Below are 46,823 nucleotides of genomic sequence, written 5' to 3' on the forward strand. Positions count from 1 at the left end.
CTTCTGCAGCGTCTATACGATCTCGCTGCTTCTTGCCGCCATACCAATAGGCCTTGGCCTCGACCCGCTGAAACTCACGATCTTCTCCATGGCAGTCACGGCAGCCAGCCTGCCCCTGACCGTGGTGCCATTCCTCTTCCTGCTCAACGATGAACGTTATGTCGGCGACCATCGCAACGGCATGATTTCGAATGCCGCGGTGATCTTCGTCATTGCGCTGGGTTTCGTCCTTGCCGTGGTGGCCATACCCTTGCAGATATTCGGAGGCTCGTGATGGATCTGCTGCGCGATCTACTGGACAAACAGGTCGTCGACCGCAGGCAGGTCAAGATCGGAAAGGTGGACGGATTGGTGGCCGAGTTGAGGCACGGCAAACCGCCCAGGATCGTCGCGGTCGAGCTTGGCTCGATCACGCTGGCGCGCCGCCTTGGTTCGCGACCGGGACGCTGGATGGCCTGGCTCGCGGCAAGACTTGGCGGCAAACGCCATGCCGAGCCGCACCGCATAGCGTGGAAGAAGGTGCGAAATATCGGCGTCGACATCGAAGTCGACGTCGATGTGCGGCGGACGGCGATCTTCGATTGGCAGGACTGGCTGCGCGATCACATCATCGGCCGCATCCCAGGAGCTTGACCATGGCCTCCGTCAACCTCGAACATCTTGCCGGTCGAAGGGTGCTATCGCTACGCGGCAAAAGCGTCGGTCACATTGAGGAGATACGCGCCGAGCGTGATGGTGACGATCTCGTCGTAACCGAATTCCACGTCGGCATTTTCGCTGCTTTCGAGCGCCTCTCTGTCTCGGCAATTGGCGTCGCGATGCTGGACTTGTTTCGCTTGCGCCACCGCGACTGCCTGTACCGCATTCCCTGGGAGAAGCTCGATATCTCCGATCCAACCAGACCTCGGCTGCGATGCACCCTCGAGCAACTTTCTCATATGAAGGCGGGAATTGACGGCAAGGGCAAGGCATGGTCGTCCAACAGCTTGCGGCACGTCATGGCGAGCACAGTGTGGAAAATTGCTCTCACAGTTTTCCTATGTGCAAGCGGCGTTGGTACGGTCTTGTGGTACATGACCGCGGCGCAGCCCCCTTTCTCGAACCAGGATCAGCAATTTGAAGGCCCGGTCGATGTCGCGCATGGTGAGCTCGTCTTCGCGGCAGGGGATTGCGCTTCCTGTCATGCGACACCGGGGCAATCCGATCGCCTGAAGCTGGGCGGCGGGATGGCGCTCGCTTCACCATTCGGCACCTTTCGGCCTCCCAACATATCTCCCGATCCGGTGGATGGCATCGGCGCATGGACCGTCACCGACTTGGCAAATGCACTCCTCGGCGGCGTGTCGCCAGAGCGTCAACACTACTACCCTTCTTTTCCCTACACGAGCTTTACCAGCATGACGGCCGAGGACGTCAGGGACCTCCACGCCTATCTCAGGACGCTTCCCAAGGTTTCGGGGCGTGCGCCACCGCATGATCCCGCGATCCTGTTCGGCATCCGGCGGTCCATGGGCATTTGGAAAATGATGTTCTTTCGCCAAGGCGCGACCTCAGCGCGTCTCGACGGAGATCCCGTGCATGATCGCGGCGCGTATCTCGTCGAGTCCGTCTCGCATTGCGCTGAGTGCCATTCGACCCGCAACGCTTTTGGCGCCATCAAGTCGGACACTCGATTTGCCGGTGGCATCGATCCTCAAGGAACGGGATTCGTGCCAAACATCACGCAGCACAGATTGGGCGGATGGACAGAGGACGACATCGCGACGATGCTCAAAACTGGGGAAACGCCCAGCCACGGTCGCGTCGGATCCTCCATGGCCGATGTGGTGACGAATACGGCAATGCTGCCTGACAGCGACCGCCAGGCGATTGCACGTTATATCAAACGTCTGCCACCGGTTGCCACGCCGCGCCCTTGAAGCAATTCCCGGGAAAGCATGGAGGGACATTTCATCCGCTTCATTGTGCGTAGAGATACGCTGCGAGGTCTTTGGCTTCCTGTTGCGAGATACCGGTCGCCGGCATCGCAGTCCGCGGGGAGAAGCTCCGGGGCGAAACGATCCATGCGACAAGGTTGTCGGAATTGTTTTCCAGTACGCCCGCGATGTACAGCCGCTTCGACAGCCCAGTGAGAGGCGCGCCTGTCTGGCCGTCGGCTCCCGGTATCCCCTCAATAGTGTGGCAGCCGGAGCAGCCGTATCGTCGGAAGATTTCCGGTGCGCGTGCGGGATCGCCGTCGGTGATCGCTTTGGCTACGGCCGCCCGGCTGTGGTTGTCGCGCGCGATATTGATTGTGGCAAAAGCGGCCGATGCCGCGACGAGGGCAATGCCTATTAAGGCGGCGCGGCCTGAGAGAGGTGTCGGCAGGTCAGGCATTTTGCGCCCTTCGTTCACTCGATCCCAGAATCCAGAGCGCAAGCATCGCCATTGCCGCCACCGCATAGATCGTGCCGGCCGGCACCCACATGATCATGCCCGCCAATTGCTGGTCTTCCAGAGGCGTCAGCCCCCAGGCCATGGCAGTCCGGGTCTGCGCGATGTAGAGCACGCGTGGAGCGAGAGCGATCAAGGCACCCAGAATACTCGTGTGAACCATGGTCGCGAACAGGTGCCAGGCCGAGGCGCCGTAATCACTCCGCCAGATCATCGCCCACCAGAACAATATCGCTGTCACAAAGAAGCAAAGATGCTGGACGCGATGCAGGGCAGTGTTGGTGACGGCCGCGTCGAACAATACCGGCAGGTGCCAGGCCCAGATCGCGGAGCCATGAATGATGGTCGCATTCAAGGTGCCCGTACACCAGTCCCACGGAGCGCGAACCAGGGGCGAACACATCCCTGATGCAGCCACGCGACGTGCTCGTCCTGGCAGCCCCCACAGCAGGATGCCAACCGGACGCGCAAGCACGATCAAAGGTGCCGAGACGGCCATGACCATCTCGTGCTCGATCATATGGAATGTATAGAGGTGCTCACCTAGCCAGTGAAGCGGCGACAGCAGCGCCGCCGCCAGTGTCAGCCAGCCGCTACAGTAGAGCAAAGCGCGCATGAGCATGCCGCCGGGTTGCCGCGCGCGCCGTGCCAGCCTTGTCACGCCCGCTCCGTAGAGTAGTGCAAGCATCGCAAGTGGCACGACGATCCACGGGTCAAACGTCCAGGGATAGCCAGAACCATGGGTCTCGTCGCCGTGCGCCATTGCCGGGGAAGCGATCATGAAGAAGAACAGTATGCGGATCAGCGCTGGCATGGGTCGAGCAGCATCGTGGCCGCCTCCTGCAACGACAACGCAAAGACAAACGCCAGTGCGACTAGGAAACCTGCGTCAACGACAAAACGCTTCGATTTGACCAATCCATTTGACGTCACCAGAGATGCAGCGACGCCGGCGACCGACGCAACGAGAAGGATGCCGCACAAGGCGGCGGTCCAGGAAAAACTTTGCCGGCAATCGATGTAGGGTGTGATCTGCCCAAGCTGGGTGCTGAGCGCCCAGCTTATGGGCGGCACAAGGAGTCCAGCGTTTCGGAGCCAACTTTTGGTCAAAGCCGTGGAGCCCAATAGAGGCAGGCATACATTGGCAACCAGGTCGCCACGACGAAGTTCCAGTACATCACATTGTCGCTGACATCCCCAAAGCGCCGCGGATTGTCGCCATGCCGCGAAAACATCAGGCAAGTCAGTACCAACGTCTCCACCAGATCGGTCAGGATATGGGTGGTGTGCAGGCCGAGCATGACCCACACGATCGACCCGTAGGCATTCTGATCCCACTGGATATGCATCGCCGGAAACTCGAAGGCACGTAGGACAAGCGGCGCTATTCCGATCAGGGACATGATGATTAGCCCGATACGCACCTTCCGCAAGTCCTGGTCGCGCGCCCAGCGCGCCAACAAGATGTTCGGAAACAAGCTTGCCACCAGGAAAACCGTCAGCGTCGTCCCAGGCAGCAGATCGGGTGGCGGGGCGTCCGGAGGCCAACGTGGTGCCAGGCTCATGAGATAGAGGTAGACGACGATGGAAAGCGCAAAGCCAGTGCCTTCAATAAGCATGAAGGCGAGCGTCCCCCACCAGGACAAGCTCGCGGTGCCGAGGCCGTGCGGGGGAAGGTCCGTCAAGTCGAGCACCACGCCTTCCTTCATGACTCGTCCTCCGGCACGCCCTTGGGCCAGAACCAGCCAATGAGTGCAATCGCGATTGGTATCGATCCCCAGACCACCGCCCAGGGTGTGAATATCGACCAGATCAGCGTCGCGGTGGTGGCGATTGCCGCCAATAGCGGCCAGATCGAATCCCCGGATGACGCTTCACGCGCCTCCGGGGTCGCTTCAACGATGCTGCTGACCAACAGCTCACGACGGTCGACGCGCAGGCCCGCAGCAACGGGAAGGACATCTCGGCGGTCCGCCAGGGGATCAAGGCCGCCGACCACCGGTAGCCGGGCGAAGTTGTACGGCGGTGGTGGGGACGAGGTGGCCCATTCGAGCGTCGAGGCCTCCCAAGGGTTGGACGACGCGACGGCGCCTGTCCTCGCACTGCGTATGACGTCGATGAAAAACAAAAGAAAGCCGCCAGCAAGGATGACCGCGCTGAGGCTGATGAACATATTCAGGCCGGACCATGGCATCTCTGGCTGGTAGGTGTAGATCCGGCGCGGCATGCCCTGCAGGCCGAGGATATGCATGGGGAAAAAAGTCAGGTTGAAGCCCACGAAGATCAGGCCGAACACCCAGCGTCCGAGTGTCTCGCTCATCAACCGCCCGGTCAGCTTCGGGAACCAGTAGTAGAGCGCGCCGAGCAAAGGAAAGACCGCGCCTCCGACCAGGACGTAGTGAAAATGCGCGACGACGAAATAGGTGTCGTGGACTTGGGTGTCGAACGGCACAGACGCCACCATCACTCCGGTCAGACCACCGATGACGAAGGTGACGATGAACCCGATTGCGAACAAGAATGGCGTCTTGAAGATCGGTCTGCCTGCCCATATCGTCGCGAGCCAACAGAATATCTGCAGTCCCGCCGGAACCGCGATCGCCATGCTCGAGGCGGTGAAAAAGCTCTCTCCCAACCGGGGAAGGCCGGCGACGAACATATGATGGACCCAAAGCCCAAAGGCCAGGATACCCGTGGCGATCAATGCCATCACCATGGCCAGATGGCCGAACACCGGCCGACGCGTAAACGTCGCGACGATTGTCGATACCATCCCCACCGCCGGCAGGAAGATGATGTAAACCTCCGGGTGTCCGAAAAACCAGAACAGGTGTTGCCATAGCAGTACATCGCCGCCTTCGGCCGGATTGAAGAAATGTGTCTCGACCAGTCGGTCGAGAATAAGGGCCGTGCTTGCGACCATGATCGCCGGCATCGCCAGGATGACAACAAACGACGTGACCAGCATCGACCAGACGAACAACGGGATACGGTCGAGAGACATTCCTGGCGCGCGGTGCTTGAAGACAGTCACGACGATCTCGACGGCTACCGCAAGCGCGGAGACTTCGGTGAAGGTGATCATCTGCGCCCAGATGTCGGCCCGCTTTCCAGCCGCATATTGGGGACCGGAGAGCGGGACATAGGCGAACCAGCCGACATCCGGTCCCGTGTCGAGCACAAAGGCGATCCATAGAAGCAAACCGCCGGCGAGATACATCCAATAAGAGAATGCATTGAGACGCGGAAAGGCGACGTTTCTGGTCCCAACCATCAAGGGCACGAGGTAGACCGCCATCGCCTGCATGACGGGCACAGCGAAGAGGAACATCATGTTCGTGCCGTGCATGGTGAAAATCTGGTTGTAGCGATCGGGCCCGATGAAGCGAGCTTCGGGTTGCGCCAGTTGCAATCGCATTAGCAGGGACAGCAATCCGCCAAGCGCCAGGAAGACAAAGGCAGTGGTGATGTAGCGTCGGCCGATGACTTTGTGATCGACCGTGGCAAGGGCACCCCACACGCCCGGCGTTGTCGACCAGATCGCCGCAAGTCGACGGTCGATTTCAGCAGCGTCGAATGCTGTGTCACGAAGCGCGCCGGCATTTCTTGCCGTCATTTCAGGCTCTCCATGTAGGCGGAGATATTTTGCAGCTCGACGCTGGTCAGCGGCACCATCGGCATGTTGTTCCCGGGTTTGAGCGTCTGGGGATCGGCAATCCAGGCCGCCAACGAACCACGCGTGGTTTCCAGCAGCCCGGCCGCGATCGTCTGACGTCCGCCGATGTGAGTGAGGTCTGGTCCGGTCGTGCCTTTGGCGGCCGTACCGCGTACCGTGTGGCAGGCCGAACAGGGCTTGGCCAGAAAAGCCACTTGCCCAGCGGCCGCATCCGGATCGGCCGGCGTCAACGCATCACCACGTTGCACCGCAGCCCAGCGTTCAAAGTCGGCCGGCGCCTCGGCGATCACCAGGACTGCCATGTGGCTGTGCTGCAAGCCGCAGAATTCCGCGCATTGGCCCCGATACGCCCCGGGCTTTTCGGCACGCAGCAGCAAACTGTTGGACCGGCCCGGGACAGCGTCTTGCTTTCCGGCGAGGCTTGGCACCCAGAACGAATGGATGACATCGACGCCTTCAAGCCGGACCTGGACATCCGTCCCCACGGGGATGTGGATTTCGTTGGCCGTCTGAAAGCCGGGCGAGGCATCGGAGCCGGCGTAGAATACCTGCCACCACCATTGCTGTCCCCGCACCGTGATCGTGAGGGCCGCGCTGCCCGGAACACCAATGTTGCGGGTGGTGTAGAAGCTTGCAATCGTCAGACCGGCGATGATGACAACGCTGGCCGCGACCGCGGCAGACACCACTGTTGTCAGCCGGCCCTCGGGGCTTGCGTCTTCCGCTCCGGCGCGGCGGCTCCGCAGGAGCGCCAAGCCAAGCACGACGATCACCACGATCCAGATCACCGTGCACACGGCGACTATACCGATGATCAGGTGCTCGACATGAATTGCAGGACCGCCGTGCGGATCAAGCGCGGACTGCTTGCCGCTGCAGGCAGATGCAACAGCCATGATTGAAAGCAGAATAAGGCGAACATTTCTCAAGGCGAGGGTCCCTGATCCGGGTGGACGCCTACTGGTCCCTCGTCGAAAAGGATTATCGCCGGACCGCGATTCTCGGCCGGGCGAGTTTGTTTGTCGTCGTTGCGACTGGGTGCCGCCACCTTCGGGCTGTAGGAACCGATCGTCTGGACATATCCCGCAAGCTGCCAAATTTGCTCGATGGTCAGGCGGTCGCGAAACGCGGGCATACCGTGCGGGCGGCCGTCACGAATGGAAGCCACGATGGAAACCATCTCAGGCCCATAAAGCCACCAGCCATCGAGAAAGGACGGACCGACCCCGCCGCGACCGTCACCATGACAGGTACCGCAACCGAACCAGGCATAAAGCCGCTTGCCCTGGCTTAGATTGTAGGCGTCAGCCTCGTATGGCTTGCCAAGTGCGAAATAGCTCTCGGGCGGCGTGCCCCCGATGCCGTTGGACATGAGGCGGAACCGGTCGAGATCAGCTGCAACCGGCGGTTCGAAACGGAGCTCTCTTGGCTGCCGCAAATAGCCAAGCACCCCACCTGCGCTGGCGAGGGACAGGAGAGCCGCAACCGCCAGGACCGACTTCGCAATGCTGAAAACCCTCTCTGTCAAGCGTTCCTCTGCCCTGGGGGTCAACCAACGGGAGTTAGGTGTGATCGGCTGAGACGGACTGGCAAAAGCTTGTAGGACGGCGTCTTCGACTTCGGGTCGTGATGCGCCAAGGGAAAGAGCGGGTTGGTTTCGGGATAATACGCCCCGCAACAGCCCTTCGGGATATTGTAGGGAACGATCTTCAGACCGGTGACCGTGCGGGCGACATTGTCATCGATCGCCGTGGTCACATCGACGATCTCGCCATCGGCGAAGCCTAGTCGGAGGATGTCTTCGCCGTTCATGAATATAATTCGGCGCGTGCCTTCAACGCCGCGAAAGCGGTCACTGTAGCCGTAGATCGTGGTGTTGAACTGATCGTTGGATCGCAGCGTTGCAAGGTGCAGAACGTCGGCCCTGCCAGAGGTTGAGAATTCAGGAAAGAGTTTGGCTGGCGTGATGAAATTTGCCTTTCCGCTTTTGGTCACCCACTTGCGTTCGCGTGCCGGCAGCGGCCTGGCAAAGCCACCCGGTTTGAACATCCGCTCGTTGAAGTCCTTGAAGGTTTCCGGGTACGTCCGCTCGATGGCGTTTCGTATCTCGGCGTAGTTGCCGACCCAGGCGTCCCACGGAACCTTGGTTTCGCCGAGCGTGGCCTTGGCTATCCCGGCGATGATTGCAGGCTCCGATAGCAGCGCGGTACTGACGGGCCTAGCTTTGCCGCGCGATCCGTGGAAATGGGCAATGGAACTTTCGATGGACACGGCCTGCGGTCCCGTCGCTTGCTGGTCGAGTTCGATGCGGCCGAGGCAGGGCAGGAGATATGCAATCTCGCCATGCAATACGTGGCTGCGGTTAAGCTTGGTCGCGATCTGCACGCTCAGACGCAGTTTGCGCCACCCCTCTTCCATGGCGGCGGTATCAGGCACCGCTTTCAAGAAGTTCCCACCAAGGCCGATGAAGGCGCGGGACTGGCCGTTCATGATGGCTTCGCAGGTTTCGACTGTGGTTCGGCCCGTCCAGCGCGGCGGCTCGAAGCCATAAAGTTCGGAAAGCTTGTCCAGCGGCGCCAGCCCGGGCTTTTCGGTGATCCCGACGGTGCGTTGTCCCTGAACATTGGAATGGCCGCGTACGGCGCAGATATTCGCTCCAGGCTTGCCAATGTTCCCGCGCAGCAGTGCGAGATTGCAAACCATATGGACGTTCTGGACACCCATAAGGTGCTGCGTCAGCCCCATGCCGTATACCATCATGACGGCATCGGATTTCGCATAGGTGGCCGCTGCTTGCATCATCTGGTCGCGGCTGAGCCCGGATACACGCTCCAATTCGCTCCATTTGTGATCGCGGGCAGCTTGGGCAAATTCCTCGAATCCGGCAGTATGCTGCTTGATGAAATCATGATCGAGCACGTGCTTTTTGTCGGCTGAAGCGATCGAGGCGGCGAAAGCGACCATCGCCGCATTGTTCGGGTCCTTCGGCTTGCCGTCCTCTCCCGCCACGCGACTGTTTCCGGATGCCTTCAGGGCGTCGTCGGCTTCGATGAGCGCCTTGCAGACGCCGAACAACGCCGCGATGTCGCCGCCATTGTTGACCTGATAATATTCCGAGGAAATCTGCGTCTCTTTCCCGGTCAGCATCTGGACTGGTGACTGCGGGTTGACGAAGCGTTCCAGGCCGCGTTCGCGCAGCAGATTGAAGGTGATGATCTTCACGCCACGATTGACGGCATCCTGAAGGTCGTGGAGCAGGCGAGGTGACGACGTGCCCACGTTCTGTGCGATATAGAAAATACAGTCGGTGTTTTCGAAGTCCGACAAAATAGCCGTGCCGACAGAGGCGCCGATGCTTTCTGGAAGCGCCACCGAGGAACTCTCGTGGCACATGTTGGAACTGTCAGGCAGGTTGTTGCTGCCGTACATGCGCGCGAACAACTGGTACATGTAGCTCGCTTCGAGCGATGCTCGGCCGGAGGTGTAGAGGTCGACCTGATGGGGATCGAGCGCGCGAAGCTCCCTGCCGATTTCGTCGAACGCCTCGGACCAGGCCACCGGCAAATACTTGTCACTGGCCGCGTCCCAGCGCAGCGGTTGGGTCAGCCGGCCCTGTTCCTCCAGATCATGATCTGGCCAGAGCTCCAGCTCGCTCAGCGGCTTTCCGGCGAAGAATGCGGGGTCGGCCCTGCGAGAGGTGATTTCCCACGCGGTCGCCTTCGCGCCGTTTTCGCAGAATTCGAGTGGATGCGGTTGTGAAGGTTTTGCCCAGGCGCAACTGACACACATGTAGCCTTCCGGCCGGTTCTGGGTCGAAAGCAATCTTGGTCCTTTCAAGGGGACGCGTTCTCTCAAAATGATCGCAGCCACGGATTTGGCTGAACCCCAGCCGCCGGCCGGCCCACCGTAGGGCTTGGAAATGGAGCTAGTCTTCAATGTCATTTTTAACCCCATCTGCCTGAGGCACGGGCCAGGCTTCTCCTCAAGCGGAGCCTGTAATCGTCTTGCTCCAAGGCGCGCGAACGGCCACGCTCCCACCTCATGGTGATTGATGTCCTGCGCCGACTTGCGTCGTGCTCCCGGCGCCCCTGGCCTGGTATAGCGTTCACGAGAAAGCTCGCGTGCAGCGGGGCGTACGCCTCTGGGTTTTTCATAACCCGCCTTCTCAGGTCTCCGAACCTCTGTTCCAAGCGTCCCAGATAACGCAAGCGCGCCGCACACGTTCCCGCGAGCCAGGTAGGCGGCGGGACGAGAGATCAACGTGCCGATCGAGGTGAGCACGCTCATAGATTGGGTGAGTTGCCATCACCAAGAACCTTCGACTGCGACGCAGGTTCCCCGAGGAGATTTCGTGGGACATCAGTCGCATTGGCTAGTCGGCTAGGCGCAGGACGGCTAGTGCCGTCGACGCAGGGGCAAGCGGCTTCCGACGAGACCGGCTGCCCCCGCGGATCCCAAAGCCTCTTGCGCTCCATTCAACGAAAAACTCGACGTGCTCGAGATGCGAGACCTTTCCGCAGGTCTGGAGTTTTCAGGAACCTAGTGTGCACCCCGGCATTGAGAGAGTTCAACCTGCTCCTCGATCCTTGGGAAAAGCACAATGGTAAAGACGGCAAAACGGCCCTCAGGCAAGTCCGCGATAATCCATGACCAAAAGCTTGTGCGGGGCAATGGGGGAGAGCTTCACCAGATCGTAGGGGATGACAACGCAGTCCTCACCACTGCGCAGGGCGGCTTGGTCTCGGATGACCAGAACTCGCTGAGGATCGGCGAGCGGGGGCCGACGGTCCTGGAAGATTTCCACTTCCGCGAGAAGATTTTCCACTTCGACCACGAGCGGATTCCCGAGCGTGTCGTGCATGCTCGTGGCTACGGCGCGCACGGCTATTTCGAAACCTATGACTCGCTCGCCAAATACACCCGCGCCGACATCTTTCAGCGCGCCGGCGAGAAGACGCCGGCCTTCGTCCGGTTCTCCACCGTTGCCGGATCCAAGGGCTCGTTCGATCTGGCGCGCGACGTCCGGGGCTTCGCGGTCAAGCTCTACACCAAAGAAGGGAACTGGGACATCGTCGGCAATAACATCCCGGTCTTCTTCATCCAGGACGCCATCAAGTTTCCGGACATGGTGCATGCCGTCAAGGAGGAGCCGGACCGGGCCTTTCCCCAAGCCCAGTCCGCGCATGACAATTTCTGGGATTTTATTTCGCTGACGCCCGAATCCATGCACATGATCATGTGGGTGATGTCGGATCGCGCTATCCCGCGCTCCTTTCGGTTCATGGAAGGGTTCGGGGTGCACACCTTTCGCTTCCTGAACGCGAAGGATGAGTCGACCTTCGTCAAGTTTCACTGGAAGCCGAAGCTCGGCCTGCAGTCGGTGGTCTGGAACGAGGCCGTGAAGATCAACGGCGCCGATCCGGATTTCCATCGCCGCGATCTGTGGCAGGCAATCCAGTCGGGCAATTTCCCTGAGTGGGAGCTGCGGGTTCAGCTCTTCGACCAGGCCTTCGCCGACAGTTTCGCTTTTGACGTCCTGGATCCAACGAAGATCATTCCGGAGGAAGAGCTCGAGCCAATTCCTGTCGGTCGCCTCGTTCTCGACCGCATGCCGGACAATTTCTTTGCCGAGACCGAGCAGGTGGCATTCATGACGCAAAACGTTCCACCTGGCGTCGACTTCTCGAACGACCCACTGCTTCAGGGGCGGAACTTCTCGTATCTGGACACGCAGCTGAAACGCCTTGGCAGTGCGAACTTCACCCATATTCCGATCAATGCGCCCAAATGTCCTTTCCACCACTTCCAGCAAGATGGGCATATGGCAATGCGCAACCCTGTCGGCCGGGCGAACTACCAGCCGAACTCTTTCGGAGAAGGACCCAGGGAGTCACCACAGCGCGGATTTCGGTCTTTTGCGGACGCGGAGGAAGGCCAGAAAGTCCGCCTGCGGGCGGAAAGTTTCGCCGATCACTACAGCCAGGCGCGGCAATTCTTCAACAGCCAGACGCCACCCGAACAACGTCACATCGCAATGGCTTTGACCTTCGAACTGAGCAAGGTGGAGACCCCAGTCATCCGCGAGCGGATGGTCTCGCATCTCCTCAACATCGACGAAGGATTGGGCGTCACCGTCGCTGGCAAGCTCGGCATACAAGAAATGCCCAAGCCGGCGGATGCCGCTGTCGTGCCAAGGGACGATCTCGAGCCCTCACCGGCGCTCAGCATAATCGAGAATGGGCCAGACAGTTTCGCGGGACGCAAGGTCGGCGTGCTGGTGAGTTCCGGCACCGATGCCGCGTTGCTGAAGAAGCTGCAATCGGCGATCGAGAAGGAAGGTGCGACGATGGAGGTGGTTGCCCCGAAAGTCGGCGGTGTCGAAGCCGGGGATGGAAGCTGGATCGAAGCCAGGCATATGATCGACGGAGGACCCTCCGTCCTGTTCGATGCCATAGCTGTCCTGTTGTCGGAAGAGGGAGCAGATCGGCTAGCCAAAGAGTCAGCAGCGCGGGACTTCGTGGCGGACGCCTTTGCTCATCTCAAGTTCATCGCCTTTGTTCAGTCTTCCTCCCCGCTTTTTGTCAAAGCCGGGGTTGCAACCGACGCAGACGAAGGGCTGATATCGCTCGACGGGGTGAGCGGGATAAACGCGTTCGTGCAATCCTGCCGGAGACTGCGTCTCTGGGGGAGGGAACCGGCCGTCAAGCTCTAGAAGAGGGTGGGGACGACTGTTGTCTTGCTGAGACCTTCCCTGCATCTCAATTGTCAGCTTAGAAAACAGTTCCCTCGGCATCCACTTGGTCACCACAGAAGCGGCACGGTGGTCTCGTAGCGCCTTGGCAGAGGGCGCTAGCGACCCCGCGCGCGGCTCGACGGATGAGTCGCAGGAATCGATCTCGCTAATTTAGTGAAAACGGATGGAACCTGATGGTCGCCGGTAAGTTCGATATCCAATCGAGGAGATTGCTGCCATGAACAGCGTCATTTACCTGATCGGCTTTGTCGTCGTCGTGCTTGCGATCCTCTCCTTCCTCGGAATCCATTAGGAGATCCCATGCAGCGCGAAGACGATCACGGCCGTAAGCCGGCCGATTTCGAAACAGCCAAAAGCGAACTGTCCGAAACCTTCCAGCAGGCAACGCAGACCGCGACAGAAGCGCTGCATAGTGCTCGCGATGAACTCACCAGAAAGGCGAGCGACTATGCCTCGGAAGCAAAGCAGGCGTTGTTCAACAAGGCCGAGGGAACACAACACGATGTCAGCGCCAACCTGAGGGTCTTTGGCGGAGCGCTGCGAGCGGCAAGCGAACACCTTGCCAACAACGATCAACGAACCGCATCGAAGTTCGTCCTCGATGCCGCGGGCGGCCTCGAACGGCTTTCAACTTCATTACGGGACAAGCCATTCGAAGAGGTTCTTGGCGAGATCCAATCGTTCGGCCGCGAAAATTCCGGGGCGCTGATCGCCGGTTCAGTGTTGGCAGGCTTGGCGCTGGGGAGGTTCATCAAGAGCTCATCACGCCCTGTCGAAAGTTTTGGATCGCGGCCGTCGGGGACAACTGAACCGACGCAGCCCCGCTCCAGCCCGGCTGGCGATGACCGGGGCCGCAAGCACGGAGGAGAGCCATGATCGGTAATCAGGACAATCGCGGTCTCACCACCCTCATCGGCGATCTGGCACAGCAGGTCACGACGCTGCTTCAAACCGAAAGCCGGCTATTGCGGGCTGAGATGTCGGAAAGCCTGAGCAAGGTCGGCGCGGGTGCGGTCGAGTTTTTGGGCGGCGCGATTTGCATTCTCGCCGCCTTGATCGTGCTCTTGCAAGCTCTCGTGATCGCATTGGCGAATGCCGGTCTGGGACCGGGGTGGTCCTCGCTTCTCGTCGGTATCGCTGTCGCAATCCTGGGCATCTTTCTGTTGCGCAGCGGCACAGCAAGCATGGCCCCTTCTGAGCTGACGCCGGATCGGACACAAGACCAACTCAAGCGTGACGCACGCGTGATCAAGGAACAAATAAAATGAGCGAGAAATCCGCAGCCGAGCTGGAACGAGATGCCGATATCGCCCGGGCGAAAGTCGTGGACACCGCTGATTCCATCCGCAGCAGGATGACTCCCGGTCAATTGATCGATGAATTTACCGGAATGTTTGCCGGCGGTGAGGGAGCCGCCATGCTTGGCAATCTCAAGGCGCAGGTCAGGGACAACCCGCTGCCGCTAACGTTGGTTGGAGCCGGCCTGGCCTGGCTCATGCTTGGCAACGGGGCGTCAGCGACCACTTCAGCGGCTGGCAACCATACAGGCATGAGGCCAAGCGACTCCCTGTCCGACCGACCCGTCGATGAGCTCAATGAGGACAGCGAAGGTTCCGGAATTGCGGCGATGCTCTCCGATACTGCGGACTCAGTTGCATCAGCTGCAAGCGATGCGATCACAACTGCGGCCAACGCCGCAACGGGCGCAATGGAAGGGATCACGGGTTCGGCCGGGCAGCTTGGATCAGGCGCTAGTGAGATGAAGGCCCGGGCACGTCAATCGGCACAGGATATATTGGAACGAGAACCGCTGGCAGTCGCAGCAGTTGGCCTTGTCCTTGGCACTGCGCTGGGCACGATGCTGCCCCGCACGACCACGGAAGATGAACAGCTTGGCGGCTACAGCGACAAACTTCGCGACACCGCAGAGAAGGCTTTCGAAACAGGCCTCGAGCAGGTAAAGCAAGTCGCCGCCGAAGCCTACGACACTGTCAAGGAAGAGGCCGACCGGCAAGGCTCTGGTGGAGATGCCGCCACGCTAGCAGGCCAGGTCGGCAAAGTCGTGAAATCGACGGTAGAAAAAACCGAGGAAGCCATACGCGACCGGTTGCCCGAGTCGTCGGAGGGGTCTTCCCAAGGTTCGTCATAGCGTCCCCGCAACCTGATCTAACGCTGTCCGTCACTCTGGCGAAGAGAATCTGACTCTGCAAAGCAGCCTCGTCCAACCCGGTCATGAGGTGGAACCGCGTCAAGATACTCTCCGACCATTGTAGCGGCATATAGCTGGCCCGCCAAAAGGTTGCCCTTGCCACACGTGAGAACAGCCTCCGCCTAGTCGCCCTTTGCGCGTTTGCTCAACTGCCGAGTTATACCTACACCGGCTGTCGAGCCAGCCGCGCAGGTCCTGGAAAGTGTCTCAGTTTGAATTTCAGAAAATTGATGTGGCGTTTGAAGCCCTAGGCGAAACCGCCTATGCTTAGTGGAAATCACGGGATGTGTGATGTCGGAACGCGCACGCCAACTGTTCGACAAATACGTTGCCAGCAGTCTGAACCACCCAGACCTGAAGGGATTGAGCATGGGAACCCATTTGTTCAACCTGAACATGGCAGCGAGTGAGGCGCGCATCCCTGCATCAGAGATGATCGAAGAACTTGGTCCGCTGGCCCAAGCCCTCATTGCTGCTAAGATAGCCTGAATGCCGACGTGATCGGCCCCGCCGCCCGCGTCATGCGCATTGCCACTGGGTGCCGACAACACGCGGATGACGGCAAGAGCGCCGCCGCCAAACCTTGCTTTCGGAAAGGGGCAGCGCGAGCCGTATCCCCGACATATCAGATCGCCGCCAGCACGCCGGCGCCTGATGTGCCCACGAAGATAATATCGGCGAAATCCTTTCGGTGACCCAACAGCCGTTACCTTTAGTCGCAGCGAAAATCAGGGCGCGCCGAAATGCGCCATGGACTCCTCGCAAAGCTGCCTTTTGACCATCAGTTGCTTCAGCCCGGCCGGCGTCCAGCGGTTGTAGTCGTGCAGCCTGGCATGGACCCTGAACAGGAACGGGGTGGCGACCATCGCCCAGCCGCCCGGGCGGGTCGTGGCATGGATGTGCTCCACCGCCGCCCCTGGCCGCTACACATGCTCCAGGTCGGCAATAGCGACGGCGATTTGCTCGTCGGTGCGGTGCTGGCATCGAAGTCCAGGAAGTCGACCGAGCGATTGTTCGGACACATCGCTCTCCATCTCGATCACGTCGCAGGCTCGCGGTTGCCCGCCTCGAAAAAGGCGCTAAAGCCGTCAATTCGACCTCGTCCGCAGGTCCCGCCGCCAGACTTCTTCTACATCGAGAACCGTACAACGAGGAGACCAGCGCCAAAACGCCGGCCTCCCCAGCCAAATGTTTGGGATCAATAGTCGCCGTTGTAGTATCGGTCGTCGCAGGGCGCGGTGTAGATGCGGCCATAGCGATCCTGGTAGCGGCAGAGCTGCTCGCCGCGGCGCTGCGGGGTGGTGGCCGAGCCGACGACTGCGCCGAGTAGCGCGCCGCCGGCCGCGCCGATGACCGTGCTCTTGGTGTTGCCGCCGATCGCCTGGCCGACCAACGCGCCGCCGGCGCCGCCAACCAGCGCGCCGGTGGTGGCCCGCTGCTGGCTTTCGGTCTGCGTCTCGCAGCCGGCAAGGGCCGCGGTCATCAGCACCGCCAGAATAGCCTTCTTGATGATCATCTCTAGAACTCCTCTGAAGCGCCCCAGAGACTGAAATTGGGGGCGAATGGTTGCCAGTTGCTGGCGCATTGCGGCGGAACATAGGCGGTTCTCCTCACGAAGTAAGACATGGTTTCTCGCCTCTTGAGGATCGCGGTCGCCAAACCGCAAACGGCCTGCGCGAACAGCACGATAACGTTTCGGCTTGAATCAGGTTGCGAATGCGCTAGGCCGCCTTCCGTCCGCATCGCCATTTTCGAAGCGGCAGCCAGAAAGCCATAACCATGACGTTCCGCATATTGGTTGATCTGGCGGAGGACATCCTCCGGAATGGTGACGTTGACCCGCACCACCTTCATTCGGCCTTCAGAGCAACCAGTATAGCGACGCCCGCCGGATTGTCCCGATCGGACATCACCTTTTCGAGGAATCGAGGTCTCGCAGCAGACAGCTTGCGGCTTCGACACCGCGAAGGCAGTTCGCTGGCATTGATGCCGGCCCGTTGACCGCCATGGAAATTGAGTTAGCCGAGTTGAGCCAGGAGTTCCGAAACGCCGCCGAGCGCTGTGGCTCGTGGAGCCTCGAACTTGTGGCGGCGCGAGGGTACATCAACCGCTTGATGGACAGTCCCAAGGGTGGTGCGGTATCTCGCCCATCGTTCCCCAGAACAATTTGCGGCATTTCAACAGGGATTGGAAACAACCCCAAATTCTCTGTTTTAGAAAATCCTTAATTGCCCTACGGTAATGTCATTAGTTGGCGGGTGGGGATCCGCTGTGGAACGTGGGGTAGCGGCGTTGCCAGGCAGCGCATGCATGGTTGGGCAAAATGGGGTTGGCGTTATTTAAGATCGGCGAGTGCCAAGGCTGCGTTGGCACCGGCACGATGTTCGATTGTGCGAGATGGCGCAGCTCGAACGGTCATTGCTGCCCAGCGGGCACGCATCAGCACAGATGTCCTGGAATTACCGTGACATGCGCTGAGTGCGATGGCACGGGCGGGGTGAAAACGCCTTCGGGATATGCGGAATCGAACGCCGCTTGAATTAGGGCATTCCTCGGAGAAGGTCGTTACCCAAGCAGCACCGAGCGAAAGATCAGTCGTCATGCCTGCGGAAGTGTGCGACCGCCTCGGTCAGCGCCTTGGGATCGACGGGCTTCGACAATCTGGGCGACTGCCGGAACGCATCCGGGAAGGCGGTCGAGCTGTCATAGCCGGTCAGGAACAGGAACGGGATGCCGCGCGCCGTCAGCAATTCGGCTATCGGAAAGCTCCGCTCGCCATTCAGATTGACATCCAGGACGGCGCCGTCGAGTTCGACGCCATCTATTTCGCGCAGGGCATGCTCCACCGAGGCGGCGGGGCCAATCACGTGGCATCCCGAATCCGTCAACTGATCGGAGAGATCCAGCGCGACAAGGAACGCATCCTCGACGACGAGAACATTCAGCCCTGAAAGCGACGTATTCATAGCTTGCCTGGAGCAGGCAGGGACAGATAGTCGATCATGACTTGGGCAGCCGAATACGCAACAAGCACTCCACACCGGCCCTTTTGAACCGCAGATCCACATTTCCACCTAGCTCGTACTCCAAACTCTGCTGGATAAAAGTGGTTCCAAAACTTCTTTTCGGCGGCTCCTTCACCTTCGGGCCGCCGCTCTCCTTCCAGGCGATCGACAGCATCTGCGAGCCATCGATGCGCCAGGAAACCTCCACGCGGCCTTTTTCGGTGGAAAGCGCGCCATATTTGGCAGCGTTGCTACCCAGTTCGAAGAAGACCAGTCCGAGCGTGGCGGCCGCGCTGGCATCCAGCTGGAACGGCTCGCCCTCAAGGCCGAGGCTCTGGCCTTCCTTGCCGACATAGGGAGACAGGGTTGCTCGAACCAGCTTTTCGAGGTCGGCGCCTCCCCATTGATAGGATGCCAGCAATTCGTGCGTGCGCGCCATCGCCTGCAGGCGAGCGTGGAAGGCGCCCGCGAAATCGTCGAGCGTACCCGATGAACGCACCATGCGCGAGGTCAGCGCGGTGACGGTTGCTAGGATGTTCTTCACGCGATGCTGCAATTCGTGCAGCAGTCGCTCTTGGTTGCGCTCGGCATCCTTGTGGCTGGATATGTCAATCACCGCGGCGATGGCGCCGCGCACATTGCCCAATTCGTCGAACAGCGGATTGGCCGACATCATGACGTCCACATTGCCGCCATTGGTGCGCGCGATTCGAGCCTCGAAACCCGGAATGGGCTTGCCTGTCCGCATCGCCTTCAGCAAGGGTTGATCGGCGGCGTCTACCGCGGTTCCGTTCATCATCAGCGGCAGGATGGCGGGCATGGAACTGAGCTTGCCATCCGTGGCGGGCCGGCCGGCGAGTTCCACCGCGTGGCGATTGGCGCGGATTTGTTCGCCATCGCCGTCCTCGGCGATGAAAATACCCACCGGCACCAGATCCAGGAGGGTTTCCAGGCTTTCGACGCGGTTGCGCAGGTCATGCGAGAGCGCGCCGATCTTCTCTTCCGCCCGCGCTATCTGCGTGACATCGACAAAGGTGACGACCACGCCGGCGATGACATTGTCGACGGTGCGGTAGGGCAGCACGCGCATGATGTAGCGCCGACTGCCTTCGGCGCCCTCGATCTGCCGCTCGATCGTGCCCAAACGCCGCAGAACCTGCTCAATATCGGCCTGCAGGCCGTCGGCGGCAAAGCGCGGGCGCACATGCGCAAGCGGCCGACCGACGTCGCTTTCGACCAGCCTGAACAGGTCCCGCGCCGTCGGCGTGAAGCTCTTGATGCAGAGGTCGCGGTCGAGGAACACGGTCGCGATCTGCGTGCTCTCGAGAAGGTTCGCCATGTCGTTGTTGGCGCGGCTGAGCTCATCGACGCGGATGTTGAGCTCGGCGTTGACGGTCTGCAGTTCCTCGTTGATCGACTGCAGCTCCTCCTTGGAGGTCTCCAGCTCCTCGTTGGAGGACTGCAGCTCCTCGTTGATGGAAGACAGCTCCTCGTTGGACGACTTAAGCTCCTCGTTGGAGGATTCCAGCTCCTCAGTCGTGATCTGCAACCGCTCTTTGGTCTCCCTGAGCTCCTTTTCGAGCTGGCTGACATTGGCGCTTTCGACATCGTCGGTATGGACGGGCTCGCTCTCAGGCTCCGGCTTGATACCGCCGACATCGCGGAACACCAGCATAAAGAGCGGGTCCGCTCCGCTCTCGGTCGGCAGCGGCTGCACGGCGAGGCTGATTGTCTGGCGGCCGCCATTGGTACCGACGGTGATCTTGTTCTGGATCGCCACCTGGCCGGTGCTGACAGCCTTGTGCAGCGCGGCCCTCAGGTCCATCCGCAGTCCGCGGCGCGCCATGGAAAAGACGTTGGAGTCGGGAGCGCCGGCTGCGAGCTCCAGGTATTTTCCCGTGCCGCCTGAACTGTGGATCAGTTCGCCGGCCGCGTTGATGACCACGTAGGCGGGCGAATAGCGGTCGAGGAGCAGCCGTTCGGCGCTCTCCTGCAGGGTTCCGCTGGTCGCCCGCTGGCGCACATGCGGGGGCTGCCGCGCCGCGGCGGCGAGCGGGAATTCAGGCAGCCGCTGCGCCGTGACGCCGGCACGCTTCTGGAAAAGGCGACTGGGCTTGTCGATGGTCGAGAACAGGCGCACATGACGGGTGACGTTCTCGGAGGAACCGAGGAAGAGATAGCCGTTGTTGCGCAGGGCATAGTGGAAGATCGGAATGATCTTTTCCTGTAGCTCCGGCCCCATGTAGATCAGCAGGTTGCGGCAGGCGATCAGGTCGAGCTTGGAAAAGGGCGGGTCGCGCAGCAGATTGTGTGACGAAAACAGGCATACCTCGCGAAGTTCGGACGCGACACGGTAGGTGCCGTCCTCGCGCGAGAAGAATTCCTTCAGCCGCTTCGGTGTGACGTCGGTTGCGATGGTCGCGGGATAGCGCCCGGCGCGGGCCACTTCCAGCGCACGCTCGTCGATGTCGGTGGCGAATATCTGCAGGTTGGGCGAAGCGGCGCCGCGCGGCGCGTTCTCCCTGAGCAGCATGGCGACCGAATAGGCTTCCTCGCCGGTGGCGCAGCCCGGCACCCAGACCCTGATCGTCTCGTCGGGCTTGCGGCCCTCGAAAAGCTTTGGAACGACAAGGCGCTCCAGCACATCGAATGCATGTGGGTCGCGGAAGAAGCTGGTCACGCCGATGAGGAGGTCCTGGAACAGGAGATCGACCTGTTGCGGCTCCGCGCGCAGCCGTTCGTAGAAGGCGGCCGGATCGTCGATCTGCAGCACCTGCATGCGGCGCTGGATGCGCCTCAGGATGGTGTTGTCCTTGTAGCCGCTGAAATCATGGCCGGTGCGCATGCGCAGCAAGGCAGCAATCCGCGAAAGCTGTTCGGCGACGTCGCGCTTGTGGCGATCGCGCTCGCTGTCGGAGCGGCTCGACTGGCGAAAATAACTGACCAGCTTGCCCGCCATCTCCTCGGCCGGAAGCACCATGTCGACCAGGCCGCTCTGGACGGCACTGCGCATCATGCCGTCATATTCGGCACTTTCCTGCGCCAGCGTGAGCCCGCCGCGTTCCTTGATCGCCCTCAGGCCGATCGTGCCGTCGCTGCCGGTTCCCGAAAGGATGACACCGGCCGCGTTCTCGGACCGATCCTGCGCCAGCGAGGTGAAGAAGTCGTCGATCGGCGTTCGCCTGGCGCGCGTGGCCGCCATCCTGGCGACACGGAAACGATGATCCTCGACAGTCACCGAAACTCCGGGCGGGATCACGTAGATCTTGTCCGGCCCGATCTCTATGCCCTCGGCCGCCGTCTGCACCTCGATCGACGTGCAGCGCTGGATGATGCTTGCGAGCACACTTTCATGCTCGGCGTCCAGATGCTGGATCACCACATAGGCAAAACCGCTGTCGGCCGGAACCTCGGGAAAGAACTTTTGCAATGCCCCGATGCCGCCCGCCGACGCGCCTACGCCGATAATGGGGAAAAAACCATCGGCAGGCGCTTTGATGCCGTCGACTGGACTAGCCCGCTTTTTCCTTCCCGTTGCCTTCTTCGGTGACTGCGCCATCGTCCGTTACCTGCACCCGCCTGCTTTCCAGAATGCGCTCGATGACAGCGGCATCCGCCTCATATTCCCTGGCTCGCTCGTCGAGCTGCGTGGCGAGTTCGGAGCGGAACTTTTTCTTTTCGCGTTCGGCCATCCGTCGGGCAAACGCCGCCCGTTGCTGGTGCGAGCGCAGCAAGCTCCACAATATTTCATCCGCCTCGACCGCCTGTGCTTCCATCATCGCGTCGGCGGTGAAGGCATGCCCGGTATGGCACCGATAGCGAACCATGTCACCATCTTCGATTTCCCACAGCGGCCCGTGGCATTCCGGACATGTAAACACCGACAATTCGCCGAGTCGATCTTCATCTTTCATGGTCGAATGCTCCTGAGCGGCGACCGCCGCTTCCAGCCTGACGCTTGACGGGGCGGGCAAGGTTTTGCCGGCCGACTCTGCCGCCAGTTTTGCCAGGCAGACGCCCAGTTCAGCCGCGGGCAGGCAGTGGTCGACCTCGACATGGTGCAGCGCGCTTTGCACCATGGCCGGCACCAGAGTGTCCTTCGGATGCTGGACAAGGGCCAGCCCGCCGACCGCCTTGATCGCCCTCAGGCCCGCCGTGCCGTCGGCAAGCGAACCCGACAACAGGACACCGATGACGGCAGCGCCGTAGCTCAGCGCGGCAGAGCGGAAAAGCGGGTCGATGGCCGGCCGGGCAAGGTTTTCGCGCGGTCCGCGCCGCAACATCATGTGGTCGCCATGGAGCAGAAGGTGGAAACCGGGCGGCGCGACGTAGATCTTGCCGGTCCTGAACTTGGCGCCGTTCTCGGCGACCAACGTCTTGAGCCTGCCCGCGCGATCGAGGATTTCGGCCAGGTAGCTGACCTGTCCGACATGCAGCACCACGAACACCGCTGCCGGCAGATCGGCGGGCAGGTCGCCGACGATCTCCTTCAGCGGCTCGACCCCGCCGGCGGACGCGCCGATGACGATGACAAAGCGGTTGCGTGCGGCGGGCGTCACCTGTCGCTCAAGGCGGGTCTCATCCTCGCTTATGGCTGAAACAGGGTTTTGATCTTCGGCCATTGCACCATACCAGGGGCACGGAATGCGCCCTCGGCCTCGGATCAACAATGGGTGAGGGGGGACTTATGTTCCATGGCGCGCCTGGCCTGCCTTCGCAAGGAAGCATGGATGGGTAGGAGGCAAGAGCATTACGACGAAACGGTGATCACGCCAAGCAAGGGCGAGAGATGGTTCTGCGCTGAAGCCGCAGCGCGCACGCGGGCTGGCGAAAGGCGGGGCAATGCAGCATCGCAGGGCTTTGGCGAGCCTTCTGAGCAGCCTGTCCGGTCCGACCAATTCCTCTAATCCGAGCAACCCGAGTATCGTCAGCGTCGTCGCCGACAGTTTCGGCGCGTATGCCTTAGGGACGGGCGATCAGCTGACAGGTGGCGTAAGTCGCGATCATAACCATCTTGGCTGAGGGGGTACAACACTCTCCCGCCCGGCAGGTCAGGGAAAGCGGCCAAAAGGCCTAAGGTTGTGTCAAATCTGGTGCCTTCCGACGAGCAGTCCGACCCCGCCATAGGTGCAGAAGTTGACCAGCTTCCGGCTCGCCGCACGCGCCACATCCGCCTCAAAGGCGAGATCATGCGCCTGTTCAGGGCGCGTGTCTGGTCACAGACCGCGAAGATCACGTGCATGGATGATCTGGGTGGCTTTGTTGGATGTGCTCACCCTGACGGTCAACATGGTGATCCTTCCAGGCGCGGTCGCCACTCGCATGCTTCTGCCGGCCGCAATCATTCCTCCGGTCGCGATGGCCGTGGTCCTTCTCTGGCGAAAACCGCAGGCACCGTGGGTCGAAGCGTCCTCGCTCATGGCAGGGATGTTCCTGATCTTGTTGTCGGTCGCATTGGTCGGCGTAAGCGCTGGTGGCGAGTTCTATGAACGGCAATTGAATGTCATGCTGTTCGTGGCCATTACCGCGATCATCATTTTCGGTATCCCGCTGGCCTGGACGGTGGCCATCGCTGGGCTGGCGCTCGGGCTGTATCTCGTGTTTCAGCTGCAGAACCCCGCCATCGAACATGGGAGCGCGGTCGCTGGGACGCTGTTCTTCGCCAGCGGTATCTTCGCGACAGTCGCCGCGCGACGCATCATGACAATTCTGGGGCAGAAGACTTTCCTGTTTGAGCTTCGCGATCGGCGCAGGGTTGCCGAACTGGCCAAGGCGAACCAGCGGTTGGAACTGTTGGCAAGGACCGATCCGCTCACCGGCCTCGCCAACCGGCGCTGGATGACGGAAACGCTCGGCCGCATCTGGGGAAGCGACAAACGCTGCCTCGACGGTGCCGCAATGCTCATGTGCGACATCGATCACTTCAAGAAGCTCAACGATCACCTCGGCCATGCCGAAGGCGACCGCTGTCTGGTAGAGGTTGCCAGGATTATCCAGGAAAACGTCAGGCGCGATTACGATCACGTGGCGCGCTACGGCGGCGAAGAGTTCCTTGTCCTTTTGCCCGGGGTGACGGAGGAAGAGGCGAGTGCGGTGGCCGAACGCATTCGAAAGAGCGTTGAGGCCGCATCCATTCCAAGCCCGGGCACTCGCGCGCGCCGCGTTACTCTAAGCGTTGGAGTTGCAATGCAGGCCGCGGACGAGGCCATCTCACCGGAGCAGCTACAGCGCGACGCCGACACAGCGCTCTATCTCGCGAAGGAAAGAGGGCGCAATCGAATTGTGCTCCGCAGACCTGACTCTGAGGAGAGTAAACCTGTTCGTTGGGCACAGTGATGCCGCCAAAGGCCCCGGTTCGGGTCCGGCCGGGTGAGCATCCATCGTCGCTCGTGTCGCCTTCGCGCTCATCGGTGCCGATTTGCCGAATGCGTGGAGTCGTCGATCTTAACCGCTGCAGGCTTGGCGGCCTTTGAAGTTTTGGATATGGAGTCCTAGTGGCGAACGATCAGCTGAGCGGCTTGTGGACCGCCTACAGTTGAGGCACGCGCCGTTCTACTCGACCATCTTCCAGTACGAGTCCTTGCGGATCACCTTGCCGTCGCGGAACGTGTAGAAGTCGCAACCGCGGACTTCCTTTCTCGTCCCGTCGCGGGAAGTGCCGGTGAGGAGCCATTTCGAGATGCCGGTATTGTTTGCCGCATCCACGAAATGCTCGCCATTCCCATAGTGAACATCGGGCAAGCCTTCGAAACGTGTGGCCAGCGCGTCTCGGACATTTGCCTTGCCTTCGAGGCGGGAACCCCATGGTTTGTTGCCCCTGGGCATCTCCAGGACGCAGTCGTCGGCAAAGCACGCCATGATGCGATCGAGATCGTGGGCGTTGAAGGCGTCGCATAGCTCCGTCAGCGTTGATCGAATGTCCATTCGCCCGTCTCCTCCAGTCGTATAGCCTATAACGTGCACGTTCGATGATCGAAGTAGGTCACTGGCGGCGATGCCGGTCAAGGCCTCCAAGGCTGCCCGGAAAAAACGCGTGCCCGCTCATGGCCAGCCGCATCATCGCCGCCACGCTGCGTGGTCTCTCCTACATCGCCGCCAATCTGCGCCCCGAGGACCGAGCCGAGATCGATTGCCAGCTCGACCATTGGTCGCCGGCGTTGCTGGCGCTCACTGCCCTGCACGGCTCTGGAACTGGTGATATTGGCGCCGGCATGCCCGGCGGGTGAAGCGGCGATGATACGAGGGCCACTAGGGGAAGATCGGCAGTTCCGGCCTTCCACCTTTCCACCCGGATCCCCTAAAACCTCCGCTCATGTTGCATTGCGTTAAATTTGTTGCATTGCGATATCGGCGCGCCGGCTCGAAACTCCTCGTGGCGGGGTTTTCTGACAAGGTTTTTGGCGTGTCAGCATCATCCCGGCCACCGGCCTGCCTCGGTGAACGATTTGCATTGCTGAAGCTCCCGCTCTCAAGGAGTTCGGCATGACCCGGTCCCGTGTCGAATGCCTGGACGGGCTTCGGGCGCTTGCCGCGATGTGGGTGCTTGTCGGGCACTGTCTGCTTCTGACCGGCTGGCGTGTTCCGATCCTGGGCGAACCGGATCTCGGCGTTGATCTCTTCATCATGCTGTCCGGTTTCCTGATGGTGTTCCACTACCAGCTTCGCCAGGACAACGAGCCTTGGCAAAGGCCGGAGACCTGGCTGAAATTCTGGACGCGCCGCTATTTCAGAATAGCGCCGCTGTTCTATGTCATGCTTTTCCTGGCGCTGGCGCTCGGGCCCTATCTCTACGAATCCAGGACGGTCATCGATGACTTCCTGCTGAGATCGCACCAGGCGCCCGAGCGTTACCTCGACAGCGGCCTGAAGAACATCGTCGCCCATCTTCTGTTCCTGTTTGGCCTGTTGCCGAATTTCGCCTACCGCACGCCGCTTCCCGACTGGAGCCTGGGGCTGGAGATGCAGTTCTATGCGGCCTTTCCGGCCGTCATGCTGCTTGTCCGCAGGCTCGGTTGGATAAAGAGCGCCGTCCTGGTCGCGGCGCTCGGCAGCCTCGTCGTGTTTGTGATGGTGCAAATGTCGGTGCATTTTCCGATGCCGTCGTTCCTGGCGCTGAAGATGCAGGTGTTCCTGTGCGGGATGCTTTTGGCCGGCGTTCTGCATCCGAGCCGGCCACGGCCCATTCTCTATCTGGCGTTGGCCATGCTGGCGGCGGCGCTGCCCTATGGCGGCGAATATGGGCTGGGAAAGCTGCTGATACGCGAAGTGCTTGTCATGGGCTTCTTTGCTCTTGTTCTCTATCGGATGCTGCCGGGAATGGCGGGCGTCGTGGCAGCAAGGATAGCCACGACGCTCGGCAACCGGTTCTTTCATCTGATGGGAGAGCTTTCCTTCAGCATCTACCTGATCCATCTTTTGGTGCTCCAACCGGTCGCGGCTTTCGTCATCACGCAATATGGCCACGATCTGGTGGCGCCGCTTCGGTTCGCGATCGTCCTTCTCATTGTCCTGCCGACGGTGAGCCTGCTGTCTTGGATCACCTACAACCTGATCGAGATTCCGGGCCAGAAGGCTGGCCGTTTCGTCGTCCAACGCTTTGGCCGCAAGACGATGCTGGAAACGACGCCGACGTCGGCCGCTGCACATGCTCCAGCGCCTGGTCGGCGATGACGACCGAGAATTGCTCGTCGGTTGCGGTCGCGGCAGATGTCGAAGTCGGTGAAGTCGACGAGCGATAGCTCGGACAGGTTGCCTTCCAATAGCGGTCCCGCCGGGCGATGTCTCGATCACGTCGGAGGCCTTGCGGTTGCCCGCCTCGAGAAAACCGCCTCGATCTGGCGGATGCGCAGCCAGCTGCGGCTATCGTAGCTGATCAGCCGTTTCACTGCATGTTTGCCGCGAACCTTTAGGATCCCGGCAAGGCTTGTCATTCTCGACCTCCTCATGACGGTGCGGGGACCAGCGCTGTGGGCGCTGGTCCGGCAAAGGTCCTCAATGATAGCGGCATAGCTAATTCGCCGCGGCACTGGGGCGGGGTGGAACTGCCGACCACCGCGCCGAGAAGGGCACCCGATCACGGTGCTCTGGGTGTTGCCGCCAAAAGCCTGGCCGACAGAGCGCCACCGGCAACGCCGATCAGTGCGCCGGTGTAATGGCATTAGTTGGCGGGTGGGGCCCACTGGGGAACGTGGACGCAACAGCCCCGGCGCCGATTAAGTCGGCACCTCACCCTTCAGAGTTAAAGGCTCCAAAGATCGCCGACCCGAACACCGACGCGTATCTAGTTCCGGGCGAGAAATCCCTGTAAAATGCCGCGATGAAGCGCAGCACGATCTATGCCGTCTATCAACCGCCCGTGTTCGGGCTTCCATTCCTCGCCTTGGTTCTAAAGCCGGACGGCACGACAACGTCTCGGCAGTTTGAGACTGTCGATGAGGCGCGCGCCTTCAACAAGTTCGTGGCGCAGGCGGATCAATCAAGCGGCAAGACGCAGCATTAAAGGAAAAGCCCCAGCGCTGAAGGGGTGTTCTGCGCTAGGGCTTGTTTGGGCATGTACGCAATACCCTGCATGTCCACGTATGAGCTTGCGCTAATATCGTGAACGAAGGGTGAAGCGCTCACCGTGACCCGTTGGTGCCCCCACCAGCACCCGAAGCGGAGCCTCAGGCTTCATACTGACAGCGGGCGCTTCTTTTCAGGATCGACGGCGTCAGTACCGGTGAAATCGCGGACCATTTGCTCGGCAAATTTGAGCGCTTGCGGACCTCGCGGCGCAAGTCTCTGCCGGCGCCTTTAGCAAAGAGGTCGCAGATCGCCTCTTCGCGGACAGCGCGTATCAAAGCGATCAGCTCGACTCTTGTTCCGACAATTTTTGGTAGTCACGCATCCCGTCGACGTCGAAGACAGCCGAGTTTAACTGCTCCCCGAGAGCTTGGGGGGCGAGTCCGCCTATTTCTGGTAGCGAACACTTCAGGACATGCTGAAGCAAATCGGTCGGCCGCGTGTCCTGGAGACGGCGATGCCGCTCGTCCATTCCCCCCTGGCTACTCGGCGCTGAGGCCGTGGTTGCAACTGAAATTGGGGCTTGCATGAATGATGGCGCGACCAAGTGCCGATGGTTCGCGACGGATGGATCGCTCCAGTGGGGCGTGATAGATTGTGCTGACGGTACTTTTTGCGATCGAGTCGAGTGTCGACCGAACACCGTGAGAACGAAAATCGGCCGATTGGCACCGATAGTTGCTGAAACCTCAAAAAAATTTTTGTGACAATTTTCTCTTTAAAATCAATATCGTAAGTTTTGGCGGCCTGCGTGTCGGAAATTCAGGCCATTGCGAATAAAAAACCCATCTAAATCAAGGATTTAGATGGGTTTAAAACAATTGAGTGGGAGTAGGGGGAAAACGCCGGCGATAGCGTAGTTTGGGTGGCGATTTTCGCTACCCTATGAATTGCCTTCGTGTCCATATCTGACTCCTACTCGACTGGAATTTCCATCTCCATCTGGCAGACCGATCTGCGCTGACATCCCGGATCAAGTAAAGTGCTTTCGAATGGCGCGAGCGCTGTGGCGTAAAACGGCGTGCGTAAAGGCGTGCTTGCTTAGCGCCTCGAAACAGACGCGAAAGGGCTCCGCTCGCTCCGGATAGCGGACGTCATCAGCGGCTGGAGCGGGGTCAGGAACTGATCGCTGCGGACGCTATGGCGATGCTGGTCTAGGCGAATGGCATTGTCGTGGAGGGAAGGGCAAAGTTGCCGTTAATGCGGTCATGCCTCTGCATTCCAGTCATGCCAGCAGCCATCATGGCTAGCATGATCCGCAAGCACAGCGGCCTGGCATTTGTGCCCTCGACTTATGTGACCTGGGTGTTCGCGGCAGAAGGGTTCATTCAACCACGGCCGATATCATCGCCAGTCCTGACAGAAGGTTGGGGCGAGCACCTGCGGCAAATCCGCTGCCAAGCTCAGGTTGACTATGGCCGGACCAGGCGCGACGATCAGATTGCAAAGCCCTCACCGTCCGTCCCGTCGATGAGCGGGTCGGGAGCGCATGCGGCGGCGACGCGGGCCGCATCGAGAATTTCGATCGTCTGGCCGTCGACCCTGATGCCTGACTTTCCCAGGCTCGACAGTGCACGCGAAAAGGACTCGCGTGTTATGCCGAGCTCGGAGGCGATGAGCGTCTTCTCGAACGGCAGAACGGCTCGGTCCGGCGTGCCCTGCCGCTTCGACAGGGCCAGGAGATAGCAACCAACGCGCTCGGTCGAGCTCCTCAGCTTGAGGTTCTTGATCTGCCGGACCATGCGTCGAAATTGAGCGGCGAGGCTTCCGATCGCCGCATGAGCCAGCAAAGGCTCTACTTCCACCGCCGCCCGAAACGCTCCCGCGTGAATCAACAAGAACCGCGAAGGCTCTGGCACTCGGGCCTGCATGAGATAAGGCGCGCCGGTCAGGACGGCGGCGGGTATGACGAGATCTGGGGCTCTGACAGCCTCGATCAAGACTTCACGGCCTTCGGCCGATCGTCCAAACAACTGGGCCGACCCTGCCAGCACGATCAGCTGGAAGTTCGGCACGTCGCCTTGTTCGAACAGAACGGTGCCTGCGGACACGCTGTGCACCATGGCATGTCGCATCAGATCGGTCCGGCGGGGTAAGGGTAACCCCCGAAACAACGGCAGCTCCTCCGGCGCCACGCCCTCATACGTCATTTCATCCAAATGTGTCGTCTCCGATGTGAGGCTTCCCTTTGCTTCCGCATCCTGAGTGACAAATGTCACGGCATGCCTTGATTTGGATCAATGCCGGATGATGCCGGCTTGGTCATGTTGGCCTTGAGGGGGCGAGAGTCCGCTCCTTGAGGCCAACCGTCTAAGAGGCTGCCGACAATGAAAACAACCGCGGATCCGAAGTCCGGTCAAATCCTGGGCGCAAGCACGGCGGCATTTACGGTCTGCTTCGCGGTCTGGACCATCTTTTCCATCATCGGCATTCGCATCCGCCAGGAACTCGGCCTCAGCGAGACGCAGTTCGGCCTGCTCCTCGGCACGCCGATCCTGACGGGTTCGCTGCTCAGGGTGGCGCTTGGCATCTGGACCGACCGCTACGGGGGCCGGATCGTCTTCACGGTGAACATGCTCGCGGCCGCGGTCGCAACTTTCCTTCTGTCGTATGCTCATACCTATCCTCAGATGCTGGTCGCAGCCCTCGGCGTCGGGATCGCCGGCGGCTCCTTCTCGGTCGGTGTCGCCTATGTGTCGCGTTGGTTCCCGCCGCAAAGACAAGGTACGGCGCTTGGTATCTTCGGTGCGGGCAATGTCGGTGCCGCCGTCACCAAATTCCTCGCCCCCTTCGTGCTCGTCGCCTTCGGATGGCAGGCCGTGGCTGAGGCCTGGGCAGCGGCCCTCGTCGTCATGGCCGCCATCTTCTGGTTCATGACGGATGACGACCCGGTCATCGTCGAACGTCGGCGATCCGGCATCAAGCCGAAAAGCGCGTGGCTCGAACTCGAACCATTGAAGAACGTGCAGATCTGGCGTTTCGCGCTCTACTATTTCTTCGTGTTCGGCGCCTTTGTCGCGCTCGCGCTTTGGCTGCCGCAATATCTCATCAACGTCTACGGCCTCGACATCAAGACGGCCGGCATGATTGCTGCCTTCTTCTCCGTGCCGGCGAGCCTGTTTCGCGCCTATGGCGGACACCTTTCGGACAGCTTCGGCGCGCGTCGCGTGCTCTACTGGACCTTCATGATTTCGGTGGCGGCGACCTTCGTCCTTTCCTATCCACCGACCGACTACGTCGTCCATGGGATCAACGGGACGACCGCCTTCCACATCGAGATGGGCCTCGTCGGCTTCATCGTCACTATATTCGTGCTCGGCTTCTTCATGGCCCTCGGCAAGGCCGCCGTCTACAAGCACATCCCGGTCTACTATCCCGACCATGTCGGTTCGGTCGGCGGACTCGTCGGCATGATCGGCGGCCTTGGCGGTTTCGTGCTGCCGATCCTGTTCGGCTTGCTGCTTGACCTGACGGGCCTCTGGACGAGTTGCTTCATGGCGCTCTTCCTGCTGGTCTCCGGCGCGCTGATCTGGATGCATATGGCGATCCGCCAGATGGAACGCGGCACCGTTGGCGAGGCCCTCGCCAAGCTGCCGCCTTTCCCGGAAATGCAGGACATGCCCACGCCTGTGGCAAAGGCCCGGACGGGCGGTGCTCTAACCGACTGGCGTCCGGAGGACAAAGCGTTCTGGGCTGAAACCGGCCGCCGCATCGCGAAACGCAATCTGTGGCTGTCGATACCGGCGCTACTGCTTTCGTTTGCCATCTGGCAGGTGTGGTCAGTCGTCGTCGCCAAGCTTCCGCTCGTCGGCTTCACCTTCACCACCGACCAACTCTTCTGGCTCGCCGCTTTGCCCGGAATCTCCGGGGCGACGCTGCGAATCTTTTATTCCTTCATGGTGCCGATCTTCGGCGGCCGGCTCTGGACGACGCTTACGACCTGGTCGCTCATCATACCGGCCGTGGGCATCGGGTATGCGGTACAAAATCCCGACACGCCTTATGTCGTGCTGTTGATCCTGGCACTCCTTTGCGGCTTTGGCGGCGGCAACTTCGCCTCGTCCATGGCCAACATCTCCTTCTTCTTCCCGAAGGCGGAGAAGGGAAATGCGCTTGCACTCAACGCCGGCCTTGGCAATCTCGGCGTCAGCGTCGTCCAGTTCATCGTGCCGCTGGCAATCACCACGGGGACCTTCGGCTGGCTCGGCGGCGATCCGGCCATGGTCAAGGGAGCTGCCGGCGATGCGCCGATTTGGTTGCAGAATGCCGGCTTCGTTTTCGTGCCCTTTATAGCGCTCTCGGCTTTCGCCGCCTGGTTCGGCATGAACGACATAGCTTCTGCCAAGGCATCCTTCAGCGAGCAGGCCGTTATCTTCCAGCGTCGGCACAACTGGATCATGTGCTGGCTCTACACCGGCACTTTCGGATCCTTCATCGGCTATTCGGCTGGTTTCCCGCTGCTCACGAAGATGCTGTTTCCGGACGTCAATGCGCTCCAGTTCGCCTTCCTCGGCCCGCTGGTCGGCGCTCTCTCGCGCTCGGGCTCTGGCTGGCTCGCGGACAAGTATGGTGGCGCGCGCGTCACCTTCTGGGCCTTCATGCTGATGATCGCAGGTGTTGCCGGTGTTTTGTGGTTCATCGGCATCAAGGATCAGCCGGGCGCGTTCACGGGCTTCTTCGTGGCATTCCTGCTGCTTTTCTTCGCCACCGGCGTCGGCAACGCCTCTACGTTCCAGATGATCCCGGTGATCATGGCCAAGGAGATGGGCCGCCTGATGCCCGACGCCGATACCGAAGCGCGTCGCAAGCAGGCGGAGAAGGAGGCTGCCGCCATCACCGGCTTTACCTCCGCGATCGCGGCCTTCGGCGCGTTCTTCATACCGAAGAGCTACGGCAGCTCAATCGCCCTCACGGGCGCGCCGAACGCCGCGTTGTGGGCCTTCCTCCTGTTCTACGTGAGCTGCCTTGCCATCACCTGGGGTGTCTACACCCGCAAGGGCGGCCTTCTGCACGACATCGAGCGCGCCAAGCGCGGCGCGCCCGTCCGCCCGGCCGCGGCCGAATAACCAGGGACAACGCAATGTCACATTTTCTCGACCGGCTAACCTTCTTTCGCAAGACCGTCGACAGCTTTTCGGACGGTCACGGGATAGTGACCAACGAAGACCGGTCCTGGGAAGACGGCTACCGCAAGCGCTGGCAGCACGACAAGATCGTGCGCTCCACCCATGGTGTGAATTGCACCGGCTCGTGCTCGTGGAAGATCTACGTCAAGGGCGGCATCGTCACCTGGGAGACGCAGCAGACCGATTATCCGCGCACGCGGCCCGATCTGCCCAACCACGAGCCTCGCGGCTGCGCACGCGGCGCGTCATACAGCTGGTATCTCTATTCGGGCGCCCGGGTGAAATACCCGATGATCCGCGGCCGGCTGTTGAAGCTGTGGCGGGCGGCTCGCGCCAAGATGCCGCCAGTCGCGGCATGGGCCTCGATCGTCGAGGACCCGAACAAGCGCCAATCCTACATCTCGATCCGCGGCCACGGCGGCTTCGTGCGCGCCACCTGGGACGAGGTGAACGAGCTCGTCGCAGCCGCCAATGCTTACACCGCCCGCAAACATGGCCCTGACCGCATCATCGGCTTCTCGCCGATCCCGGCCATGTCGATGGTCTCCTATGCCGCCGGCTCGCGCTATCTTTCGCTGCTCGGTGGCGTGTGCATGTCGTTCTACGACTGGTATTGCGACCTGCCGCCGGCGAGCCCGCAGACCTGGGGCGAGCAGACCGACGTGCCGGAGAGCGCCGACTGGTACAATGCCGGCTTCATCATCGTCTGGGGCTCGAACGTGCCACAGACGCGTACCCCGGACGCGCATTTCTACACTGAGGTCCGCTACAAGGGCACCAAGAGCGCCGTCGTCTCGCCGGACTATGCCGAAGCGACCAAGTTCGCCGACATCTGGCTCAATCCGAAGCAGGGCACCGACGCCGCGCTGGCGCTCGCCATGGGCCACGTGATCCTGCGCGAATACCACCTCGACCGCAGCGTCGCCTATTTCGACGACTATGCCCGGCGCTACACCGACATGCCCTTCCTGGTGCGGCTGGCGGAGCGCGACGGCAAGCTCGTTCCGGAGCGCCTGCTGCGCGCCTCCGAGATCAAGGGAGCCCTCGGCGAAAAGAACAATCCCCAGTGGAAGACGGTGGCCATCGACGAGGCGACCGACGCGTTGGTCGCGCCGCTCGGATCGGCCGGCTACCGCTGGGGCGAGCAAGGCAAGTGGAATCTCGAGGAAAAGGATGGCAAGGGGCGGGACGTTCGGTTGAAGCTCTCCCTCGCCAGCGATGGAGCTGACATTGCGGCCGTCGACTTCCCCTATTTCGGCGGCCGGGCAACGGAGCATTTCGTGGCCACCGAGCATGGCGAGATCCTGACCCGCAATATCCCGGTCCGCACGATCAAGACCATCGAGGGACCGGTGAAGGTGGCAACGGTCTACGACCTGCTCATGGCCAATTACGGCCTCGACCGCGGCTTCGGCGGCGCCAATGTCGCCTCTTCCTACGATGACGACGTGCCGTTCACACCCGCCTGGGCTGAGCGCATCACTGGCGTGAAGCGCGACGCCATCGTCACCGTGGCGCGCGAATTCGCCACCAATGCCGAAAAGACCAACGGCCGCTCGATGGTGATCCTGGGCGCAGGTCTCAACCACTGGTACCACATGGATATGAATTACCGGGGGATCATCACCCTCCTGGTGTTCTGCGGCGCCGTCGGCCAGTCGGGCGGCGGCTGGTCGCACTATGTCGGCCAGGAAAAGCTGCGGCCGCAGACAGGCTGGACGCCGCTCGCTTTCGCGCTCGACTGGGCGCGCCCGCCGCGCCACCAGAACTCGACGTCCTTCTTCTACGCGCACACGGACCAATGGCGATACGAGACCCTGACGGCGGCGGAGATCTTGTCGCCGACCGCGCCCGAAGGAGACTGGAACCAAAGCTTCATCGACTACAACGTCCGCGCCGAGCGCATGGGCTGGCTGCCTTCGGCGCCGCAGTTGAAGCAGAACCCGCTCGATATCGCCAAACGAGCTTCGGCGGCTGGCCTCGAGGTGAAGGACTATGTGGCAAGCGCACTGAAGTCGGGTGAACTCGACCTTGCATGCGAGGACCCTGACGATCCGGCCAACTGGCCCCGCAACATGTTCGTGTGGCGCTCCAACATTCTGGGGTCTTCCGGCAAGGGCCACGAATACTTTCTGAAGCACCTGCTCGGCACCACGCACGGTGTCATGGGCAAGGACCTCGGCGCCGAAGGCAAGGTGCGCAACAAGGAGGTCGTTTGGCACGACGAGGCGCCGCGGGGAAAGCTCGATCTTCTGGTCACGCTCGATTTCCGCATGTCGACGACCTGCGTGTACTCCGACATCGTGCTGCCGACCGCAACCTGGTACGAGAAGAACGACCTCAACACCTCCGACATGCACCCCTTCATCCACCCGCTGTCGGCGGCGGTGGACCCTGCCTGGGAGGCACGCTCGGACTGGGATATCTACAAGGGCCTCGCCAGGGCCTTTTCCGAGGTCGCTCCGGAGGTGCTGGGCGTGGAGCAGGACGTCGTCCTAACTCCCATCCAGCATGACACGCCCGGCGAGATCGCCCAGCCCTTCGACGTCGCCGACTGGAAACGCGGCGAGATCGAACCGATCCCGGGCAGGACGATGCCGGCCGTGAGCGTCGTCAAGCGCGACTATCCGAACCTCTACGCCCGCTTCACCGCGCTCGGCCCGCTGATGACCGAGGCCGGCAACGGCGGCAAGGGCATCAACTGGAAGACAGCGCATGAAGTCGAGGCGCTGGGCGCGCTCAACGGCGTCCAACCCGCCGGCCCCGCCAAGGGCCTGCCGAAGATCGAGACGGATATCGACGCGACCGAAGTCATCCTGATGCTCGCGCCGGAAACCAACGGCGAGGTCGCGGTGAAAGCCTGGGAGGCGCTCTCCGAGGCGACGGGCCGCGAGCATGCTCATCTCGCCATCCCGAAGGAGGACGAGAAGATCCGCTTTCGCGACGTTCAGGCCCAGCCGCGCAAGATCATCTCCTCTCCCACCTGGTCCGGCATCGAAAGTGAGAAGGTCTGCTACAATGCCGGCTACACGAACGTCCACGAACTGATCCCGTGGCGCACGCTGACCGGACGCCAGCAGCTTTATCAGGATCATCTGTGGATGCGGGCCTTCGGCGAAGGCTTCATCACCTGGAAGCCGCCGGTCGACCTGAAGACGATCTCCGCCGTCAAGGGAGTCAGGTCCAACGGCAACAAAGAGATCGTCCTCAACTTCATCACGCCGCATCAGAAATGGGGCATCCATTCCACCTACAGCGACAATCTCCTGATGCTGACGCTCAATCGCGGCGGTCCGGTGGTGTGGATTTCCGAGACCGACGCCAAGGCCGCGGACATCGTGGACAATGACTGGGTCGAGGTTTTTAACGCCAACGGAGCGCTTACGGCCCGCGCCGTCGTCTCCCAGCGAGTCAAACAGGGCATGATGCTGATGTATCACGCTCAGGAGAAGATCGTGAACACGCCCGGCTCCGAACTGACCGGCAACCGCGGCGGCATCCACAATTCGGTGACGCGCACGGTGCTCAAGCCGACCCATATGATCGGCGGCTATGTCCAGCAGTCCTACGGCTTCAACTACTACGGAACCGTTGGCTCCAACCGCGACGAGTTCATCGTGGTCCGCAAGATGGCGACCGTCGACTGGCTCGAGGAACCCCTGCAAGCGAATGCTCCCAAGGAGGCCGCAGAATGAAAATCCGCGCCCAGATCGCGATGGTGTTGAACCTCGACAAATGCATCGGGTGTCACACCTGTTCGGTTACCTGCAAGAACGTCTGGACCAACCGTGAAGGCGTCGAATACGCTTGGTTCAACAATGTCGAGACCAAGCCGGGCGTTGGCTGTCCCAAGGAATGGGAGAATCAGCAGAAATGGAACGGCGGCTGGCGACGCAAGAAGAATGGCAAGATCGAGCCGAAGATGGGCGCCAAGTGGCGCATCCTCGCCAACATCTTCGCAAACCCTGATCTGCCGGAGATCGACGACTACTACGAGCCGTTCACTTTCGATTACCAGCATCTGCACACGGCGAAGGAATCGAAAGCTTTCCCCACGGCTCGTCCGCGCTCGGCCATCACCGGCGAGCGGATGGAAAAGATCGAATGGGGACCGAACTGGGAGGAGATCCTCGGCGGCGAGTTCGAGAAGCGGTCGAAGGACGTGAATTTCGAGGGCGTCCAGAAGGACATTTACGGCCAGTTCGAAAATACCTTCATGATGTACCTTCCGAGGCTTTGCGAGCACTGCCTCAACCCGACCTGCGCGGCGGTGTGCCCGTCCGGGGCCATCTACAAGCGCGAGGAGGACGGCATCGTACTGATCGATCAGGACAAGTGCCGCGGCTGGCGCATGTGCGTCTCCGGCTGCCCCTACAAGAAGATCTACTACAACTGGTCGTCGGGCAAATCGGAGAAGTGCATCTTCTGCTATCCCCGCATCGAGGCGGGGCAGCCGACGGTCTGTTCGGAAACCTGCGTCGGGCGCATCCGCTATCTCGGCGTGATCCTCTATGACGCCGACCGTATCGAGGCGGCTGCCAGCGTACCGCAGGAGAAGGACCTCTATCAGGCGCAGCTCGATATCTTCCTCGATCCGAACGATCCGGCCGTCATCGCACAGGCCCGTGCCGACGGGATTCCCGACAACTGGCTGGAGGCGGCCAAATTATCGCCGGTCTGGAAGATGGCGATGGAGTGGAAGATTGCCTTTCCGCTTCACCCCGAGTACCGCACGCTGCCGATGGTCTGGTACGTTCCGCCGCTCTCGCCCATCCAGTCGGCGGCTGCCGCCGGCAAGATGGGGCTGGACGGCGATATGCCCGACGTGCGCAGCCTGCGCATCCCGCTCCAGTATCTGGCCAATCTGCTGACGGCGGGCAATGAGGAGCCCGTGGCGCTTGCGCTCGAGCGCATGCTGGCGATGCGAAGCTACATGCGGGCAAAGACGATCGACGGCCGCCTCGACGAGTCGATCGCGACGCGGGTCGGCCTGACGGGCGCAGCCATCGACGACATGTACAAGGTCATGGCGATCGCCAATTACGAGGATCGTTTCGTCATCCCCACTTCGCACCGCGAATGGAGCGAGGACGCCCAGGACCTGCGCGGCTCCTGCGGCTTCTCGTTCGGCAACGGTTGCTCGGGCGGTTCCACCGAGACCAACCTCTTCGGCACCAAGCAGACCAAGCGGCCGACAAACCCGATGGAGATCGCGTGATGCTCTCGAACAGGACCTTCAAGGCGCTCTCGGCGCTCCTTTCCTATCCGACCGAGGAACTTTGCGCGGCGATCCCGGAAATCACCGCGGCGGTCGCGGACGAGGGACTGGTATCGGACGAAGCAGGCAAGCACCTGCAGTCCTTGTTTGCCGATCTGGCCACCCTGGATCTCTACGATTTGCAAGAGCGTTACGTGGAATTGTTCGACAAGACGCGCCGCCACTCGCTGCATCTCTTCGAGCACATCCATGGCGAGAGCCGAGATCGCGGCCAGGCGATGGTCGATCTGGCCGAACACTACCGGCGTGGCGGGCTCGACGTCGCGGCAAACGAATTGCCCGACTTCATCCCGCTTTTCCTCGAATTCCTCTCCGCCCGTCCCATTGAGGAGGCGCGCGGGCTGCTAAATGAAACCGGCCACATCTTCTCGCTGCTGGAAGGTCGGCTCGCCAAGCGCAACGCAGGCTATGCCGCTGTATTCACGGCCATACGCTCGATAGTCAGCGAGCCGGCCGTGGCCGTGGGCGCCGACGAACTCGACGAGCCCGACGACCTGGCAGCCATCGACGCCGCCTGGGAAGAGGCCGCGGTCGCATTCGGTCCCGGGAATGCGACCGACGGCTGTTCCGTCGACCGACTGAGAATCCAGATGCGCGCCGCCAATCGCGATGCGCGTAGTAGCGTTGCCTGACGGAGGAAAGCCATGTCCGACACAATCAACGCCGCGCTCTTTGGCTGGTATCCCTATTTCTGCCTGACCATCTTCCTGCTCGGTAGCCTGATCCGCTTCGATCGCGAGCAATATACCTGGAAGACAGGATCCTCCCAGTTGCTGCGGCGGCGTCAGCTCCGCTGGGGCTCCAATCTGTTCCACGTCGGTATCCTGATGATCTTCGCCGGCCACTTCGTCGGCCTGCTGACGCCGATCTGGGTATTCGATGCGCTCGGTGTCTCACACAGCTTCAAGCAGGGCCTTGCCATCACCGCCGGCGGCATCGCTGGCGTTGCCTGCTTCATCGGCATAGCGCTTCTGGCCCATCGTCGTCTGTTCGATCCTCGCATCCGCAACACGTCGGCGCCCGGTGACATCGCGATTTTGTTGCTGCTCTGGCTGCAGCTCACGCTTGGCCTTTCGACCATCTTCGTCTCGCTCGGTCACATGGACGGCCATGAGATGGTGAAATTCATGAACTGGGCGCAGGGCATCCTCACCTTGCGGCCGGCGGCCGCGGCCTACGTCGCCGACGTCAACCCGATCTTCAAGGCGCATCTCCTGCTCGGCATGACGATCTTTCTGGTCTTCCCGTTCACCAGGTTGGTTCATGTCTGGAGCGCGCCGGTCTGGTATCTCGGCCGTCCCGGCTATCAGGTCGTGCGCACACGCTTCGCCGAGCGCCGGTCGCCCGCGCCAGTGTCCGTGATGCGGTCGTCCGAGCCCTTGCGGCGCCCCGCTGCCGCTCCATCCCACCAGCCCGCGGAGTAAACTATGGCCGCGCTCGTCATCGATCATTCGGCCGGCCGCAAATCGTCCGAACATCCGCACGAACACCGGCCCGCAACTCCTGACACGGCGCCGTCCCGCGAACGCGTGGCGATGCCGCCGGTGACCGTCAACGGGGTGGCGATATCGCGCAAGGCGATCGCCGCCGAGGTGCAGAACTTTCCCGCCCGCAATCCCGGCGAGGGATGGCATGCCGCAACCCGTGCGCTCGTCATTCGCGAGCTGCTCCTGCAAGAGGCGCGGCGTCTCGACATAGCCGCCGACCAGCGGACCGACCAGGATGGACGCAGGGAGACCATCGAAGACGCGCTGGTGCGCGGCTTGATCGAGCGCGAGGTTCGCGTTCCCGAGGCGGATGAGGAGACGCTGCGGCGCTTCTATGAAAATAATCTTCGCCGTTTCATGACGCCGCCTCTCTATGAAGCCGATCATATTCTCATAGCGGCTCGTCACGATGATCGTGAGGCATTCGCCGCCGCGCGTAAAAGGGTGTCGTCGCTGAGATCTGCTCTGGCAGCTGCTCCAGAGCGTCTCGCGGCACTGGCGCGAGATTGCTCGGATTGCCCGTCGGGAGCCTTGGGCGGCAGCCTCGGCCAAATCGGGCCGGGCGACACCACGCCGGAATTCGAGGCTGCTCTCATCGAGCTCGTCCCAGGCGATATCTCGCAGCCAGTGGAGACGCGCTACGGCGTCCACCTCATTCGCCTGACGCGGCGCATCGACGGCCGCCAGCTTCCGTTCGAGGCCGTGCGGGAACGCATCGCGTCCTATCTGGCCGAGCACGTCAGCCGGCAGGCGACGGCGCAATACGTCTCCCTGCTTGTCGGCCGGGCGGACATCGTCGGGATTGCCATCGACGGCGCATCCTCGCCGCTGGTGCAGTGAAGGGGGAAGCAATGCTCGGAGATATCATCGCCTCACTGGAAGACCCGAAAGCGGCCATGGCAATCGTCGCCGCGTTCGAAGAACCGGCCTTGGCCGCGCGGTTGACCGCGGCCGCGGATGCATCCGGTCGTTCGCCGGCCGATATCGTCGGCTCGGCCGTTCGTAATTTCGTGGACACCGCATCCGACGATCGTTGGACGCAACTCATCGGTATCATGAACCGCGCGCAGGATCCGGGCCTTGCGGCCATGCGGGCGATTCTCGAAAAGACGCTGCCGGACGTCGCGGCATGACCGTCCCGGCAACACTGCCCGATAGCTGCCGCTGCGCAGGCCCAGGTGTCGTGCCATTCGAAACGGCGCGACGCGCAGCCATCGCATTGGCACGGCCGCTGGATGATCCGGAAATGGTGCCGTTGGCCGACGCCGTAGGACGTCTTCTGGCCGCGGCCATCGAATCCCCGCGCGCTATTCCGCCTTTCGATCAGGCGGCCATGGACGGCTATGCGATAAGCTTGGCCGGCAGGAGAGGCGTGCCTCTGGTTCTCCCTGTGGTAGGCCGCACGAGCGCGGGCGATCCGCCGCGCGTGCTGGCTCCGGGCGCTGCACACCGTGTCATGACGGGCGCGGCGTTGCCCAAGGGCGCGGACACTGTCGTCATGCAGGAGCAAACGACGCGGCGTGGCGATCTCGTGCAGTTCGCGCTCGACGCGGCGCCGGGCGCGCATATTCGCAGGGCCGGTGAGGATGTGACGCAAGGAGCCTGCGTCCTTCGTCCAGGCTGCATGATCGGCTGGCCGGAAATCGCGCTTCTTGCCGCCATTGGAATTGATCGCGTCCCGGTTGCGCGTCGCGTGCGGATCGCCATTGTCACGACCGGCTCCGAACTTCGTAAGGCTGGCGGGCCGCTTGCATCCGGCACGATCTATGACTCCAACGGGCCGCTTCTGGCCGCTCTGCTGAGCGAGCCAGGCACCGATGTGACGTTGTCGACCGTTCACGACGATACCGCGGCCATCGCGCGAGTGCTCGAAGACAGCGCGAGGGAGGCGGATCTGATCATCACCACTGCCGGGATGTCGGTTGGCGAAGAGGACCACGTGCGCGACGCAGTAATGCGTGCCGGGGGCCAACTCGAGATAGCCAAGGTGGCGATGAAACCCGGCAAGCCGTTGGTAATCGGCAAGGTGGGGGAGGCGTGCTTCGTCGGATTGCCTGGCAATCCGCAGGCGGCGGCCTTTGGCGCGCTGGTCTTCGCGCGTCCGATCGTGGCGAACCTCCTCGGTCAGGTGCCGGCGACGCGCCTCACGGCCGAGTTGACCTTTACATGTTCTTGCAAGCCGGATCGCACGGAATTGGTGCCGGTTCGCCTGGATATTGAACAGGGGCGATTGACCGCCAGCCGCAGCGGGCCGGATGGCTCGCACAGAATGATGCCGATGGTATCGGCCGACGCCATTGCGATTGTGCCCGGTGCGTCGATCCCAATTGAGCCTGGCATGCCCGTTGAAGTGCTTCCATTCAGCCGTGGAATATTTGGGAGATAGGCCGATGGTTTTGGATATCGCCGCGCCAATCCCGCTGCATCGGAGCTACCCCGCGCCTGCTGGCCGACTGGCAAAGTACAAACTGAAGGAGATTCCCTCATGCAGAGCCTTCGTCCTGACTGCCCCATTACCGCTATCGTTTATTCAAACGGCGTGGAGTTCGAAGCACTCCTGCAGGAAATGACTACCATCATGGCCGAGCGAGGCGTGCGATTGGCCGGCCTTGTCCAACTGAGCGAAAAGAAACCTGATCGGGTGAAATGCGACATGCACCTTCGGGATCTCGCTTCGGGCAAGCTCCACGGCATATCCGACGATCGAGGTCCCCACTCCCGAGGCTGTGTTCTGAATACCGATCGGCTGCTCCGCGCCTGCGAGGCCGCCGGAGCTGCGTTGTCCGGCAAGACCGATCTTCTGGTTCTGTGCAAATTCGGAAAGACCGAGGCCGAAGGCGGTGGCTTCAGGGCCCTCATCGCAAAGGCGCTGGAACTCTCCGTACCCGTGCTGATCGGCGTTCCCGTCATCAATCTCGCACCGTTCCGCGAATTTGCAGCCGATCTTGCCCGGGAAATCGAACTGCCCCGTCTGCCGTCCGATCGGCTCGCGGCGTTGGACTGTTTGCTCGACCGCAGCGTGACGGCGCGCGGCCCCTATCAAACCCTGGACGGGAGAATAGCCGGTGCCGAGGTGGCTTGAGACTATCGTGCGTTCCGTCGTCGCTGGCGGCGCCGTGGGTGTTTCGGCGGCCATCGTCAATCTGACGGGGGGCCCATCGGTTTTGATTGTCTTGGCGGCGATCGTGATAATGTTCGGCGTCTCCGGCGATTTCCGCCAGAGCTAACGCAATTCCAGGGAAACTGTGAAACGGTTTCCGACTGGACTTGCGTTAAAACAAAGAGATAGAGCGGCTCACCGTTTCCGTGAAGCGGTGAAACGATCTAGTGGTTTGCCGGCTCGGGATACTCAGTCAGCGCGGCTGCGACAGGTTCGCTCGGCCCAGCATCAGCACGCGGGCCACCGCGCAGCGCCACATAGATCGCCGGGATGACCAGCACCGTCAACAGCGTCGACGACGCGAGGCCGAACAGCAACGAGATAGCCAGCCCCTGGAAGATAGGGTCGGTCAGGATCACCGCGGCGCCGATCATCGCCGCGAGCGCGGTGAGCAGGATCGGCTTGAAGCGGATAGCCCCGGCTTCGAGCAGCACTTCGAGCAGCGGACGAACCTCGCTCCGCGCATGACGGATGAAGTCGACAAGCAGGATCGAGTTGCGGACGATGATGCCGGCAAGCGCGATGAAGCCGATCATCGAGGTGGCCGTGAAGGGCGCGACGAACGCCCAGTGGCCAAGCATGATGCCTATCAGCGTCAGCGGGATCGGGGTCAGGATCACCAATGGCAGGCGGAAGGAGCCGAACTGCGCGACGACCAGGATGTAGATGCCGAGGATCGCCACCATGAAGGCAGCGCCCATGTCGCGGAAGGTTACCCAGGTCACTTCCCATTCGCCGTCCCACAGGAGCGTCGGCTTCGATTCGTCGTCCGGCTGGCCATGCAGCGCAATCTGCGGCTTTGGCAGCGCGCCCCAGTCCGCCTTGGCAATCGCATCGTCCACGGCGAGCATGCCGTAGACCGGCGCCTCAAACGCCCCGGCCAGCTCGCCCATCACCATCTCGGCCGGCCTGCCGTTGTGGCGGAAGATCGGGTAGGAGGCCGGCTCCTGGCTCACCCGCACGACGTCGCCAAGCTCGACAACGTCGCGCGCGCCGGGAAGCGCGTTGGCGGCAACCGGCGTGGCCAAGGCACGCTGATCGACCACGCCATTTGCCTTGGACAAGGCGATGCGGATCGGGATCGGCAGGCGCCCGCCGCCTCGGTGCGAGTAGCCGACCGTGGTACCGCCGTAGAGATAGCTCAGCGTGTCGTACACATCCGCCTGCTCGACCTTGTAATATTCCAGGTTGTCCTGGTCGATCGAAAGCCGGAGCCGTTCCGGCTGGTTGTGGAAGCTGTCGTCGACGTCGACGATGAACGGGATGCTGGCGAAGGTCTCGCGAACCTTGGCCGCAACCGCGCGGCGGGTTTCGGCGTCCGGGCCGTAGATTTCGGCCAGCAGCGTGCCGAGCACCGGCGGTCCCGGCGGCGGCTCGACCACCTTCAGCACCGTGCCCGCGGGCATCGCCATGCCCATCAAGCGCTCGCGTAAGTCGAGCGCAATGGCATGGCTGGCGCGGCTGCGGTCTCCTTTGGGAAGCAGGTTGACGGCGATGTCACCCTGTTCGGGGCTCGATCGCAGGTAGTAATGGCGCACCAGGCCGTTGAAGTTGAAAGGCTCGGAGGCGCCCGCGTAGGTCTGGAACGACACTACCTCCGGCACGGAGGCCAGGCGATTTGCGGCGGCCTGGAGCAGTCGGTCGGTGTCCTCGACCGACGAGCCCTTGGGCAAGTCCGCCACTATCTGGAGTTCGGTCTTGTTGTCGAAGGGCAGAAGCTTGACCGTCACGTGCTCGGTGTAGATCAGCGCCATGGACGCAATCGTGGCAATGCCCACGACCAAAAGGAACGCCCAGGCTCTGAGCCGCGACTTCAAGATCGGTCGCGCCACCGCGATATAGATCCGCCCCAGCACGCCGCCCTGCGCGCTGCCGGCGTGGCCATGGGCGCCGACCCGATCCTTTCCGCCGAGCTTCATCATCAGCCACGGTGTCAACATCACCGCGACGAAGAATGAGAAAAGCATCGCGGCCGAGGCATTGGCCGGGATCGGGCTCATATAGGGGCCCATGAGGCCGGAGACGAACAGCATGGGAAGCAGCGCCGCCACGACGGTCAGCGTCGCCACGATGGTGGGATTGCCGACCTCGGCAACTGCATCGATCGCCGCCTGGGCGCGCGAGCGTCCGCCGTCCATCGCCCAATGGCGCGCGATGTTCTCGATGACCACGATGGCGTCGTCGACGAGGATGCCGATGGAGAAGATCAACGCGAACAGGCTGACACGGTTCAGCGTGTAGCCCATCACGCGCGAAGCGAACATGGTCAGCAGGATGGTCGTGGGTATCACGACGGCCACCACCAGCGCTTCTCGCCAGCCGATGGCTACTGCGATCAGCAGGACGATGGAGACGGTCGCCAGGCCCAGATGGAAGAGCAGTTCGTTAGCCTTCTCATTGGCCGTCTCGCCGTAGTTGCGCGTCACGCGCATTTCGACGTCGTTGGGGAAGATCTGGCCGCGCACCTGCTCGAGGCGCTTGACGATCATATCGGCGATGACGACCGCATTGGTGCCCGGGCGCTTCGCGATCGCCACCGACACGGCCGGCGCGCGCTCGAGACCGGTATCGGACTTAATGATATTGGTGACGCGGTTCTCAGCCGGTGACGTCGCGAGCACCACGCTGGCAACGTCGCGGATATAGACCGGCCGCCCGTCGCGAGCCGTGAGCAAAAGGTTGCCGATCTCAGACAAAGCCTGCAGCGTCTGACCGGCCACCAGCACCCGCTGATTACCCCGGTCGCGGACCGTGCCGATCTGGAAAGAGCGGTTGGCGCCCGCGATCTTGCCCATCAACTGCTGCAGCGTGATGCCATACAGCGAAAGCTTTTCCGGATCCGGCTCGACCTGGATCTCATCGGGCTGCTCGCCAACGACGTAGGTGAGACCGATATCGGGAAGCTTTGCGACCTCGACCTGCAGCTCATGCGCAAGACGCGTCAGGTCCGCCGAGGAATACCTCGCCGCCACCTGCGGCGCCGGCGTCAGTGTCACCACCACTATGGCAACGTCGTCGATGCCGCGCCCAACGATCAGCGGCTCTGGAATCCCGACGGGGATGCGATCCATGTTGGCGCGGACCTTTTCGTGGATGCGCAGGATCGCGGCATCCGAACTGGTGCCGACCTTGAAGCGGGCGGTCACCAGCGCGCCATCATCGGTGGTTTGGGAGTAGACGTGCTCCACGCCGTCAATGCCCTTTATGATCGTCTCCAGCGGCTCGGTCACGAGCTTGGCGGCATCTTCGGCCCTCAGGCCGTTTGCGGAGACGTGGATGTCGACCATAGGCACGGAGATCTGCGGCTCCTCCTCGCGGGGCAGCGTGACCAAGGCCACAAGCCCAAGCGCCAGCGCGGCCAGCAGGAAGAGAGGCGTCAGAGGCGATGCGATGAATGAACGGGTAAGCCACCCGGCGATGCCGAGTTTCATGGCAGAGCGACCTTGTCGCCATCGGCAAGACCACTCAGGATCTCGATGCGTGGCTGGCCGGCATCCTGGAATGTGCCACCCCGCACCACAGTGACGTCAAGCGGCCCATCCGCCGTCTCGATTGTGACATAGTCTATACCGTGGACGATCCTAAGGGCCTCTGGCGGAACGCCCAACATGGTCCGCTTTGCGACCGGTATGGACACGAGGGTGCGCTCGTTGACGAAATAGGTCCCGATGTCGGCGACTTCGACGTCGGCAATCACGCGACCTTTCTCGATCTCCGGGTAGACCTTTGCGATCCGGCCTTCCCCAGCCTTGACGAAGCCGGCATTGGTACCCGTGCCGCGTTCGCCGATATCGACGCGGGCGCCTTCCGTTATCTCGACGGCGTGCCGTTCCGGCAAAGACAGGCGCAGGTAATACTGGCCCGATGCCACCCGCGCGATGGGTTCGCCCGCCATTATCACCGAGCCGGCGGCCACGGGAACCGTCAGCACCCGGCCGTCGGCTGGGGCCAGGATATCGCCTTCCCGTGTGCTTTGCTCGATGACCGCCCGCTCGGCAATCGCAGCCGCGAGCTGGTTCGTGACGACATCGAACTGCGTCTTTGACGCGTCGACCCGGCTTTGGGCGGCAGCACCCTTGGCCAGTCGGTCCTGTGCGCGCTGCAGCTCGGTGGGGGCATTGTCGAGTCGCGACT

38 protein-coding genes and 2 pseudogenes are annotated in these 46,823 nt (G+C 61.7%); 22 read left to right on the top strand and 18 right to left on the bottom strand.

Translation table 11 applies throughout. From position 1 onward, the window contains the following. The 3 genes and pseudogenes from EN738_RS02260 to EN738_RS02270 form a co-directional block, all read left to right on the top strand. Positions 1 to 274, top strand: a pseudogene (locus tag EN738_RS02260) (divalent metal cation transporter); the annotation flags it as partial. Beyond that, positions 274 to 633: a hypothetical protein gene (locus tag EN738_RS02265; RefSeq protein ID WP_127282286.1), complete on the top strand. Its 360-nt coding sequence runs from the start codon at positions 274 to 276 to the stop codon at positions 631 to 633. The pseudogene EN738_RS02260 and the gene EN738_RS02265, both read left to right, overlap by 1 nt. Before the next feature lie 365 nt (positions 634 to 998). Further along, positions 999 to 1,919: a cytochrome c gene (locus EN738_RS02270; protein WP_127282313.1), complete on the top strand. Its 921-nt coding sequence runs from the start codon at positions 999 to 1,001 to the stop codon at positions 1,917 to 1,919. Positions 1,920 to 1,959: 40 nt separating this feature from the next. Here EN738_RS02270 and EN738_RS02275 read toward each other — a convergent pair whose 3' ends face one another. From EN738_RS02275 to EN738_RS02310, 8 genes are read right to left on the bottom strand one after another with little or no spacing between them, the layout of a single operon-like run. Next, the gene (locus EN738_RS02275) at positions 1,960 to 2,376 is read right to left on the bottom strand and encodes a c-type cytochrome (protein ID WP_127282287.1); all 417 of its coding nucleotides are present in this window, start codon (positions 2,374 to 2,376) and stop codon (positions 1,960 to 1,962) included. Then, complete coding sequence (locus tag EN738_RS02280) at positions 2,369 to 3,214, bottom strand: cytochrome c oxidase assembly protein (RefSeq protein ID WP_245494309.1); 846 nt, start codon at positions 3,212 to 3,214, stop codon at positions 2,369 to 2,371. The genes EN738_RS02275 and EN738_RS02280 overlap by 8 nt, the downstream gene beginning before the upstream one ends. 20 nt (positions 3,215 to 3,234) lie before the next feature. Beyond that, on the bottom strand, positions 3,235 to 3,507 hold the full coding sequence (locus tag EN738_RS02285) for a hypothetical protein (RefSeq protein WP_127282289.1): 273 nt from the start codon (positions 3,505 to 3,507) through the stop codon (positions 3,235 to 3,237). A 32-nt stretch (positions 3,508 to 3,539) separates the two neighbouring features. Then, on the bottom strand, positions 3,540 to 4,142 hold the full coding sequence (locus EN738_RS02290) for a cytochrome c oxidase subunit 3 (protein ID WP_127282290.1): 603 nt from the start codon (positions 4,140 to 4,142) through the stop codon (positions 3,540 to 3,542). Then, positions 4,139 to 6,049 carry a cytochrome c oxidase subunit I gene (gene ctaD, locus EN738_RS02295; protein WP_127282291.1) on the bottom strand — a complete coding sequence of 637 codons (1,911 nt, stop codon included), beginning with the start codon at positions 6,047 to 6,049 and terminating at the stop codon, positions 4,139 to 4,141. The genes EN738_RS02290 and ctaD overlap by 4 nt, the downstream gene beginning before the upstream one ends. Further along, positions 6,046 to 7,005: a cytochrome c oxidase subunit II gene (coxB, locus tag EN738_RS02300; RefSeq protein ID WP_127282314.1), complete on the bottom strand. Its 960-nt coding sequence runs from the start codon at positions 7,003 to 7,005 to the stop codon at positions 6,046 to 6,048. The genes ctaD and coxB overlap by 4 nt, the downstream gene beginning before the upstream one ends. Before the next feature lie 29 nt (positions 7,006 to 7,034). After that, complete coding sequence (locus EN738_RS02305; protein ID WP_189605722.1) at positions 7,035 to 7,601, bottom strand: cytochrome c; 567 nt, start codon at positions 7,599 to 7,601, stop codon at positions 7,035 to 7,037. A 56-nt stretch (positions 7,602 to 7,657) separates the two neighbouring features. Beyond that, on the bottom strand, positions 7,658 to 10,051 hold the full coding sequence (locus tag EN738_RS02310; protein WP_127282316.1) for an FdhF/YdeP family oxidoreductase: 2,394 nt from the start codon (positions 10,049 to 10,051) through the stop codon (positions 7,658 to 7,660). Between the two features lie 658 nt (positions 10,052 to 10,709). Between EN738_RS02310 and EN738_RS02315 the strand changes: the two genes are divergently transcribed. The 5 genes from EN738_RS02315 (at position 10,710) to EN738_RS02335 (ending at position 15,561) form a co-directional block, all read left to right on the top strand. Beyond that, entirely contained in the window at positions 10,710 to 12,821 is a 2,112-nt protein-coding gene (locus tag EN738_RS02315; RefSeq protein ID WP_127282292.1) for a catalase, read from the top strand. Positions 12,822 to 13,163: 342 nt separating this feature from the next. Next, positions 13,164 to 13,739, top strand: a complete 576-nt coding sequence (locus EN738_RS02320) for a hypothetical protein (RefSeq protein ID WP_189605717.1) — start codon at positions 13,164 to 13,166, stop codon at positions 13,737 to 13,739. After that, positions 13,736 to 14,131 carry a phage holin family protein gene (locus EN738_RS02325; RefSeq protein ID WP_187331242.1) on the top strand — a complete coding sequence of 132 codons (396 nt, stop codon included), beginning with the start codon at positions 13,736 to 13,738 and terminating at the stop codon, positions 14,129 to 14,131. The genes EN738_RS02320 and EN738_RS02325 overlap by 4 nt, the downstream gene beginning before the upstream one ends. Further along, entirely contained in the window at positions 14,128 to 15,012 is an 885-nt protein-coding gene (locus tag EN738_RS02330) for a hypothetical protein (RefSeq protein WP_127282293.1), read from the top strand. Before EN738_RS02325 ends, EN738_RS02330 begins: the two co-directional genes overlap by 4 nt. 351 nt (positions 15,013 to 15,363) lie before the next feature. Continuing rightward, positions 15,364 to 15,561, top strand: a complete 198-nt coding sequence (locus EN738_RS02335; protein WP_127282294.1) for a hypothetical protein — start codon at positions 15,364 to 15,366, stop codon at positions 15,559 to 15,561. A 239-nt stretch (positions 15,562 to 15,800) separates the two neighbouring features. Here EN738_RS02335 and EN738_RS36870 read toward each other — a convergent pair whose 3' ends face one another. The 6 genes from EN738_RS36870 to EN738_RS02365 all read right to left on the bottom strand — a co-directional run bounded on the left by EN738_RS36870 (position 15,801) and on the right by EN738_RS02365 (position 22,636). Further along, entirely contained in the window at positions 15,801 to 15,980 is a 180-nt protein-coding gene (locus EN738_RS36870) for a hypothetical protein (protein ID WP_348627047.1), read from the bottom strand. A gap of 290 nt (positions 15,981 to 16,270) precedes the next feature. Further along, complete coding sequence (locus EN738_RS02345) at positions 16,271 to 16,588, bottom strand: YMGG-like glycine zipper-containing protein (RefSeq protein WP_127282295.1); 318 nt, start codon at positions 16,586 to 16,588, stop codon at positions 16,271 to 16,273. A gap of 2 nt (positions 16,589 to 16,590) precedes the next feature. After that, entirely contained in the window at positions 16,591 to 16,926 is a 336-nt protein-coding gene (locus EN738_RS35290; RefSeq protein ID WP_189605719.1) for a hypothetical protein, read from the bottom strand. Between the two features lie 737 nt (positions 16,927 to 17,663). Then, complete coding sequence (locus tag EN738_RS02355; protein ID WP_127282318.1) at positions 17,664 to 18,038, bottom strand: response regulator; 375 nt, start codon at positions 18,036 to 18,038, stop codon at positions 17,664 to 17,666. A 34-nt stretch (positions 18,039 to 18,072) separates the two neighbouring features. After that, complete coding sequence (locus tag EN738_RS02360; protein WP_127282296.1) at positions 18,073 to 21,636, bottom strand: CheR family methyltransferase; 3,564 nt, start codon at positions 21,634 to 21,636, stop codon at positions 18,073 to 18,075. Next, on the bottom strand, positions 21,590 to 22,636 hold the full coding sequence (locus EN738_RS02365) for a chemotaxis protein CheB (RefSeq protein WP_245478081.1): 1,047 nt from the start codon (positions 22,634 to 22,636) through the stop codon (positions 21,590 to 21,592). The genes EN738_RS02360 and EN738_RS02365 overlap by 47 nt, the downstream gene beginning before the upstream one ends. Before the next feature lie 522 nt (positions 22,637 to 23,158). Between EN738_RS02365 and EN738_RS02375 the strand changes: the two are divergent. Continuing rightward, positions 23,159 to 24,413: pseudogene (locus tag EN738_RS02375) on the top strand (GGDEF domain-containing protein). Positions 24,414 to 24,629: 216 nt separating this feature from the next. Here the strand turns inward: EN738_RS02375 and EN738_RS02380 are convergent. Then, the gene (locus tag EN738_RS02380) at positions 24,630 to 25,001 is read right to left on the bottom strand and encodes a nuclear transport factor 2 family protein (protein WP_127282298.1); all 372 of its coding nucleotides are present in this window, start codon (positions 24,999 to 25,001) and stop codon (positions 24,630 to 24,632) included. A gap of 119 nt (positions 25,002 to 25,120) precedes the next feature. Here EN738_RS02380 and EN738_RS02385 point away from each other — a divergent pair, with 119 nt between their 5' ends. From EN738_RS02385 to EN738_RS02400, 3 genes are all read left to right on the top strand, one after another. Then, on the top strand, positions 25,121 to 25,303 hold the full coding sequence (locus EN738_RS02385) for a hypothetical protein (RefSeq protein ID WP_127282299.1): 183 nt from the start codon (positions 25,121 to 25,123) through the stop codon (positions 25,301 to 25,303). Between the two features lie 256 nt (positions 25,304 to 25,559). Beyond that, on the top strand, positions 25,560 to 26,747 hold the full coding sequence (locus EN738_RS02390; protein ID WP_127282300.1) for an acyltransferase: 1,188 nt from the start codon (positions 25,560 to 25,562) through the stop codon (positions 26,745 to 26,747). A 646-nt stretch (positions 26,748 to 27,393) separates the two neighbouring features. Beyond that, a complete protein-coding gene (locus EN738_RS02400; protein ID WP_127282301.1) occupies positions 27,394 to 27,576 on the top strand; it encodes a hypothetical protein in 183 nt (60 codons plus the stop codon). Positions 27,577 to 29,074: 1,498 nt separating this feature from the next. Here EN738_RS02400 and EN738_RS02405 read toward each other — a convergent pair. Next, positions 29,075 to 29,788 carry a helix-turn-helix domain-containing protein gene (locus EN738_RS02405; protein WP_127282319.1) on the bottom strand — a complete coding sequence of 238 codons (714 nt, stop codon included), beginning with the start codon at positions 29,786 to 29,788 and terminating at the stop codon, positions 29,075 to 29,077. A 177-nt stretch (positions 29,789 to 29,965) separates the two neighbouring features. On the opposite strand from EN738_RS02405, the gene EN738_RS02410 reads away from it, so the two are divergent. The 10 genes from EN738_RS02410 (at position 29,966) to EN738_RS35295 (ending at position 42,756) form a co-directional block, all read left to right on the top strand. Continuing rightward, complete coding sequence (locus tag EN738_RS02410) at positions 29,966 to 32,704, top strand: MFS transporter (protein WP_127282302.1); 2,739 nt, start codon at positions 29,966 to 29,968, stop codon at positions 32,702 to 32,704. A gap of 14 nt (positions 32,705 to 32,718) precedes the next feature. Continuing rightward, the gene (locus EN738_RS02415; protein WP_127282303.1) at positions 32,719 to 36,459 is read left to right on the top strand and encodes a nitrate reductase subunit alpha; all 3,741 of its coding nucleotides are present in this window, start codon (positions 32,719 to 32,721) and stop codon (positions 36,457 to 36,459) included. Next, on the top strand, positions 36,456 to 37,982 hold the full coding sequence (gene narH, locus EN738_RS02420) for a nitrate reductase subunit beta (protein WP_127282304.1): 1,527 nt from the start codon (positions 36,456 to 36,458) through the stop codon (positions 37,980 to 37,982). The genes EN738_RS02415 and narH overlap by 4 nt, the downstream gene beginning before the upstream one ends. Beyond that, the gene (gene narJ, locus EN738_RS02425) at positions 37,982 to 38,674 is read left to right on the top strand and encodes a nitrate reductase molybdenum cofactor assembly chaperone (RefSeq protein ID WP_127282305.1); all 693 of its coding nucleotides are present in this window, start codon (positions 37,982 to 37,984) and stop codon (positions 38,672 to 38,674) included. Before narH ends, narJ begins: the two co-directional genes overlap by 1 nt. Positions 38,675 to 38,686: 12 nt before the next feature. Further along, on the top strand, positions 38,687 to 39,466 hold the full coding sequence (gene narI, locus EN738_RS02430; RefSeq protein ID WP_127282306.1) for a respiratory nitrate reductase subunit gamma: 780 nt from the start codon (positions 38,687 to 38,689) through the stop codon (positions 39,464 to 39,466). A 3-nt stretch (positions 39,467 to 39,469) separates the two neighbouring features. Further along, a complete protein-coding gene (locus EN738_RS02435) occupies positions 39,470 to 40,369 on the top strand; it encodes a peptidylprolyl isomerase (RefSeq protein WP_127282307.1) in 900 nt (299 codons plus the stop codon). An 11-nt stretch (positions 40,370 to 40,380) separates the two neighbouring features. Next, complete coding sequence (locus EN738_RS02440; RefSeq protein ID WP_127282308.1) at positions 40,381 to 40,662, top strand: hypothetical protein; 282 nt, start codon at positions 40,381 to 40,383, stop codon at positions 40,660 to 40,662. Next, positions 40,659 to 41,915 (top strand): gephyrin-like molybdotransferase Glp, encoded by a 1,257-nt coding sequence (glp, locus tag EN738_RS02445; protein ID WP_127282309.1) that lies wholly within the window; start codon positions 40,659 to 40,661, stop codon positions 41,913 to 41,915. The genes EN738_RS02440 and glp overlap by 4 nt, the downstream gene beginning before the upstream one ends. 99 nt (positions 41,916 to 42,014) lie before the next feature. Further along, positions 42,015 to 42,611, top strand: a complete 597-nt coding sequence (locus EN738_RS02450; RefSeq protein ID WP_127282310.1) for a DUF2478 domain-containing protein — start codon at positions 42,015 to 42,017, stop codon at positions 42,609 to 42,611. A 7-nt stretch (positions 42,612 to 42,618) separates the two neighbouring features. Beyond that, a complete protein-coding gene (locus EN738_RS35295; RefSeq protein WP_167509424.1) occupies positions 42,619 to 42,756 on the top strand; it encodes a hypothetical protein in 138 nt (45 codons plus the stop codon). Between the two features lie 97 nt (positions 42,757 to 42,853). On the opposite strand, the gene EN738_RS02455 is transcribed toward EN738_RS35295, so the two are convergent. Then, complete coding sequence (locus EN738_RS02455; RefSeq protein WP_127282311.1) at positions 42,854 to 46,120, bottom strand: efflux RND transporter permease subunit; 3,267 nt, start codon at positions 46,118 to 46,120, stop codon at positions 42,854 to 42,856. Continuing rightward, the coding region (locus tag EN738_RS02460) for an HlyD family efflux transporter periplasmic adaptor subunit (RefSeq protein WP_127282312.1) at positions 46,117 to 46,823 on the bottom strand (707 nt) is incomplete at its 5' end. The genes EN738_RS02460 and EN738_RS02455, both read right to left, overlap by 4 nt.

This window comes from Mesorhizobium sp. M4B.F.Ca.ET.017.02.2.1, assembly GCF_003998955.1.
GTDB lineage: Bacteria > Pseudomonadota > Alphaproteobacteria > Rhizobiales > Rhizobiaceae > Mesorhizobium > Mesorhizobium abyssinicae.

Bases quoted from the DNA above. Each gene is read 5' to 3' on its own strand.
- narH (WP_127282304.1), top strand. From the start codon at position 36,456: ATGAAAATCCGCGCCCAGATCGCGATGGTGTTGAACCTCGACAAATGC.
- EN738_RS02450 (WP_127282310.1), top strand. From the start codon at position 42,015: ATGCAGAGCCTTCGTCCTGACTGCCCCATTACCGCTATCGTTTATTCA.
- EN738_RS02315 (WP_127282292.1), top strand. From the start codon at position 10,710: ATGGTAAAGACGGCAAAACGGCCCTCAGGCAAGTCCGCGATAATCCAT.
- EN738_RS02290 (WP_127282290.1), bottom strand. From the start codon at position 4,142: ATGAAGGAAGGCGTGGTGCTCGACTTGACGGACCTTCCCCCGCACGGC.
- glp (WP_127282309.1), top strand. From the start codon at position 40,659: ATGACCGTCCCGGCAACACTGCCCGATAGCTGCCGCTGCGCAGGCCCA.
- narI (WP_127282306.1), top strand. From the start codon at position 38,687: ATGTCCGACACAATCAACGCCGCGCTCTTTGGCTGGTATCCCTATTTC.
- EN738_RS02410 (WP_127282302.1), top strand. From the start codon at position 29,966: ATGAAAACAACCGCGGATCCGAAGTCCGGTCAAATCCTGGGCGCAAGC.
- EN738_RS02270 (WP_127282313.1), top strand. From the start codon at position 999: ATGGCGAGCACAGTGTGGAAAATTGCTCTCACAGTTTTCCTATGTGCA.
- ctaD (WP_127282291.1), bottom strand. From the start codon at position 6,049: ATGACGGCAAGAAATGCCGGCGCGCTTCGTGACACAGCATTCGACGCT.
- EN738_RS02265 (WP_127282286.1), top strand. From the start codon at position 274: ATGGATCTGCTGCGCGATCTACTGGACAAACAGGTCGTCGACCGCAGG.
- EN738_RS02330 (WP_127282293.1), top strand. From the start codon at position 14,128: ATGAGCGAGAAATCCGCAGCCGAGCTGGAACGAGATGCCGATATCGCC.
- EN738_RS02400 (WP_127282301.1), top strand. From the start codon at position 27,394: ATGAAGCGCAGCACGATCTATGCCGTCTATCAACCGCCCGTGTTCGGG.
- EN738_RS35290 (WP_189605719.1), bottom strand. From the start codon at position 16,926: ATGAAGGTGGTGCGGGTCAACGTCACCATTCCGGAGGATGTCCTCCGC.
- EN738_RS02390 (WP_127282300.1), top strand. From the start codon at position 25,560: ATGACCCGGTCCCGTGTCGAATGCCTGGACGGGCTTCGGGCGCTTGCC.
- EN738_RS02405 (WP_127282319.1), bottom strand. From the start codon at position 29,788: ATGACGTATGAGGGCGTGGCGCCGGAGGAGCTGCCGTTGTTTCGGGGG.
- EN738_RS02385 (WP_127282299.1), top strand. From the start codon at position 25,121: ATGGCCAGCCGCATCATCGCCGCCACGCTGCGTGGTCTCTCCTACATC.
- EN738_RS02345 (WP_127282295.1), bottom strand. From the start codon at position 16,588: ATGATCATCAAGAAGGCTATTCTGGCGGTGCTGATGACCGCGGCCCTT.
- EN738_RS02275 (WP_127282287.1), bottom strand. From the start codon at position 2,376: ATGCCTGACCTGCCGACACCTCTCTCAGGCCGCGCCGCCTTAATAGGC.
- EN738_RS02360 (WP_127282296.1), bottom strand. From the start codon at position 21,636: ATGGCGCAGTCACCGAAGAAGGCAACGGGAAGGAAAAAGCGGGCTAGT.
- EN738_RS02380 (WP_127282298.1), bottom strand. From the start codon at position 25,001: ATGGACATTCGATCAACGCTGACGGAGCTATGCGACGCCTTCAACGCC.
- EN738_RS02455 (WP_127282311.1), bottom strand. From the start codon at position 46,120: ATGAAACTCGGCATCGCCGGGTGGCTTACCCGTTCATTCATCGCATCG.
- EN738_RS02415 (WP_127282303.1), top strand. From the start codon at position 32,719: ATGTCACATTTTCTCGACCGGCTAACCTTCTTTCGCAAGACCGTCGAC.
- EN738_RS02435 (WP_127282307.1), top strand. From the start codon at position 39,470: ATGGCCGCGCTCGTCATCGATCATTCGGCCGGCCGCAAATCGTCCGAA.
- EN738_RS02280 (WP_245494309.1), bottom strand. From the start codon at position 3,214: ATGATCGCTTCCCCGGCAATGGCGCACGGCGACGAGACCCATGGTTCT.
- EN738_RS02335 (WP_127282294.1), top strand. From the start codon at position 15,364: ATGTCGGAACGCGCACGCCAACTGTTCGACAAATACGTTGCCAGCAGT.
- EN738_RS02440 (WP_127282308.1), top strand. From the start codon at position 40,381: ATGCTCGGAGATATCATCGCCTCACTGGAAGACCCGAAAGCGGCCATG.
- EN738_RS02325 (WP_187331242.1), top strand. From the start codon at position 13,736: ATGATCGGTAATCAGGACAATCGCGGTCTCACCACCCTCATCGGCGAT.
- coxB (WP_127282314.1), bottom strand. From the start codon at position 7,005: ATGGCTGTTGCATCTGCCTGCAGCGGCAAGCAGTCCGCGCTTGATCCG.
- narJ (WP_127282305.1), top strand. From the start codon at position 37,982: ATGCTCTCGAACAGGACCTTCAAGGCGCTCTCGGCGCTCCTTTCCTAT.
- EN738_RS02355 (WP_127282318.1), bottom strand. From the start codon at position 18,038: ATGAATACGTCGCTTTCAGGGCTGAATGTTCTCGTCGTCGAGGATGCG.
- EN738_RS02310 (WP_127282316.1), bottom strand. From the start codon at position 10,051: ATGACATTGAAGACTAGCTCCATTTCCAAGCCCTACGGTGGGCCGGCC.
- EN738_RS02320 (WP_189605717.1), top strand. From the start codon at position 13,164: ATGCAGCGCGAAGACGATCACGGCCGTAAGCCGGCCGATTTCGAAACA.